Raw genomic sequence first — 55,242 nt, forward strand, 5'->3', positions numbered from 1 at the left:
CGCAGCTGGTCCATGACCGCGACGGGGCGTGCACCCATCGAGATGATGTCGCGGACGATGCCGCCGACGCCGGTCGCGGCGCCCTGGAACGGCTCGATGTAGCTCGGGTGGTTGTGGGACTCGACCTTGAAGGTGACGGCCCAGCCCTCGCCCACGTCGACGACGCCGGCGTTCTGGCCCATGCCGACCATGAGCCGTTCCTTCATCTCGTCCGAGACCTTGTCGCCGAAGCGGCGGAGGTAGATCTTCGAGGACTTGTAGGAGCAGTGCTCGCTCCACATGACGGAGTACATCGCCAGCTCGCCCGAGGTGGGGCGCCGGCCGAGGATCTCGCGGATCTTGTCGTACTCATCGGGCTTCAGGCCGAGGGCGCCGTAGGGCTGCTCCCGCTCCGGCGTGGCGATGGCGTTTTCGACGGTGTCTGCGACGGAGGGGGTGACTGGGGTGCTCACGCGGCTGGGCTCCAAGACTCGGGATGCCGGGGGACGCCCTCATCCTATCGGCGGGGCACCGGCATCCCGTCGTGTCTGCGAGGGCCGCGCTCCGATACGCTGACGCCGTCAGTTCGACGCATACTCCTGGGGGATTCATGTCGACACGTCGGTGGCGCTCGGGTGCGCTCGCAGCCGTGGGGTTGGTCGTTGCGGCGCCCTTGATGTCCGGCTGCTCGGAAGCCGCGCTCTACCAGCTGTCGGGCGCGGTCTACCGTGACGCCTCCGGCGTGATCACGGTCGGCGGTGAACTCGACGTGTTCGATCTCGTCGCGGGGGATTGCTTCGACGAATCGGACGCCGTGCATCCTCGGGCCACAGAGGATTCGGTGTACGTCGTGCAGGCGATCCCGTGCGGCGACCCGCACACCTACGAGGTCTACCACGTGTTCATGCTTCCCGCCGGTGACTATCCCGGTGAGGACGGGACAGCGACAGCGGCCGATGAGGGCTGCCTACCGGCGTTCGAAGACTTCGTCGGACAACCCTGGGAGGACTCCCTACTCGAGTACTCCTTCTACACGCCGACCGAGAGCGGGTGGGACGGCATCGATAAGGACCGCATGGTGCAGTGCTTCATCGGTGACGAGGGCGTGAGCGTGACGGGCAGCGCCGCCGACGACGGCCGTCAGTCGTCCTGAGAGTCGTCCGGGTCGGAGTCGATGACGCCGATGCCGACGGCGTGGTGGCTGGGCTCCTCGCCCTGGGGCTGCGGCGCCTTCGGCTCCTCGCCGGGCTCCTTCGCGACGCTGGGCTCCTCGAGTTCCTCCGTGTCGGGCATCTCTTCGGGGTCGTTGTGCTCGGTGCCGTCGTTGTCAGCCATGAGGGCTCCCTTCCGTTGCACCCCACTCTGGAGGGCGGATGCCGGTGCCGCGACGGTCTTGACGGTCGCCGGGTCGGTGGGTAGGCCTACGCTGACCGGATGGATCCGATCGAGCGGTTGCGTGCGCGCGAGCGGGAGCTGCAGGCGCAGTTGGCCCGGCTCGATGCCGACGATGCGGCGCTGCGGGTCGATCGATCGGATGCGACGGCCGACGACGAGCACGACCCCGAGGGCTCGACGCTGTCGGGGGAGTGGCAGCGGGTCGATGCGCTGAGGGCGTCGACGCGGGACGAGTTGGCGCAGGTCGCGACGGCGCTCTCGCGAGTGGATGCCGGCACCTACGGGGTGTGCGAAAGGTGCGGCCGCCCGATCCCCGAGGCCCGGCTGGAGGTTCGGCCGCAGGCGACGATGTGCGTCGCGTGCGCGTCGCTCGGCTGAGGCGCGGCGGAGCGGTTCAGAACGGAGCGGGGTCTCCGGGTGAAGCTGCGGCAGGGGTGAAGGCGACGGCCGGGGTGGGTGCGTCTTCGCGGTAGATCCTGCCGAGGGGTGAGGTCCATTCGAGGACACCACCCGATAGTTGTCGGACCCGCCAGGCGGTGAACTGCTTCATCGAATGATGCCGTTGGCATAGATGCGCGAGGTTGGACAGTTCTGTCTTGCCGCCGAGGGCGTGGTCGTGGGTGTGGTCGACTTCGCACCGGATGGCGGCGACCCGGCAGCCGGGGAACCGGCAATGCTGATCCCGGGCTTGCAGGAACCGTCGCATCCCGGCCGGGACACGGTACGAATCCGTCGACACGGTGACTCCGGTGGTCGGGTCGTGGAACAGGCGCTCCCAGACCCCGGTCGCGCCGGCGAGCGTGCGGGCTGTTGCTGGATCGATGGGGGAACCACCGGCAAGATCGCACGGCCCGTCGTCGGCACCGGCGAGTGTGGCGGCCGGCACGAGCACCTGAACCCGCGCGCGGATCGCGCCTAGCGGCCCGGCGCTCGTGTCACGAGTGTCATCAAGCGCTGGTGTCCCCGCGAGGAGAAGGTCGGCGAGCACATCCGCGCGGACCTGATCGGTGGTGCGCGCATCGGTGGCGACGACGTCCGAGCCGGTTGCACGCTCCTCCCGGGTATCGATGATCGCCCGCGCTTGCTGGGTGAGCCGGTCGTGGATCCCTTCCGCAATCACGGTGGGGAGGGTGGCGATCAGATCCGACATCCCATCCCGCCCGGGGATCAACCGCACGCACCGGCCCGCGGCAGCTTCCTCGTGTCGTTCGGCAAACGAACGCGGGTGCATCCGGTGCGCGAGGATCTCTAGCTCACCCCGAACTCGGTTCGGTGTCTGGCCTTCGCACCGCTCGATCGCGATCGCTTCGAACTCCGCCCACAACTCAGCCGGCAGGTTCACCCCAGCGTCGACGATCGCCTTCACGTGCCCCTGCACGATCCGGCCGGACTCCCACGCCGCCACCGCCGCCGGGAACCCCTCGATCGTCACCCGGGCTTCGCCGATCCGGCGTTGCACCGTCCGATCGGTTGTGCGCATCGCTCCAGCGACTTCGGCCGAGATCGACCGCAGCACCATGTCGTGCAGCGTCACCTTCGCGTTCGGGTGGGCGCCCTGTTCCTCGGCTAGCCGTCCCGCGGCGGCGAGCACACGCAACTCGCGGATCTGCACGCGAGCGACCTCACGGGCAACGTCCTCGACGTCCGCAACGATCCCCGAGATGGCGGCGAGATACGACTCGCCACCGGGGGTTTCCGCCGCATCCGTCATACCTGCACTCTTGCACCAACCTCCGACATCCAGACCCCGAAAACCGCCGGAATCACACGTCGCGAACAGGCCGACAGATGAGAAACGCCTCATCTGCGAGACGCCCCGGGCCCCGAAGTGCACGATGGCGGCGGATCGGCTGACGTCTCATAATGGCGGGGTGACGGACGAGACTGACCCATGGGGGCTCGACGACCTCGACGGCATCGCGAACACCCTCATCACGCACCGCATCGGCGAGTGGGAGGTCATGATCGGCGGTGGGCCCGACAGGTACGTCCTCACTGCGCAGAACCCGTCGGGAACGCGCATCGTCAACGCGATCTCGCCGGCCGCCACGGCGACGGAGGACGACGACGAGGACGATGACGACACGATCGATCTGACCGTCGGAGACCAGGCGATCGACTACCCCCGCGAGTACGTGCTCGATCGCAGCGAAGTGCTGGACGCCATCGAGGACCTCCACACCGGGCAGTTTCCGACCGACCGATGGGGCATCACGGGCGACGCCTGACCCTCACGGGTTGCACGCCGCGCACGTCGCGGGGTCTGCGGCCGAGACCGCCCGGGTCCGCAGCTCGCGCTCGTCGCACGCAGCGCACCCGTGGACGTCCGCGCTGATCTGAGCGGTCGGCTCACCGCACGCCGCGCAGGGGACGCCGCGCCGCACGTCCACGAGCCCGAACCCCGGGCATCCGCAGGAGTGCCGCCCTCATCCACGACAGGCGGCGGAGCGTGCGCGCCGGTAGTCCGGGTTGAGGTGCCCACAGAGGTCCGGTTCGAGGACGACGGGTCCGCGGCGCACCAGCGCGAGAACGGATGCCTCGGCTTGCAGTCCCTTCCACAGCTGACCCTCGCTCCGCGCGAAGACAGCCTGGTGCGGAAAGCGATGCGAGCGAGATATCCGCACCAGCTGCTCACATTCGACCGTCCGCGCCGGCGCGACATTCGCGTGCGTACGGCGGCCCTGCGAGACGTGGATGCCGCGGCTGAGGTCGACGAACACGGCCACCTCTTCGTGCACCATCGGCCCGAAGCCTCCAAAGTAATACCCAGGGGGGTATAGTGAGTGGCACTTCGACGAGAACGAGAGGATGCCGACATGGATGAGGCTGCACAGGTCGGCGATCCGGTCACGCACGATGCCGAGGCGAAGCGCAAGGTGGTCAATCGCCTCAAGCGCGCGCAGGGCCAGCTCGCCGCAGTGATCACCGCGGTCGAGGGGGATGCCTCGTGTCGCGACGTCGTCCAGCAGCTCGCCGCCGTGTCCAAAGCGCTCGATCGAGCCGGGTTCCTTGTCATCTCGACGGCGTTGCGCGAGTGCCTGACCGACCCCGACGGATCCGCCGACCTGGACCCCGACGAGTTGGAGAAGCTCTTCCTCTCCCTGGCCTGATCGACCCGCCGACGCCGGGACCTCTTGACGCCCGGCATCCGTTGCCCTAACGTACAACCAAATGGTTGCACAAACGGAGCTCAGCGATGAACAGATCGACCGCGTCTTCCACGCCCTGGCGACGGCGACGCGGCGCGACATCCTGCGTCGCACGCTCGAACGCGAGCAGTCCGTCTCCGCGCTCGCCGCGGACTACGACATGTCGTTCGCAGCCGTCCAGAAGCACGTCGCCGTGCTGGAGGCGGCGGAACTGGTCGTCAAGCGCGCCGAGGGCCGCGAGCGTCTCGTCCGAGCGGACCCCGACATGATCGCCCGCGCCCGTGCGCTGCTCGGCCGCTACGAAGACCTCTGGCGCTCCCGCGTCGACCGACTCGACGCACTGCTGGCCGAGCCCGAGAACTGACCGATCCACGAAGGAGTGAGACATGCCCGTCACCGACATCACCACCGACACCGAGAACCTCACCATGACGCTCACGGCCGACGTCGACGCCCCCGTCGACCGGCTGTGGCGTGCGTTCACGCAGCCGCGACAGCTCGAGCGGTTCTGGGGCCCTCCCGGGTGGCCGGCCACCTTCACCGCCTTCGACTTCACGGTCGGCGGTCACGCGCACTACGCGATGACGAGCCCGACGGGCGAGACCTCCCGCGGCACGTGGGAGTTTCTCGCGATCGACGAGGGCCGCGGCTTCGAGGTCCTCGACGCGTTCGCCGACGAGAACGGCGAGCCGCTCGCCGAGTTCCCGTCCATGCGGATGCGCTTCTCGTTCGACGAGACCGCGACCGGTTCGCGGCTCTCGAACATCACGTACTTCACCTCGGTCGAGGCGCTCGAGCAGGTCGTCGCGATGGGCGCCGTCGAGGGGTCGCGCCTGGCGATGAGCCAGCTCGACACCGTGCTCCACGACCTGCGCGACTGGTTCCAGGGCAGGGGGACGAACGTCGAGCTGCTCGACGACGTCCACGTCCGCATCACCCGCCTCGTCGACGGTCCGCGCGAGCTCGTGTGGCGCGCTCACAACGATCCCGACCTGATGAAGAAGTGGATGCTGGGGCCCGACGGGTGGTCGATGGTCGAGTGCGTCGTCGGCCAGCACTATCGGACGGTGTGGGAACAGGACGGTCAACCCGAGACACGCTTCGGCTTCGAGGGCGAGACCCTGCTCCTCGACGAGCCGCGCCGTTCGGTCAGCACCGAGAAGATGATCGGCATGGAGGGTCCGTCGACGACGAACGACCTGCAGTTCTACGAGGAGGACGGCGCGACGCTGCTGACGCTCCTCATCGAGTACCCCGACAAAGAGACCCGCGACATGATCCTCGCCACCGGCATGGCCGACGGCATGGAAGCGTCCTACGCTCGACTCGAGCGCGAGGTGCTGCAGGCGGCGTGACGCGCCTCCGAGACGACGCCCTCGTCCGCCGGCTCAGGCCCGGGCGAGGGCGTCCTCGAGTGCGACCCACGCGAGCATCGCGCACTTGACGCGGGCCGAGAACTTCGACACCCCCGACAACGCTGCGGCGTCGGCGAAGGTCTCCTCGTCGAGCGGGATCGTGCCGCGCGAGCGCAGCGCTTCGCGGAACCCGTCGATGAGCTTCACGGCGTCCTCGCGCGGCAGGCCGGCGTCGCCGCCGTCCTCCTCGATCAGCGCGGCGAGCATCGACGCGGACGCCTGCGAGATCGAGCAGCCCGAGCCCTCCCACGACAGGTCGACGATGCGCTCACCGGCCTCGTCGACGCGCACCCGCAGGGTGATGTCGTCGCCGCACATCGGGTTGTGCTGGTGCGAGCTCGCCGTGCGGCCCTCTTCCGGAGTCAGGCCCTGCCCGTGGGGGTGCTTCGAGTGGTCCAGGATGAGCTCCTGGTACAGCGAGTCGAGACCGTTCATTCGTTCACTCCGAAGTAGGACCGGATGCCGCCGACGGCATCGATCAGGGCATCGACATCGGCGTCGGTGTTGTACAGGGCGGCCGAGGCGCGGACGGATGCCGTCACGCCGAACCGTCGGTGCAGGGGAGCGGCGCAGTGGTGTCCGACGCGGACGGCGATGCCCTGCGCATCGAGGAACTGGCCGGCGTCGTGCGCGTGCACGCCGTCGACGACGAAGCTCCAGAGGCCCACGCGCTCGGCGCCCTCGGCGTCTCCGAGCAGACGGATGCCGGGGATGTCGACGAGCCCTTCGCGCATCCGGGCCGCGAGCCGGGCCTCGTGCGCGTGGACGGCGGTGATGCCGGCATCCTCCAGGTACGACACGGCGGCCGCGAGGCCGATCGCGGGACCGATCGGCTGCGTGCCCGCCTCGAACCGCTGCGGCGGCGGCAGGTAGCCGGCCTCGTCGAGCGTCACGGTCGTGATCATCGACCCGCCGGTGAGGAACGGCGGCAGCGCCTCGAGCACGTCGCTGCGGCCGTACAGGCCGCCGACGCCGTACGGGCCGAGCATCTTGTGCCCGCTGAACACGGCGAGATCGACGCCCATGGCGGGCAGGTCGAGCCGCATGTGCGGCGCCGACTGACAGGCGTCGAGCACCGTCAGCGCTCCGACCTCCTGCGCGAGGGCGACGATCTCGGCGACCGGGTTCACGATCCCGAGCACGTTCGACACGTGCGAGAACGCGACGATCCGCGTGCGCTCGCCGATGATCTGCGCGGCGGCATCCAGGTCGAGCCGGCCGTCGTCCTGGACGGGGATGTGTCGCAGCACGGCGCCGGTGCGCGCGGCGAGCTCCTGCCACGGGATGAGGTTCGCGTGGTGCTCGGCCTCCGTCGCGACGATCTCGTCACCGGGCTGCAGCGCGAACCGAGCGGATGCCGGTGCCCCCCGCCCGAGCGTCGCGTTGCCGATCGAGTAGGCCACGAGGTTGAGCCCCTGCGTCGCACCGCTCGTCCAGGCGAGATGCTCCTCGCGGGCGCCGACGAAGCGCGCGACGGTGGCCCGGGCATCCTCGAACAGGTCGGTCGCCTCGGCGGCGAGCGTGTGCGCACCGCGGTGGACGGCGGCATTGCTGCGGGTGAGGAAGTCGTATTCGGCCTGCAGCACCTGACGCGGCTTCTGGCTCGTCGCAGCGGAGTCGAGGTACACGAACGGATGCCCGTTGACCTCCTGCTGGAGGATCGGGAAGTCCTCGCGCAACCGGGTGGCGTCGAGCGTGGCGGGCTCGGACAGGGCGGGAGAAGTCACCCCTCTAGGCTACGCCGGTGGCGGGTCACCGGGTCGGCCGGCCGGGTCGGTCAGAAGTCGTAGTACGGACGGTAGGAGATCGACACGACCGTTTCGTCCGCGGGGTCGGTGTCGACCCAGGGTGAGTACCCGTCGAGCTCTCCGTTCTCCCCCGCCCCGTCGGCGCGGTCGATGGCGAAGAAGAAGCGCGGCTCGCCGTCCGGCATCGCGAGCTCCTTGTCCGGTCCGAGGGCGCGGACCTCGTCGGCGGTCAGGCCGATCGCCAGGTCGAACTCGGGCGTCACGGTGACGCCGTCCACGGCCTGGCCCGTCATCGTCACGTACGACGGGATGGAGTACTCGTCCCGGGACTTCCCGCCCTCGGTCGGGATCATGTCGAAGTAGGTGAAGCCGTCCCACGTGTACGACGTGTAGTCGGGGAAGTGCGTGCCGTCGCCTTCGTAGACCGACTCCGACGGCTCCGAACCGAACGCGTCGGTGAGCGCGGACACCGCGCCGGCGGCATCGTCGCGCCAGCCGTAGGCGAAGAGCTCCGACCCGTCGTCGGCGACGATCGTGAAGCCGTCCTCACCCAGCGCGACGTCGCTCGCCGTCGGTTCCTCCGCCTCGGTCGGCGTCGGGCTGGGCGCGACGGACGGAGTGGATGCCTCGGGCGTCGGTGACCCGGGCGCAGGGGCGGCAGCGGGTGCCGGCATCCGATTCATCAGGAGGACGATCGCGACGACGGCGGCGATCGCGAGCGCGCCCGCCAAGGTCAGCAACGGGATGAGGTTGCGGGGGCGGCGGGACTCGGCCATGCCGTCATCGTCGCAGGGCGACCGTCATAACTCCATCAGTTGTCGGAATGCTCCACCAAACCGTAATGACGCTGGTCGATCCGGCCGCCGCGGTCGTCGCCGGGGAGCGGGCGCGAGCGCCGGCCGTAGACGATCTCGGACGAGTCGAGCAGCCACGGCACGAGGGTCACGGTCACGCCGTGGACCATCATCAGCTGCTGCGCGATGCGCCGCGCACGACGATTGTGCAGCGGCGTCTCCCACCAATGGCCCACGATGTACTGCGGCAGGTAGACGGTGACGACCGACGGCCCGTGCTTCTCGCGGTACTTCTCGATGAACCCGATCAGCGGAGACGCGTAGTGACGGTAGGGCGAGTCGACGACGACGAGGGGCACCGGCATCCGGTGATACTCCCAATCGGCCTTCAGCTCGGCGATGTCGTCGGAGGTGACCGCGACGTGGACGGCGAGCGTCTTCTCGTGCTTGGCGGCGAGGGCGTAGTCGATCGCCTTCGCGACGGGCTTCTGCAGTTTGCCGACCAGGATGATCGCGAGGTCGCCCGACGAGCCGTACTTGACCGTGTCGTCCATCTCGATCTCGTGCTCGACGTCGCGGTAGTACCGGTTGACGCCGATCATGAGGAACGCGAGGACGGGCATGGCGAGGAAGACGAGCCAAGCTCCGTGGGTGAACTTCGTCACCGTCACGATCGCGAGGACCGCGACGGTGAACGCCGCGCCGACGGTGTTGATGACGAGGCCCGAGTACGCCGCGCGCCGCTCGGGGGTGTTCCCCTTCAGCAGCTTCAGTTCACGCCGCCAGTGGCGGACCATGCCGATCTGGCCCAGGGAGAACGACACGAACACACCGATGATGTAGAGCTGGATGAGGGTCGTCAGGTTGGCCTGGAAGACCACGAGGATCGCGATGGCCGCGCCGCCGAGGATCAGCATCCCGTTCGAGAAGACGAGACGGTCGCCGCGCGAGTTCAGCGCCTTCGGCGCGTAGCTGTCGCGGGCGAGGACCGAGCCGAGGAGGGGGAACCCGTTGAACGCCGTGTTGGCGGCGAGCAGCAGGACGCACGCCGTCGCCGCCTGGATGATGAAGAAGAAGATCGAATCGCCGCCGAACGTCGCCGCCGCGACCTGCGCCATGAGGCTCGGCTGGGGGCCCGACGCGCAGTCGAACCCGATGAGCGAGCACGGGTTCTCGGCGTAGTGGACGTTCGCGACCAGGGCGAGCGTCGTGAGTCCGGCGAAGAGCACGATCGCGATCCCGCCCATGAGCACCAGGGTCGTCTGCGCGTTCTTGACCTTCGGGGCGCGGAAGGCGGGCACGCCGTTGCTCACGGCCTCGACACCGGTGAGGGCGGAGCATCCGCTCGAGAAGGCGCGCAGCAGCAGCAGGACGAAGGCGACCTGCGACAGGCTCTCGGGCTCGACCGTGTACGCCGCGCTCGACGCGACCGGCGCGTCACCCATCAGCCAGCGGAACAGTCCGGTGCCGATCATGACGGCGACCGAGCCGATGAAGACGTACGTCGGGATCGCGAACGCCTGCGAGGCTTCGCGGACGCCGCGCAGGTTCACAATGACCAGCAGGATGACGAAGCCCACCGCGAGCTCGACGCGCCACGGGTCGAGGACGGGGAGCGCGGAGATGATGTTGTCGACACCCGACGACACCGAGACGGCGACGGTCAGGACGTAGTCGACGAGGAGCGCCGACCCGACGACCACACCCGCCTTCTCGCCGAGGTTGGTGCGGGCGACCTCGTAGTCGCCACCGCCCGACGGATAGGCCTTGATGAGCTGCCGGTAGCTGAGCACGACGACGATGAGGAGCACGACGACGGCCGCAGCCACCGGGGGCGCGAAGGCCATGAACGCGGTGCCGCCGATGAGCAGGATCATCAGCAGTTCCTGCGGTGCGTAGGCCACCGACGAGAGCGCGTCGGAGGCGAAGATCGGCAGCGCGCGCTTCTTCGGCAGCAGCTGCGCGTCGAGCTTCTCGGAGTCGAGCGGCTCACCGATCAGCATCCGTTTGACGGCGGGGGAGGAGGCCGCGTTCGGATCGCGGCTGTCAGTGGTCACGGCGGGCGACATTACGCCTCCCGCGAACCCGCCGCAACGCGGGCGGGTCGCGCCGTGTTCCCTAGACTCGCGCCATGAGTGGACAGGTCTTCCCCGCGGTCGTCGCGATCCTCTTCGGCGCGGTGGCGGGGCTGGTCCTCCTCGTGCCCGTCGTCGCCCTCAGCTACCGTCGCCGGGGCCGCCTCAGCGTCGGCCGTTTGGGGTTCTGGGCGGCATCCCTCGTCTACTTCCTGGCGATCTGGAGTTACACCCTCCTCCCGATCCCCGCCTCGGACGATTACCGGTGCGCGGGTGCCGTCCTGTCGCTCGCGCCGACCGTCGACGACGTCGTGGGGGCGTTCGCCGACGGGTCGCCCCTCACCGACGTCCGACTGCTGCAGGTCGTCTTCAACGTCCTCCTCTTCGTCCCCCTCGGCTTCCTCATCCGGGTCGTGGGGCGCCGCGGCATCGTCCTCGGGGTGCTGGCGGGGCTCGTGCTGTCGCTGTTCATCGAGACGACCCAGCTGACCGGCGTCTGGGGGATCTTCCCGTGCGGCTACCGCCTCTTCGACGTCGGCGACCTGCTGACCAACACGCTCGGAGCCCTCATCGGGTCGGTGCTCGGGCTCATCGTCCCGGCGCGGCTCCGCGGCGTCGAGAAGGCAGCGGATGCCGGGGCTCCCCGCCCCGTCACGCGCGGACGTCGCCTCCTCGGCGCCGTCTGCGACCTGGTGGGTACGGCCATCCTGGCCGGGGCCGCGGGCACGGTCGTGCAGTTGTTCCTGCAGTTCGCGCTCCGACGTGAGGACCTCGTGTCGGACGGGGTCATCGCCGACGTCGCGTCGGGATGGGTGCCGATCGTGGTCTGGCTCGGCGTGACCCTCGCGACGGGACGCACGGTCGGCGATCTGTGCGTCGAGCTGAGCTACGACGGCGGGCGGTTCCCCGAGCCGGTGGGCCGCCTGCTCCGCTTCGCGGGCGGGATCGGCGGCTACCTCCTGCTCGGCGAGCTCGGGGCCGTCGGCGGCATCCTCGTCGTCGCGTTCGTCGTGACGTGGCTCGTGCTGCTGTTCGCGACGCCTGCAGGGCGCGGCCTACCGGGCGTTGTCAGCGGCCGTCAGCTCGTCGACGCGCGTGCGAGCGAGCCGGTCGCTCACTGACCGCGGGCGCGGAACGTGTAGGTGATCGACGCGACCTTCTGCGTCGCGTCATCCGATTCGACGAAGGCGCTGAACTCGCGCTTTCCGTTGCTGTAGAACGTGCCGCGGCCCTCGCCGAAGGTGAGGCGCACGTGGCCGTTGGTGAGCGCGAACTCGTCGAACGGGCCCTTGCTCCGCGCCTGGTCGAGGGTGTCGCCCACGGCGACGCCGAACTCGTTCGTCACCTGGACGGACTGCGGCAGCCCCGAGGTCACGGTGACCCACGTCGGTGCGGGGACCTCGCTGCGCGAGCGGCCGCCGTCGCCGAGGAACACGTCGTACAAGCGGAAGCCGGGCCACGCGTAGATGTCGTAGGCCCAGTTCTCTGCGTCGCCGTTGACGAAGTCCTCCTTGGGCGCCGTGCCGAAGGCCTTGGTCAACGCGGCGATCGCCGGGCCGGAGTCGTCCGCCCACGTGTGGGTGAACGTGCCGTCCGCGGTCTTCACCGTGAAGCCCGAGCCGTTCAGGGCGATGGTGGATGCCGCGGCGGGAGGCTCCGGCGCGGGCGTCTCCGACGGCTGCGGGTCCTGCGGTGTCGAGGGTGCCGGCTGCGGTGCGGACTGCGAGCTCTGCGCCGGAGCGGGCGCCGCCGTGGTCGGCTCGGTCGCGCGCACGAGGTACACGCTGACGACGACGATGACGGCGACGAGCAGGACGCCGGCGACGGCGCCGAGGATCATCGGGACCCGGTTGGGGTTCTCGCGGCGCTCGGGCTCGCGGTGCTCCTGCGGGTCGAGGGGGGCGAAGGGCAGCCAGTCGTCGTTGCTCATGTGAGGAACTCCCGCGCGGCGACGGTCAGGGCGTCGACGCCGCGCTCGATGGTCGGGTGGAGAACGGGGGCGAAGAACGGGGAGTGGTTCGTCGGGATGTCGCGCGAGATCGTGCCGGCAGCGGCGGCATCCGCGTACTGCTGCGGGTCGACACCGCCCCAGAACCAGTAGACGAGCGGGGCGCCGGCCTCGCGGGCGAACCACGAGACGTCCTCGCTGCCGGTGAACATGCCGGGGTCGACGACCGTCCCCTCGCCGAATGCGCGGTCCATCGCCGCCGTCAGTCGGGCGGTCGCGTCCGCGTCGTTGATGGTCGGCGGCAGGGTGTGGAGGGTCGTGATCGTCGGCTCCTGCTCGGCGCCGGATGCCGCGGCCTCGGCGCGGACGACGCGCTCGACGCGGGCGAGGATGTCGGCCCGCGCCGCGTCGTCCGGGTAGCGCAGGCTCAACTCGAGGGTCGCTTCGGCCGGGATGATGTTGTTCTTCAGGCCGGCGTGAATCGAGCCGACGGTGACGACGGCCATCTCGCGGGGGTCGACTTCGCGCGAGACGACGGTCTGCAGGCGCATGACGGTCGCCGCCGCCATGACGATCGGGTCGATCGTCGAATGCGGGCGCGAGCCGTGTCCGCCGCGGCCGTGGAGGGTGACCGTGATGCCGTCGGATGCCGCCATCTGCGTGCCCGGGCGCACACCGATCGTGCCGGCGGGCAACGGGGTGAGGTGCTGTCCGAGCACGATGTCGGGCTTCGGGTACCGGTCGAGCACGCCGTCGGCGATCATCGCCTGCGCGCCGGCGCCGTACTCCTCGGCGGGCTGGAAGACGGCGACGACCGTGCCGGACCACTCGCCGCGGGTCGCCTGCAGCTTCTCGAGCGCGCCCAGCATCGCCGTCACGTGCATGTCGTGGCCGCACGCGTGCATGACCGGGACGTCCTGCCCGGCGGGGTCGACGCCTCGGGCCGTGCTCGCGTAGGGGAGCCCGGTCTGCTCGGGGACGGGGAGGCCGTCCATGTCGGCGCGCAGCCAGACGACGGGGCCGTCGCCGCTGCGGATCACGGTGACGACGCCGGTGCGGCCGACGCCCTCCTCGTAGTCGAGGCCGAGCGCTGCGAGCTCGCGCGTGATGACGCCGGCCGTGCGGGTCTCCTGGAACGAGAGTTCCGGGTGCCGGTGCAGATCGGTGTAGATCGCTTCGAGATCGAGGGGCATGACTTCGAGCCTACGGCGAGGGAAGGCCTGCTACCTCAGCGAGTCCTCCACGGGGAGCGCTCGTCGAGGTGCGCTCGACCAGCCGGAAGGCCAGATCGCCGATCTCCTCGCGGCCGTCGATGGCCGCGAGGACGGCATCCGCTGCGCGCTCACCCTGCTCGTGCGGGAACTGCGCGACCGTCGTCAGACCGAAGAAGTCGCCCATCTCATGCCCGTCGACGCCGACGACCGACAGGTCCCCCGGCACGTCGAGGCCGCGGTCGCGCGCGGCGAAGAGGGCGCCGAAGGCGATCTCGTCGGATGCCGCGAAGATCGCCGTCGGCGGATCGTCGCGCTCCAGCAGGGCGAGCGCTGCGCGATGGCCGCCCTCGATCGTGAAGTCCGCGGCGGCGAAGGGGGCGTCGGGGATGCCGGCATCCGCCATCGCCGAGGCGAACCCGTGACGACGCAGCGACGGGATGTCGAGTCCCGGATCGCCCGCGTACCCCGCACCGATGTGGGCGATGCGCCGGTGGCCGAGGCCCAGCAGGTGCTCGGTCGCGGCGCGGGCGACGGCGAGCTCGTCGACACGCAGGGCGGGGAACCGCGAGGTCGTCGCGCTGAGACCGACCACGGGCAGCTCGAGCGCCAGCATCCGGTCGACCTCGTCATCGGCGAGGGTGACGGACAGGACGATGAGCCCGTCGACCCGGCCGCGGCGCAGCGACGTGTCGAGCACGCCGTCGCGCTGCGCGCGGTCGTCGCTCATGCTGTACAGCGTCATGTCGTAGCCCTCGGGCGCCAGGCGACTCGCGATGCCGTCGAGGACGTTGGCGAAGAACCACCGGTCGAGCAGCGGCACGACGACACCGACGTTCGAGGCGCGGCCCGTCGCGAGAGCGGATGCCGCGGCCGACACCACGTAGCCGAGGTCGGCCGCGGCCGCACGCACGCGGGCGCGGGTCGCATCCGAGATGCGCCCGCGCCCGCTCAGCGCACGGGAGACGGTCGCCGCCGACACGCCTGCGGCGCGGGCGACGTCGTCGATGCCGGTCACGTCAGTCCGCGGCGATCCACACCGTGGTGTCGGCCGGCAGCTCGCGACCCTCGAACGCGTCGCTCTCGACCAGCAGCGTGCCCTTGGGGAGCGCGACCGGGGTCGTGCCGACGTTGGCGACGACGGTGACGTCGCCGTTGCGGAACGCGATGACGTCGTCGCCGTACCCGTCCAGCCACTCGAGCGATCCCGCACCCAGCTCGTGGGCGCGACGGGTCGCGAGGAGCGTGCGGTACAGCCACAGCGTCGAATCCGGCTGGTCCTCCTGCACGTCGCGGGCCAGGGCCGTCCACTCGGCGGGCTGGGGCAGCCAGCTCTCGCCGGTCGGGCTGAAGCCGAACGCGCCCTGATCGGCGGTCCAGGGCAACGGGACGCGGCATCCGTCACGCCCGTAGCGCTCGCCGTTCGTGCGGAACCAGGTCGGGTCCTCGCGGACGTCGTCGGGCAGCTCCATCGCCTCGGGAAGGCCCAGCTCCTCGCCCTGGTACAGGTACGACGAGCCGGGAAGGGCGAGCATGAGCGCCGTCGCCGCGCGGGCGCGGCGCAGGCCTGCGGCCGGGTCGGGCTTGCCGGGCGTGTTCGGCCCGACGCCGTGGCCCTGCGGGTGGCCGGGCATCGCGAGTCGGGTCGCGTGGCGGATGACGTCGTGGTTCGAGAGCACCCAGGTCGCCGGGGCCCCGACGGCGGGGAAGGCCCGCAGGGACTCGCTGATGATCTCGCGCAGCTGAGCGGCATCCCATTCGCTCATCGCATAGGGGAAGTTGAAGGCCTGGTGCATCTCGTCGGAGCGGACCCACTTGGCGGTCTCGTCGACGGTCGGGAGCCACGCCTCGGCGCAGAGCGCACGGTCGCCCTCGTACTCGTCGAGCACGCGGTGCCACTCGCGCCACACCTGGTGGACGCCCTCCTGGCCCCAGTAGGGCACCGGCTCGGCGCCGCCCATCGAGTCGGCCTCGGCCGGCGGGGTGTAGTCGGGCAGGCCGTCGGCCTTGATGAGGCCGTGCGCCACGTCGACGCGGAAGCCGTCGACGCCGCGGTCGAGCCAGAAGCGGAGCGTCTTCTCGAACGCGGCACGCACCTCGGGATTGTTCCAGTCGAAGTCGGGCTGCGAGCTGTCGAACAGGTGCAGGTACCACTGGCCGTCGGGGATGCGAGTCCAGGCCGGACCGCCGAAGACGGACTCCCAGTTGTTGGGCGGCAGTTCGCCGTTCTCGCCCTGGCCGTCGCGGAACATGTAGCGGGCGCGCTCCGGGCTCCCGGGGGCGGCGGCGAGGGCCTGCTGGAACCAGACGTGCTTGTCGGAGGAGTGGTTCGGGACGAGATCGATGATGACCCGGATGCCGCGGGTGTGCGCCGCCTCGAGCATGTCGTCGAAGTCGCCGAGGGTGCCGAAGAGCGGGTCGACGTCGCGGTAGTCGGCGACGTCGTAGCCGGCATCCTTCTGCGGCGAGGTGAAGAAGGGGCTCAGCCACACGGCGTCGACGCCGAGCGAGGCGAGGTCGTCGAGGTGCGACGTGATGCCGGGCAGGTCGCCGATGCCGTCGCCCGAGGCATCCGCGAAGGAGCGGGGGTAGATCTGGTAGATGACGGCGGTGCGCCACCACTCGGCGCCGGGGCGGCTCTCGCCGATCGGTGCCAGCGTCGACGTGGCGGTCGGGGAGGGGGTCGAAGTCATGCGCGCCAGCCTAGCGCAAGCGCTTGCGCACGGTGCATCAGGCAGGGCGAGTACTCTCGACCCAGTGAATCCCGACGCACTCGCCCGAGCCGAATCGCTCATCGCGACGATCCCCGACTTCCCCGAACCCGGCATCCTCTTCCGCGACATCTCGCCGCTGCTGGCCGACCCGGCGGCGCTGCGCACCATCGCGATGGCCATGGCCGAGCCGTTCGTCGGCTCGTTCGACGTGGTCGCCGGCGTCGAGGCGCGCGGCTTCCTGCTGGCGGGCGCGATCGCGATCGCCTCGGGCACGGGTCTCGCCCCGATCCGCAAGGCGGGCAAGCTGCCGCGCCCCGCCGGTTCGGTGAGCTACGACCTCGAGTACGGCAGCGCGACGATCGAGATGACGGACGACCTCTCCTCGGGCGCCCGCGTCCTGCTCGTCGACGACGTCCTCGCCACCGGCGGCACGCTCCGCGCCGGCCAGCAGCTGCTCGAGCAGCTCGGCTACAGCCTCGCCGGTACGTCCGTGCTGATGGAGCTCACCGCGCTCGAGGGCCGCTCCGTCTGCGGTCCCGTGCACAGCGTGTTCACCGTCTGATCACGGTTTCACCGTCTGATCAGGTCCGGATCACGACGTTCTCGGGCTCCTCGCCCGCGAGCAGGTGCCCGATCTGCCGACGCAGCAACCGTACGATCCGCGGGTGCATCGCGTCGGTCGCGCCCCCGACGTGCGGCGCGATGACGACGCCGTCGAGCGTCCAGAGCGGGTGATCCGCCGGCAGCGGCTCGGGGTCGGTGACGTCGAGGGCCGCACGGATGCCGCGGCTGCGGACGTGGGCGACGAGGGCGTCCGTGTCGATCAGCGACCCGCGTCCCACGTTCACGACGAGGGCGCCGTCGGGCAGGGCGGCGAGGAACGCGTCGTCGATGATGTGCCGCGTCCGGTCGCCGCCGGGGAGCGAGGCGACGACGATGTCGACGCGTGGAAGCAGCTCGGGCAGCTCGTCGACGCTGTGCACACGGATGCCGTCCTCGTCGCGCGCGCTCGAGGCGACCGGCACCAGTTCGACCTCGAAGGGGGCGAGGCGCGCGGCGATCGCCTTGCCGACGCCGCCGTAGCCGAGCAACATGACGCGCCGGTCGGCGAGTCCGGTGGCCTGGAAGGGGGTCCAGTCGCCCGTCGCCTGGGCGCGGACGAACCGGTCGATGCCGCGCTGCGCCGTCAGCGTGAGAGCGACGGCGAGCTCGGCGGTGGCCGCCTCGTGCACGGTCGCCGCGTTCGCGAAGACCGAGCCGGCGGGCAGCCGGTCCTCGATGCCCTCGTAGCCGATCGCCTGACCCTGGACGAGGCCGACCTCGACGCCCTCCAACAGGGGGAGCGGGCTGCCCTTCGACATGTACGGCGGGACGACGACGTCGATGCGCGGGCGGGGGGAGGGGGCATCCATCTTCCAGACGAACACATCGGCCCCCTCGATGTCGGAGAGGTCCTCGGCGAGGCGGGCGGTGGGGACGCTGACGCTGATCGAAGCCATGCGTTCGAGGCTATCGCCCGGCCCGGGGCCTCGGCCCGCGTCGCGGTCAGGACACCTAGGCTGGTTCGATGCCTGAAAACCCCCGCGGCGACGCCGATGCCTTCGTCCGCGTGCGCGGGGCGAACGAGAACAACCTGCGACACGTCGACGTCGACGTCCCCCGCGACGCGATCGTCGCCTTCACGGGCGTCTCGGGCTCGGGCAAGTCGTCGCTCGCGTTTGGCACCATCTTCACCGAGGCGCAGCGCCGGTACCTCGAGTCGGTCGCGCCGTACGCGCGGCGGCTGATCCAGCAGGGTCACGACCCGCACGTCGAGTCGATCACGGGGCTCCCGCCGGCCGTCGCGCTGCAGCAGCGGCGGGGCGCGCCGAGTTCGCGCTCCAGCGTGGGGACCGTCACGACCCTGTCGAACTCGCTGCGCATGCTGTTCTCCCGCGCGGGCACCTTCCCTGCCGGTTTCACGACGCGCCTCGACTCCGACGCATTCTCGCCGAACACGGCCGCCGGCGCCTGCCCCGAGTGCCACGGTGTCGGCGTCGCGCATACCGTGACCGAGGACACCCTCGTGCCCGACCCGTCGCTGAGCATCCGCGACGGCGCGATCGCCGCCTGGCCGGGGGCGTGGCAGGCCAAGAACCTCCGCGACATCACGATCGCCCTCGGCTACGACGTCGATCGCCCGTGGCGCGAGCTCGACCAGGCCGACCGCGACTGGCTCCTGTTCACCGACGAGCAGCCCGTCGTGCAGATCACGCCGCAGCGCGACCGCGTCGCGAAGCCCTACAACGGCACGTTCTGGAGCGCGAAGAAGTTCGTCTTCCACACCCTCGCCGACTCGCAGAGCGCGTCGATGCGCAGCCGCGTGCTCGGCTTCGTCCGCACCGGCGTCTGCCCGCTCTGCGGCGGCACGGGCCTGCGCCGCGAGGCGCTCGCCGTCACGTTCGCGGGGCACTCGATCGCCGAGCTGAACGCCCTGCCGATCCGCGAACTCGCCGAGGTCCTGCGTCCGACGACGCGGATCCGGGATGCCGCACCCGCCCTTCCGACCACCGCATCCGGTGAGCGCACCGACGTCGCCGTGGCCATCACGACCGACCTCGTCGCCCGCATCGAGGTGCTCCTCGACCTGGGTCTCGGCTACCTCGGACTCGGCCGGGTCACGACGACCCTCTCGCCCGGCGAGATGCAGCGGCTGCGCCTGGCGACCCAGCTCAGGTCGGGACTGTTCGGCGTCGTCTACGTCCTCGACGAGCCGTCGGCGGGGCTCCACCCCGCCGACGCGGCTCCGCTCCTCGATGTGCTCGAGCAGCTCCGCGCCTCGGGCAACTCGGTCTTCGTCGTCGAGCACAACATGGACGTCGTCCGTCGGGCCGACTGGATCGTCGACGTCGGTCCCGGCGCGGGTGAGGCCGGCGGCGCCGTCCTCTACTCCGGCGAGGTCGCGGGCCTGGCCGCCGTCGCCGACTCGGCGACGCGCCCGTTCCTGTTCCCCGACGAGAGCGCAGCTGTCCACCGCGAGCGCAGGGAGGCCACCGGCATCCTCTCGCTCCAGGGCGTCTCGCTGCACAACCTCGACGGCCTCGACGTGGAGGTCCCCCTCGGCGTGTTCACCGCCGTGACCGGTGTCTCGGGTTCGGGCAAGTCGACTCTGGTGAGTCGGGTGCTCCGCCAGGTGGTCGAGCGGCACGTGCGCGGCGACGTCGCTGAGACGGATGCCGACGACGCGGCGCTCGACGCCGACGACCCGTCCGAGCGCATCGCCGAGGCGACGCTCCCGTCATCGTCGACCGACACCCTGCGCGTCGGCTCGGTCACCGGGCTGGACGGCGTCGACCGCCTCGTGCGGGTCGACCAGAAGCCGATCGGTCGCACCCCGCGGTCGAATCTTGCGACGTACACAGGTCTTTTCGATGCCGTCCGCATAGTTTTCGCCGCGACCGACCTCGCCCGCGAACGCGGTTACGCGCCCGGCCGGTTCTCGTTCAACGTCGCGGGCGGCCGCTGCGAGACGTGCCTCGGCGAGGGGTACGTCTCGGTCGAGCTCCTCTTTTTGCCCGGTAGCTACGGCCGGTGCCCGACGTGCCACGGCGCGCGCTACAACCCCGAGACCCTCGAGGTGACGTACGACGGCAAGAACATCGCCGACGTGCTCGGGATGACGGTCGACGAGGCGGCACCGTTCCTCGCGGCGGTGCCCGCGGCATCCCGAAGCCTTCGGACCCTGCAGGACGTCGGCCTCGGCTACCTGCGTCTCGGGCAGCCGGCGACCGAGCTCTCGGGCGGCGAGGCGCAGCGGATCAAGCTCGCGACGGAGCTGCAGCGCGCGCGGCGCGGCCACACGCTCTACCTGCTCGACGAGCCGACGACCGGTCTGCATCCCTCCGACGTCCGGCTGCTGCTCGCGCAGTTGCACGCCCTCGTCGATTCGGGCGACACCGTCGTCGTGGTCGAGCACGAGATGGACGTCGTCGCGGCGGCCGACTGGGTCATCGACCTCGGTCCGTCGGGCGGGGATGCCGGGGGTCGCATCGTCGCGCAGGGGACCCCCGAAGCGGTCGCGGCAGCGCCCGACAGCCGCACGGGCCCGCACCTCGCCCGCAGGCTCGGCGGCTGAGGCGGCTCAGACGGCGGAGTGCACCACGGCCGAGACGGCCGCGGTGAAGAAGCGCAGTCCGTCCACGCCGGAGCGCATCGCCGCGGCGGTGTCGGGGCCGAAGCCCGGCTCGATCGCGTGCTCCGGGTGCGGCATGAGTCCGACGACGTTGCCGCGTTCGTTCGTGAGCCCCGCGATGTCGTCCATCGACCCGTTCGGGTTGACTCCCGCATACCGGAACGCGACGAGGTTCTCGCCCTGGATGCGGGCGAGCGTCTCGTCGGAGGCGATGTAGCCGCCGTCGGCGTTCTTGAGCGGGATGACGATCTCCTGGCCGCGGCGGAATTCGTTCGTCCAGGCGGTATCGGCGTTCTCGACCACCAGGCGCTGGTCGCGGCGGATGAACTGCTGGTGCGCGTTGCGGATCAGGCCGCCCGGCAGGAGGTGGGCCTCGACGAGCATCTGGAAGCCGTTGCAGATGCCGAGGATCGGCATGCCCTTGGCCGCGGCATCCTTCACCTCGGACATGATCGGCGCGAGCGCTGCGATCGCCCCGGCGCGCAGGTAGTCGCCGTAGCTGAAGCCGCCGGGCAGGACGAGGGCGTCGACGCCCTCGAGGTCGTGCGAGCCGTGCCAGAGGGCGACGGGCTCGGCGCCGGCGAGGCGGACGGCGCGACGCGCGTCGCCGTCGTCCAGCGAGCCGGGGAAGGTGATGACCCCGACGCGGACGGTCACTCGACGACCTCGATGCCCACGACGTCCTCGATCACGGAGTTCGAGAGGATCTCCTCGGCGATCGTGCGGACCGCGGCGAGGGTCTGCTCGTCGGCCGTCTCGACGGTGAGCTCGAACCGCTTGCCGATGCGGACGTCGCCGAATCCGGCGTGGCCGAGTCGCTGCAGCGCCCCGGAGACGGCCTTCCCCTGCGGGTCCAGAAGCTCGGCCTTGGGCATGACGTCGACGACGATGGTGGGCATCAGAAAGCTCCGGGATGTCGCGGGCAGGGGTGCGCGACCAGTCTAGAGCCCGCGGACGCAGCGCACCGTCCGCGTGCGTCGTGTGCTGTGACCAAACCGTGATGGCGATGGTGGGAGCGCTTCCTTGACAGTCGTGGGAGCGATCCCATAGCGTCAGACCCACTCGATGAGAGCGCTCCCATGGGGATGACCCTGCACCTCGCTCTCGCCACACCACAAAGGAGTGTTCTGTGAACGCACGCGCCCTGCGCCGCGTCGGTCTGATCGCCGGCGTCGCCACCACTTCCGCTCTCGTCCTCGCCGGCTGCGCCGGCGGCGGCGACCAGGGCGGCACCGGAGCCGAAGGCGAGAAGGTCACGCTGACCATCGCGACCTTCAACAACTTCGGCTACACCGACGAGTTCCTCCAGAAGTACGAGGACGCCAACCCGGGCGTCACGATCGTCCACAACAAGGCGGCCGAGTCCGGCGACGCCCGTAAGAACTTCTTCCAGAAGCTCGGCAAGGGCGGGCTCGCCGACATCGAGGCCGTCGAGGTCGACTGGCTCAGCGAGGCCATGCAGTACTCCGACCTGCTCGCTCCCGTCCCCGACGACCTCAAGGGTCGTTGGCTCGACTGGAAGGAGAAGGCGGCGACGGACCCCGAGGGCAACCTCATCGGCTACGGAACCGACATCGGTCCGCAGGCGATCTGCTACCGCTCCGACCTCTTCGAGGCAGCCGGCCTCCCGTCCGAGCCGGCCGAGGTCGAGGCGCTGTTCGACGGCGACTGGAACAACTACTTCGACGTCGCCGACAAGTACCGCGAAGCATCGGGCAAGTCGATGATCGACTCGGCGAACTCGGTCCTGCAGGGCATCGTCAACCAGATCGAGTACACCTACGACAAGCCCGACGGCTCCGTCATCGCCACCTCGAACCCCGAGATCGCCGACGCGTACAAGAGCGTCATCGAGCGCGCCGTCCCCAACTCCGCGTACTCCGCTCAGTGGGGCGACGACTGGATCGCGTCCTTCCAGGGCGACGACTTCGCGACCGTGCTGTGCCCCGGCTGGATGCAGGGCATCATCTCGGGCTACGCACCCGACCAGAAGAACTGGAAGATCGCCAACACGTTCCCGAACGGCGGCGGCAACTGGGGCGGTTCGTACCTGACCATCCCGGCCAACGGAAAGCACGTCGAGGAAGCGCAGAAGCTCGCCGCGTGGCTGTCCGCACCGGAGCAGCAGGTCGAGGCGTTCGTGAACGTCGGAGCCTTCCCGAGCCAGGTCGACGCGTACGAGAACGCAGACCTGCAGGGGTACGTGAACGACTACTACAACGGTGCGAAGACCGGCGAGATCGGTGCCGACCGCGCCGAGGCCGTCACGGTCCTCCCGTTCAAGAGCGCGAATTACTTCAAGTACCACGACGCGCTGCAGAACGCCGTGAACCGCGTCTTCGACAAGTCGGAGTCCGAGGATGCCGCGTGGAAGACCTGGGTCGCCGAGGTCGAGGCCTTCTGATCCGTCCCTGACCGGGATGCCGGCCGCGCTTGCGGCGGCCGGCATCCCCCCACCGCTCGACCACGACGGAGACGCCACGTGACCACCACCGACATCCGACCACAGACCCCCGTGGAGGACCGCCCGGCCGCCGGGGGTCGTCCGATCCGTGTGCTCTCGTTCCGCCAGCGGCTGAGCCGGTGGGACGTGAAGGTCTCGCCCTACCTCTACATCTCGCCGTTCTTCATCCTGTTCGCGATCGTGGGCCTGTTCCCGATCGGGTTCACCGCCGTGATCTCGTTCCAGGAGTGGGACCTGATCCGCAACTCCGGCACCTTCGTCGGGTTCGATCAGTACGCCTGGATCTTGAACGACCCGAAGTTCTGGGTCGCCCTCCGCAACACCTTCAGCATCTTCCTGCTCTCGACCGTCCCCCAGCTGCTGCTCGCGGTGTTCATCGCCGCGATGCTCGACCGCAACATCCGCGCCAAGACGTTCTGGCGGATGAGCGTGCTGCTCCCGTTCGTCATGGCCCCCGTCGCCGTCGCCCTGATCTTCAGCAACATGTTCGGCGACGTCCACGGCCTCGTGAACAACGCGCTGAGCACCATCGGGCTCGACCCGATCGCCTGGCACAAGGACCCGTTCTGGAGCCACGTCGCGATCGCCACCATGGTCAACTTCCGCTGGACCGGCTACAACGCCCTCATCCTCCTGGCGGCCATGCAGGCGGTGCCGCGCGAGTACTACGAGGCGGCCACGGTCGACGGCGCCGGCGCGTTCCGCCAGTTCGTCAGCATCACGCTGCCCTCGCTCCGCCCGACCCTCATCTTCGTGATCATCACCTCGACGATCGGCGGTCTGCAGATCTTCGACGAGCCGCGCATGTTCGACAACACCGGCGAGGGCGGACCCGCCCAGCAGTGGCTGACGATCACGCTGTACCTCTACAACATCGGCTGGGGCGAGTTCAATTTCGGCCGCGCCGCCGCACTTGCGTGGATCCTCTTCATCATCATCGTGGTGATCGGTCTCGCGAACCTCCTCATCACCCGCCGCCTCGTCCGCGACGAGGGCGGCCGTGGCGTGAGAACGCCCCGCCGCGCACGGAAGGACACCGCACGATGACCACCGTCAGCGAGCCGCCCCTGGCCATCGTCGAAGAGAACATCCCGAACGCCGCCCGCCGTCGGCGCGGGGAGCGCACCACCCGCATCCGCGGCGTCCGTGCCGGCTTCTGGGTCTACGTCGGGCTCGGCGTCGTCGCCGTGTCGGCGATCTTCCCCTACTACTGGTCGTTCCTCATCGGCTCGGGCGACCAGTTCACGATCAACGACCCGAACATGTCGTGGATCCCCGGCGCGAACTTCGTGACGAATGCCCTCTCGGTCATGAACGACCCGGCCGTCAACTTCTGGCTGGCCCTGTGGAACTCGGTCTTCAGCTCGACGCTGATCGCGGCATCCGTCGTCGTCTTCTCGACGCTCGCAGGCTGGGCGTTCGCGAAGCTGCGCTTCCGCGGCAGCAAGTTCCTGCTCGCCTTCGTCGTGGCCACCATGGCCGTTCCGATGCAGCTGGGCGTCGTGCCGTTGTACATCCTGTTCGCCGACCTCGGCTGGACCGGCACCATCGGCGCGATCATCATCCCGGCCCTCACAAGCGCCTTCGGCGTGTTCTGGATGACCCAGTACATCGGCCAGACGGTGCCCGATGAGCTCATCGAGGCGGCCCGTGTCGACGGCGCGAGTCAGATCCGCACCTTCTGGACGGTCGGTGTCACCGCGGCGCGGCCCGCTGCGGCCATGCTCTTCCTCTTCACCTTCGTCGGTGCGTGGAACCAGTTCTTCTGGCCGTTCATCGTGCTCGACCGGCAGAGCCCGACCCTCCCGGTCGCGCTGTCGCTCCTGCAGGCGAACTACTTCGTCGACTACTCGATCGTCCTCGCCGGTGTCCTGCTGGCCACCGTGCCGCTGATCCTGCTGTTCGTCTTCGCCGGCAAGCAGCTCGTCAGCGGCATCATGGCCGGCGCGGTCAAGGGCTGAGGGTCATCCCGTGAACGTGCTTTCGCAGGAGTACTCTGCCCCCGTGCCCGCTCGAATCCCGCGTCCCTTCCCGACCGACTTCCTCTTCGGAGCGGCGACCGCCGCGTACCAGATCGAAGGAGCCGCCTTCGAAGACGGTCGTACCGCGTCGATCTGGGACGCGTTCAGCCGTGTCCCGGGCGCGGTCATCGGCGCCGACAACGGCGACGTCGCCTGCGATCACTACCACCGCTACCGGGGCGACGTCGCCCTCATGAAGGAGCTCGGCCTCGACACGTATCGGTTCTCGACGTCATGGTCGCGCGTGCGTCCCGACGGCGGCCCGGTCAACCCGAAGGGCATCGACTTCTACGAGCGTCTCGTCGACGAGCTCATGGGCGCGGGCATCCGTCCCTGGCTCACTCTCTACCACTGGGATCTGCCGCAGGCTCTCGAGGAGCAGGGCGGGTGGACGGCGCGCGAGACGAGCGAGCGGTTCGCCGAGTACGCGCTGACGGTGCACGACGCCCTCGGGGATCGCGTCACCGATTGGACGACCCTGAACGAGCCGTGGTGCTCGTCGTTCCTCAGTTACACGGGCGGGATCCACGCCCCCGGCCGGTTCAGCATCGGTGACGGGATGCTGGCATCCCACCACCTGCTGCGCGGACACGGTCTCGTGGTCGAGGAGCTGCGCCGCCGCGACCCCGCGCTGAACCTCGGCATCACGCTGAACCTCACGGTCGCCGAGGCGGCCGATCCGGCGAAGGCCGAGGACGTCGACGCCGCACGCCGCATCGACGGCCAGTTCAACCGCTGGTTCCTCGACCCGATCTTCCGGGGGAGCTACCCGGCCGACATCGTCGAGAACATCCGCGCCGTCGACCCCGAGGCCGTCGCGCGGTTCGAGGCATCCGTCCATCACGGCGACCTCGAGACGATCTCGAAGCCGCTCGACGTGCTGGGCGTCAACTACTACCACGGCGAGTTCGTCGGCGGCACGGCCCCGGCCGACCCGCCGCTGCCCGGCGATGCGCCGACCGACCGCGTGGTGGGTTCGCCGTGGCCGGCGGGCGACGGCATCCACTGGTACGAGCGCGGACTGCCTCGCACGGCGATGCACTGGGAGGTGCAGCCCGCAGGGCTCACGGTGCTGCTCGAGCGGGTCTGGGACGAGTACGCGAAGGATGCCGGTACCGCCCTGTTCGTGACCGAGAACGGCGCGGCCTACGACGACGAGAGGGTCGTCGAGGGCGGCGAGGTCCGGGTGCACGACGCGGACCGCGTCGAGTTCCTGCGCGGCCACCTCGCGGCGATCCTCGACGCCGCCGATGCCGGCGTCGACGTGCGCGGCTACTTCTACTGGTCGCTCATGGACAACTTCGAGTGGGCGTGGGGGTACGACAAGAGGTTCGGGCTGATCCGGGTCGACTACGCCACGCAGGAGCGGACGTTCAAGGACAGTGCTCTGGAGTATCGTCGGGTCATCGCTGCCCGAGCGATCGAATGACAGCACTCTCCGAGGTGGCCGTGCCCGATACCCTTCACTCTCCGGTGACGATCGAAGAAGTCGCCGCGGCAGCGGGGGTCTCCCGGTCCACCGTCTCGCGCGTCGTCAACGGGTCGACGGCCGTCAGCCCCGCCGCGCTCGAGGCCGTCCGCCGTGCGATCGACGAGCTCAACTACGTGCCCAACCGCGCGGCGCGGTCGCTGGCGAGCCGCGCGACGATGGCGATCGCCCTCGTCGTCCCCGAGGACACGACCCGGTTCTTCGGGGACCCGTTCTTCGCGGCCATCGTGACCGGCATCAACAAGCGCGTCTCGAAGTCGGACTACGTCCTCAACCTGATCATCGCGAGCGATGATCCGAACGACAAGGCGACGGAGTACCTCCGCAGCGGCGCCGTCGACGGCGCGATCATCGTCTCGCACCACACGAGCGACGCCTTCATCGACCGGATCGCCGCGGCCGTGCCCGTCGTCTACGGCGGCCGTCCTGTGCGGGAGCGGGAGCGGGACTACTACGTCGACGTCGACAACGTCGAGGGTGGCCGGCTCGCGACGCAGCACCTGCTCGACCAAGGCCGCACCCGCCTCGCGACGATCACCGGCCCCACGACGATGCCCGGCGGCATCGACCGTCTGACGGGCTTCCTCGAAGCGCTGGATGCCGCGGGCCTCGCGCCCGTCGCGGTCGAGGACGGCGACTTCACCGCCGCGGCGGGGGCTGCGGCCGTCCGGCGGATCCTCGACTCCGGTGCGGCGTTCGACGGCCTCTTCGCGGCGAGCGATCTCATGGCGCGGGGGATCCTCGTCGAGCTCGCTCGTGCGGGACTCCGCGTTCCCGAGGACGTCGCGATCGTCGGGTACGACGATTCGCCGGTCGCCACGTCGGTCTCACCGACCCTGACGACGGTGCGGCAGCCGTCGCTCCAGCAGGGCGAGGTCATGGCGGACGTGCTGCTGACCTTGTTGGCGGGCGGTCTCCCGCCGCGCGAGACGCTGCTCGAGACGCAGCTCGTGGTGCGCGAGTCCGCCTGAGGGTTCCTGCGCCGCGCGCGCGGGCTGGTGCGTCGGTTTACCGGACGGCGGCGTGGAGGACGTTGCGCCACGGGTCGGTGAACGACACCGTGCGTCCGTCGTCGGCGATCTGCACGCCGTGGTGGCTCAAGCGCTCGCGGAGCTCACCGAGGCTGTCCTGATCGGGCAGGGCCAGGTCGACCCGGCCGAGGCCGAGGGCGGGCATCCTCGGCCCGGCGCCGCGGGAGTTCCAGACGTTCATCGCCATGTGGTGGTGGTAGCCGCCCGCGCTCACGAAGAGCGCTGAGCCGCCGAGCTCGGCCGTCACGTCGAAACCGAGCGCGTCGACGTAGAACTCTCGCGCGGTCCGCACGTCACCGACCGAGAGGTGGACGTGACCGACGGATGCCGCATCATCGGCGCTCGCGCCCTGGGCCGCGGCATCCGTCAGATGTTCACGGAGGAACGCGTTGGGGTCGAGGTAGAGGGTGTCCATCTCGACCTGGCCGTGGGTCCACGACCAGGCGGTGCGTTCGCGGTCCCAGTAGAGCTCGATGCCGTTGCCCTCGGGGTCGGTGGCGTAGAACGCCTGGCTCACGAGGTGGTCGGCGCTGCCGGTGAACGACTGCGGAGCGTGCTGCGCGAGCGAGAACAGCGCGGCGGCCAGCGCCGTCTGCGACTCGAAGAGGATCGCGGTGTGGAACAGGCCCGCGGCGCCGGCGGGTGCGTGGCGGAGCGCCGGCTCGTGGCGGAGGACGACGATCGGGCGCCCGGCGCGGCCCAGCGTGACGGTGTCGCCCGCCGCGTCGAGCACCGCGAGCGTGACGACGTCACGGTAGTACCGCGTCATCCCGTCGAGGTCGCCGACGAGCAAGGTGACCGCGCCCATCGAGGTGGTGGGGGCGAGCCGGTCGAGCGCGGACGTATTCATGTGAATATGCAACGCGGCCGCGCCCGACGTTGTTCCCGTCAGTCCGGGTCGCCGCCGAGCTGTCCGATCGGGACGATGGGACCGCCGTCATCCGCTCCGGTCTTGCGGGCCCGGGCGATCGCATTGCCGGCGTGATAGATCACGAGCGCTGCCACGGTACCGAGGACGATACCGCCGAACTGCAGCTGACCGAGGTCCATCGTGAAGTTCGCGATCGCGATGACGAAGGCGACCGCGACCGTGTACTGGTTGACCGGGCGCGAGAAGTCGACCTGGTTGTCGACCCAGATCTTGATGCCGATGACGCCGATGAGGCCGTAGAGCGCCGTCGTGACGCCGCCGATCACGCCGCTCGGGATCGTGAAGAGCACAGCACCGACGACGGGCGAGAACGACAGCAGCACGGCGATGATGCCGGCCACCCAGTACGCCGCCGTCGAGTAGATGCGGGTCGCGGCCATGACGCCGATGTTCTCGCCGTAGGTGGTCGTGCCCGAGCCGCCGAACGCGCCGGCGAGGGTCGTCGCAAGGCCGTCGGCGAGAAGGGCGCGGCCGGTCCGCTTGTTGACCGTGGGGTCGCCGGTCATGGTCGCGACGCCGCGCACGTGGCCGACGTTCTCGGCCACGAGGACGAGGACGACGGGCAGGAACATCGGCAGGAGGCCCCACGCGACCGGATCGCCGAAGGAGGGCAGGTGGAAGGTCGGAAGGCCGATCCACTGCCCCTGGTCGATCAGCGTGGTGACGCCCGAGAAGTCGACTTTGCCCATGATGAGCGCGGCGATGTAGCCGACGACGACGCCGAGGAAGATCGAGACGCGTCCGAGGATGCCGCGGAACAGCACCGCGAACAGGATGCACGCGACCAGGGTGATGGTCGCGAGCACGGCGTCGGTCTTGAAGTTGTTCCACGCGGCCGGCGCGAGGTTGAGACCGATGAGGGCGACGATCGCGCCCGACACGACGGGGGGCATGAGCTTCTCGAGCCACCGCGTTCCCGTCGCCTGCACGAGGAAGCCGATGCCGGCGAGCAGGATGCCGGCGACGAACACGCCGACGAGCGCCTGGCCGATCTGCTCCGGGCTGTCGAGCGGCTTGCCCTGGCCCGGGCCGAAGGCGGTGATCGGCGCGATGAACGCGAACGACGAGCCGAGGTAGCTGGGCAGTTTGTTGCGCGTGAGGAGCAGGAACAGGAGCGTGCCGAGTCCCGAGAACAGCAGCGTCGTGCTGACGGGGAACCCGGTCAGCAGCGGCACCAGGAACGTCGCGCCGAACATGGCCACGACGTGCTGTGCGCCGATCGCGATCGTGCTGCCCCAGCCGAGACGCTCGCTCGGGGTGACGACGGCTCCGGGGGCGACGCGGCGTCCGTCGCCGTGAAGGGTCCAGATGGGCATGCGCGTGCTCCTCAGATGGTGGGGGATGCCTGGGGTCAGGCTACCTGGGAGCAGGCTGTACGTGCGGGAGCGACGCTGTCAGGACGTGAGGCGTTCCAGGAGTTCGCGATACTTGGCCGCGGTCTGCTCGACGACGTCGGCCGGCACGGCAGGAGGCGTTCCCTCTTTGTTCCAGTTCGCCGCGAGCCAGTCGCGGACGATCTGCTTGTCGAAGCTCGCCATGCGTTCGGCCGGCGTCGAGCCGGTGCGCCAGGTCTCGGCATCCCAGTACCGCGACGAGTCGCTCGTGAGGACCTCGTCGGCGAGGGTGAGGACGCCGTCGGTGTCGTAGCCGAACTCGAACTTCGTGTCGGCGAGGATCAGTCCCTTCGCCTCGGCGAGGGCGGCGGCGCGGCGGTAGACCTCGAGCGACGCGTCGCGCAGCGCGGCCGCGCGGGTCTCGCCGACGAGCTCGACGCTGCGCTCGAACGAGATGTTCTCGTCGTGCTCGCCCAGCGGTGCCTTGTACGCGGGGGTGTAGATCGGCTCGGGCAGGCGATCCCCGTTGTGCAGGCCCGACGGGAGCGGGATGCCGCAGACGGTGCCGTCGGCCTGATACTCGGCCCACCCCGACCCGGTGAGGTACCCGCGGACGACGCACTCGATCGGCTGCATGTCGAGTTCGCGGACCACCATGGCGCGGCCGGCGACCTCGGCGGGCGGCTCGACGCCCTCGATCAGGTGATTCGGGATCGGCCGGCCGCCGTCGGCACCCGCGAGCTGCGCGAACCACCACAGGCTCAAGCGCGTGAGGAGCTCGCCTTTGCCCGGGATGCCGGGGTCGAGCACCTGGTCGAACGCGCTGACGCGGTCACTGGCGACCACCAGCATCCGTCCGTCCGTGCCGTCGGCGGGGCGGTAGAGGTCCCGGACCTTGCCCGAGTACACGTGGGTCCATCCGGGCAGGGCAGTCGCGGCATCCGTCACCCGGCCATTATCGCGGGCGGCGCGCGCCCGTGCGTACCCTGTCGTCATGCGCCGCCCGCTCCTCGCCTTGACCGCTCTCACGCTGTCGCTCGGTCTGAGCGGCTGCATCTCCACGACGGGGGTGGAAGACGCGGCGCCCTCGCCGAGTCCGTCCATGCCGGTGTCGTCCGCGCCGTCGCCGTCCTCGACTCCGTCCCCGTCTGCATCGCCGGAGTCCGAGGAGCCGGCGGACCCGCCGTACGACATCCCTGTCGAGGATCCGCTCGAGGCGAGCCGACTCGTCTTCACCGGTGACGCGGTCGGCGTCGAGCCCGTGACCTCCCTGAACGTGTCGGCCAGCGCGGTGCGCGACCAGGAGTACACCCTGGAATTCGACTGCATCCCGCGTGACGCGACCATCACCCTCTCGTTGAGTCCCGCGGCCGGCGAGGACGAGCCGCCCGTGACGATCAAGGGGCCCATCACGGTCACGCAGGGGTGCGGTGCCCCGGGGCGTCTGACGGGAATCACCGTCGACCGCATGGTCGGCATCCAGATCACGGCGATCACCGACGGCGTGGATCGGGCGTGGGCGATCCTCCGCGCGGCCGACTGACGACTGCGGCTTCATCTCGAACAGGCGTATAGTCCACATGGACTAATCGCTCGGAGGGAGGCCCATGACGGATGCCGTCTCGCGGCTCACCCCCACCGCGATCATGCTCCTCGCGCTGCTGCACGAGGACGACATGCACACCTACGAGATGGTGCGCCTGCTGCGCGAGCGCCGAGCCGATCGCATGATCGCCCTGACCCACGGCACGATCTACCACACGGTCGCCCGCCTCGAGCGGCAGGGTCATATCGCCGAGGTCGGCAGCGACCGCGCCGGCAACCGGCCCGAACGCACGACGTACACGTTGACGGATGCCGGTGACACCGCGCTCCTCGTCTGGATCCGTCGCGAGCTGGTCTCGATCGACGACCCCGAGCGGTTCCGGATCGCGCTCACCGAGGCGCACAACCTCGGCCGGGACGAGGTGATCGCGCTGCTCGACGCGCGGCGGGAGGGACTCGCGGCATCCCTGAATGCGCACCGGAGTGCCCGCGAGACCGCGATCGCGCACGGGTCCCATCCCCAGTTCCTCATCGAAGTCCACCGGCAGGCCGCCCTGCTCGCCGCCGACATCGCCTGGCTCGACGAAGCGGTCGAGTTCATCCGTCGTCCCGACACCGTCTGGGGTGTCGTCGACATCCCCGTCACCGACCGCTATCTGGCACAGAGAGAATCCGCACGCACATGAGCGAGAGCACGACCACCGTCCGCACGCCGGGCGCACCCCCCGCCCCATCGAATCCGTGGCCCGCCCTCTGGGCGCTCGTCCTCGGGTTCTTCATGATCCTCGTCGACACCACGATCGTCTCGGTCGCGAACCCCGCCATCAAGGCGGCCCTCGACCCGTCGACGAGCAACCTCGACAACGTCGTGTGGGTCACATCCGCCTACCTCCTGACGTACGCCGTGCCGCTGCTGGTCACCGGGCGGCTCGGAGATCGGTTCGGGCCGAAGAACATCTACCTCATCGGGCTCGCGATCTTCACGCTCGCCTCGCTCGCCTGCGGCCTGTCGGGTTCGCTCGAGATGCTGATCCTCGCGCGCGCCGCGCAGGGCCTCGGCGCCGCGCTCATGACGCCGCAGACGATGGCCGTCATCACCCGCACCTTCCCCGCCGAGCGGCGCGGAGCGGCCATGGGCCTCTGGGGTGCGACCGCCGGTGTCGCCACCCTCGTCGGACCGCTCGCGGGCGGGCTGCTCGTCGACGGCTTCGGCTGGGAATGGATCTTCTTCGTCAACATCCCGGTCGGCATCATCGCCTTCGTCCTCGCCGTGCGGCTCGTCCCGCAGCTCGAGACGCATCCGCACCGCTTCGACGTCCTCGGCGTGGTCCTGAGCGCGGTCGCCCTGTTCCTCATCGTCTTCGGGCTGCAGGAGGGTCAGCACTACGAGTGGGCCGCATGGGTCTGGGTCATGATCGTCGCCGGCGTCGCCGTGCTCGCGGTCTTCGTGTGGACGCAGGCGCGCACCAAGAGCGAACCCCTCGTGCCGCTCGAACTGTTCCGCGACCGGAACTTCGCGATCTCGAACCTCGCGATCGCCGCCGTCGGTTTCACCGTCACGAGCATGGCGCTGCCGATGGCGTTCTTCACGCAGCTCGCGCGCGGTCTCACCCCGACCGAGTCGGCGCTGCTGCTCATCCCGATGGCGGTGCTGTCGGGTGTGCTCGCACCCTTCGCGGGTCGCATCCTCGATCGCGTCGACCCGCGCGTGCTGCTCGTTCCCGGCCTGTCGCTCATGGTGATCGGGCTCATCGGGTACGTGCTCCTCATGAACACCGAGGCGCCCGTCCTGCTGCTGCTCATCCCCTCGGCCGTCATCGGCGTCGCGAACGCCGGCATGTGGGGTCCGCTGGCGACGACCGCGACCCGCAACCTCCCGCCGAAGCAGGCGGGCGCCGGTTCGGGCATCTACAACACGACGCGCACGATCGGTTCGGTCATCGGCTCCGCCGCGATCGCCGCCGTCATGCAGGCGCGCCTCGAGGCGAACCTGCCCGGTGCCGGAGACGCCGCCGGCGGCGACTTCGGAGGCGGTGGCGGGATGCCGCCCGCCGTCGCCGAGGGATTCTCGACCGCCATGGGTCAGGCCATGCTGCTGCCGGCCGCCGTCATCGCGGTGGGCGTCGTGCTGGTGCTGTTCCTGCGCCGCCCGGCGCACCTCGCTAAGCGCTGAGGTTCGCCTAGTTCGAGGCGCTGAGCGCGATGTCGCGGCGATAGTGCGCCCCCTCGAGCGAGATCTGCTCGAGGGCGGCGTACGCCCGGCCGCGCGCGTCGGCGAGGTCCGTGCCGAGGGCCACGACGTTCAGCACGCGGCCGCCGGTCGCGACGAGTCCGCCGTCGGCGCTCTTCGTCGCCGCGTGGGCGAGGTGGACGCCGTCGACGGATGCCGCGGCATCCGTTCCCGTGAGGGGGCGACCCGTGATCGGCTGCTCGGGGTATCCCTCGCTGGCCAGCACGACGGTGACGGCTGCCTCGGCTGAGAACTCGGGAGCGGGCTCCGACTCGAGCGTGCCGCTCGCGGCGGCGAGCAGCAGCCGCGACAGCGGGGTCGTCAGCCGGGGGAGGACGACCTGGGTCTCGGGGTCGCCGAAGCGCGCGTTGAACTCGATGACCTTCACGCCGGCGTCGGTCAGGATGAGCCCGGCGTAGAGCAGTCCGATGAACGGGGTGCCCTCGGCATCCAGCTGACGGATGACGGGTTCGGCGACCTCGGCGGTGACCTGCGCGACGAACGCCTCTTCGCTGCCGAAGCGGTCGGTCAGCCAGGGGAGGGGCGAGTACGCACCCATGCCGCCCGTGTTGGGGCCCTCATCGCCGTCGAGCGCGCGCTTGAAGTCCTGCGCGGGACTGAGCGCGCGGACGGTGTCACCGTCGCTCAGGAAGAAGAGCGAAACCTCGGGACCGGCGAGGAACTCCTCGACGAGCACGGGGCCGCTCGGCAGGTACGTGTCGGCATGGGCGAGGGCCGCCTCCCGGTCGGACGTGACGATGACGCCCTTGCCGGCAGCGAGTCCGTCGGCCTTCACGACGTAGGGGGCGCCGTATTCGTCGATCGCGGCGGCGACCTCGTCGCGGGTCTGCGCGCGCGCCGCGCGTCCGGTCGGGACACCGGCGGCATCCATGATCCGCTTCGCGAACGCCTTCGACCCCTCCATCTGCGCGGCAGCCTTGCCAGGTCCGAAGACGGGGATGCCGCGCTCGCGCAGTGCATCGGCGACGCCCGCGACGAGGGGCGCTTCGGGGCCGATCACGACGAGGTCGATGTGCTCCTCGTTGGCGAAGGCGGTGACGGCGGCGGGGTCGTTCTGGTCGAGGTTCCCGACGAGAGTCGCGTCGGCGGCGATGCCGGCGTTGCCGGGGGCCGCGAAGATCTCGTGCCCGGCGCCTTCGGCGACCAGAGCGAGGATGATGGCGTGCTCGCGCGCGCCCGAGCCGAGGACCAGGATCTTCACCCCGCCAGACTACCGAGCGCCGCCCGCGCGTTACGGTGACATCTATGGCCCGCACCATCACCACCGGAGACGGGCGCGACGCGCTCGCCGCCGTCGCCGCCGGCGGGGCGGCGCGCACCGACCTCGCCACCGCCGTCCGCTATCTGCTGCAGCTGCTCGTCGAGAAGGCGCCCGGCAACTCGGTCGAAGTGCGCGTTCCTCCGTTCGGCGCCGTGCAGGTGGTCGAGGGGCCGCGCCACACGCGCGGTACCCCTCCGAACGTGATCGAGACGGATGCCGCGACCTGGATCGCGCTCGCCACCGGCCAGACCGCCTGGGCCGACGCCGTCACGGCCGGCTCCGTCCGCGCGTCGGGCGTGCGCGCCAACCTCGACGGGCTCCTGCCGCTCCGTCCCTGACCTCTCCGCACCCGCCCGCCGGTACGATCGCCTGCGGAGAGGAACCGCATGCAGGCACGACACCTCGGGGTGGACGCGCGATCGGCGATCCTCGTGATCGCACTGGCGGCCGCTCTCCTCCCCGTCACCGCGCTCCCCGCCCAGGCCGCGCCCCGTACGTGCACCGTCTCGCAGGCGACGGCGGTGTGGGCTGCCGGTGCCACCGAGGTGCAGGCGAGCGGGTCGCTCGCCGCCGCTGACGGGACCCTCACCTTCGACAAGGGCACGGGCGTGTTGGAGCCGGTGGCTCCGTCGGGCAGTGCCAGCTTCGACGGCACGCTCGCGTACACGAGTGCAGCCGGCGTGAAGACGACACTCTCTGCGCCGACCCTCGTCATCGACGGCGGCAAGGGATCCCTCCTCTTCGACGTGCAACCCGAGGGCGCCGACCAGATGCCGCAGGCTCCGCTGGCGACGGTCGATCTGCGGGCCGCCGCGGTCTCGGAGTCGGGCGACACCGTCAACCTCGACGGCGTGGGCGCGGCGACCGAGCTGACCGCCGAGGGCCGCGATGTCCTCTGGTCGGGAGCCGCCGGCACGTTCGACCTGACCGTCGTCGCGACCTGCACGACCGCCGAGCCCGCCGCGGCGCCGGCCGGTGACGAAGCGGATGCCGGGGGCACCGGCATCCTGGTCCCGGTAGTCGTGGTGGGGATCGCGGCCCTTCTCGCCGCCCTGCTGGCCGTCGGGTCGGTGCAGCGGCGAAAGCGCAACAGCGCCCGCTCGGCGCAGCCCGAGCCGATCGTCGACCCGCTTCCCTGAGGCGCGGGTGGACAATGGGAGCATGGCCGAGCATTCCGAATCGCACGTCGAGTCCGCTGAGCTGCGTCGGAGTCCCAAGTTCGCCGCCTTCTTCGGCGTCGGCGCTGCCCTCGGCATCCTCGTCGCCCTCATCCTGACCTTCGCCTACGGTGACGGTCAGATCAGCGAGAGCACGGGCGCGACCTACTCGCAGAGTCAGGTGTTCGGCTTCCTCCTGCTCGGCTGCGTGCCCGCCGGAGTCGCGCTCGGCGGCGTCATCGCGCTGATTTTCGACCGCGTCCTTGCGCGTCGACACCGGACGGTGCGCATCGAGCGGGAACGCGTCGAAGAGTCCGACTGATCAGGCGAGTTCGGCGATGATCGGCTGGATCGCCGGGTCGAAGGCCGCGACGTCGCCGCGCAGGCCGTCGGTGACCGCGATCGTGAGGGAACCGATCCACCACACGCCCCGCTGCGTCAGTGGGAGCACCTGCACGTTGAGCTCGAACGAGTGCGCGCGCCGACCGACGCGTCGCTCGTGCTCGGCGATCGCGCTCGCATAGGCGCGGTAGCTGCTGGCCGACCCCGACCGGGCCTGCGCGGCGTAGCGCTCGCTCGCCCAGTTCGCGTAGGCGACGGCGTCCTCCGCCAGCGGAGCCATGGCCGCCCGCAGCTCGTCGAACCCCTCGACCGGCAGCACGGCGAGCGTCTCGAACCCGCCGACCAGATCGAGCGGGACGGGGGAGGGATGCGCCTGCGGCTCGACCGACATCGCCCAGTACGCGAGCCATTGCCGCTGCAGCACCGCCGCGTCATCGTCGTCGACGGGCTGCGCGGCGGGAGCGCCCCGCAGGTGCGGCAGCTCCTCGGGAGCACGGATGCCGAGCGCCTGGCGCACGTACAGCGCGACGAGCACCGTCGCGCTCGCATCCTCCCGTACGACCCACTCGGGCCGTTCAGCCCCGCTCATGGCGACATCCTATGGCTCCCCTGTGGCCGGCGTCCCGTGGCGACGATGGCGGATCACCCTGTCCGGTGACCGGTAGGCTGTGCGGGTGGCCGCCACCCCCACCAATCCCTATTCCGCTGCCGGCGTCGACACCGCGGCGGGAGACCTCGCCGTCGAGTTGATGAAATCGGCCGTCCGTCGAACCCAGGGCCCTGAGGTCCTCGGGGGTGTGGGCGGCTTCGCCGGACTCTTCGACGCATCCGCTCTGCTCGGCTGCGCCAAGCCGCTGCTTGCGACCTCGACCGACGGCGTCGGCACGAAGGTCGCCATCGCGCAGGCGATCGACAAGCACGACACGATCGGCCAGGACCTCGTCGGCATGGTCGTCGACGACATCGTCGTGGTCGGGGCGAAGCCCCTCTTCATGACGGACTACATCGCGACGGGCAAGGTCTTCCCCGAGCGGATCGCCGACATCGTCCGCGGCATCGCCGACGGCTGCACGGCGACCGGCACCGCGCTGGTGGGCGGCGAGACCGCCGAGCACCCCGGACTCCTCGGCATCAACGACTACGACGTCGCGGGCGCGGCGACGGGTGTCGTCGAAGCGGACGCCGTCCTCGGTGCCGACCGCGTGCGTTCGGGCGACGTCGTGCTGGCCCTCGCCTCGAGCGGCCCGCACTCGAACGGCTACTCGCTCATCCGCCACATCATCGCGAACGCCGGCATCGGCTACGGCGACAACGCCGCCGACTTCGGCCGGACGTGGGGCGAGGAGCTCCTCGAGCCGACGCGCCTCTACACGTCGCCGCTGCTGCGCGCGATCGACGCGCACCCGGGGGCGATGCACTCGCTCAGCCACGTGACCGGCGGCGGCATCGCCGCCAACCTCGCGCGCGTGCTGCCGGTCGGCACCTGGGTCGACATCGACCGCTCCACCTGGTCGCCGTCACCCGTGTTCCGCGTCCTCGCCGACATCGGCGGGCTGACGCTCGAGCAGACCGAGGGCACCTGGAACCTCGGCGTCGGCTTCCTCGCAGTCGTCTCCGCCGAGACCGCCGACGCCGCGGCATCCACCCTCTCTGCGGAGGGCATCCACACCTGGCAGGTCGGGACGGTGTCGGATGCGGCACTGCCGGCCGGCGACTACGAGCAGGGCGCGAAGGGCGTCGACGGTGGCGCAGTGCGCCTGGTCGGCTCCTACGCAGAAACGGACTGAGCTACACCTATGTGCGGAATCGTCGGCGTCGTCGCTCAGGGACCCGCCAACCAAGAGGTCTACGACGCCCTGCTGCTGCTACAGCACCGCGGGCAGGATTCGACCGGCATCGCGACCGCCGAGGCCAGCGGCATCTTCCACATCGCGAAGAACCGCGGCATGGTCCGCGAGGCGTTCCGCACCCGCGACATGCGCTCGCTGCTCGGCACGATCGGCCTCGGCCACGTCCGCTACGCGACGAAGGGCACCGCCTCGAACGAGGAGGAGGCGCAGCCGTTCTACGTCAACGCCCCGTACGGCATCGTCCTCGTCCACAACGGCAACCTGACGAACACGCGCGAGCTCACCGAGGAGCTCTTCCGCACCGACCGTCGTCACCTCAACACGAGCTCCGATACCGAGCTGCTCGTGAACGTCCTCGCGAACGAGCTGCAGCAGGTCATCTCGGGCCTCGAGCTCGACCACGAGCAGATCTTCGAGGCCGTTACGCGCGTCCACCAGCGCGTCGAGGGCTCGTACGCCGCGATCGCCCTGATCGCCGGCTACGGGCTGCTGTCCTTCCGTGATCCCTTCGGCATCCGCCCTCTGATCCTCGGCACCCGCAAGGCCGAGAACGGCCGGTACGAGTGGACGGTCGCCTCCGAATCGCTCGTCCTCGAGAACGCCGGCTTCGAGGTCGTCCGCGACGTCGAGCCGGGCGAGGCCGTGTTCATCGACCTCGAAGGCAACCTGTTCACGCAGCAGGTCGCGCCGAGCCCTCAGCTCGTGCCGTGCTCGTTCGAATACGTCTACCTCGCGCGTCCCGACTCGGTCATGAACGGCATCTCCGTCTACGAGGCGCGCCTGCGCATGGGCGAGCGCCTCGCCGACACGATCGCGAAGTACACCCCCGAGGGGTCGATCGACGTCGTCATGCCGATCCCCGACTCGTCTCGTCCCGCCGCGATGCAGGTCGCGCGCAAGCTCGGCATCGAGTACCGCGAGGGCTTCTACAAGAACCGCTACATCGGCCGGACGTTCATCATGCCGGGGCAGGCGATCCGCAAGAAGAGCGTGCGCCAGAAGCTCAATGCGATGTCCACCGAGTTCAAGGGCAAGAACGTCCTCCTCATCGACGATTCGATCGTGCGCGGCACGACCTCGAAGGAGATCATCCAGATGGCTCGGGATGCCGGGGCGAAGTCGGTGACGTTCGCCTCCGCCGCGCCGCCCATCCGCTTCCCCCACGTCTACGGCATCAACATGCCGTCGCGTCACGAACTCGTCGCCTACAACCGGACGATCCCCGAGATCGCCGAGGAACTCGGCTGCGACTACCTCGTCTACCAGGAGATCGACGACCTCAAGGCGGCGATCCTCGAGGGCGCGCCCGACGTCGAAGACCTCGACATGAGCTGCTTCGACGGCCGGTACGTCACGGGAACCGTGAGTGACGAGTACCTCGCCTGGGTCGAGGGCACGCAGGAGTCCTGAGCCGCCTAGGCTGAATCGGTGACGTCCTCCGATCTCATCGCCGTGCGACGGGGTCGGATCCTCGCCCTCGTCGGCATCGTCCTGCTCGCGTTCTCGCTACGGTCGGCGGTCGCGTCGCTGTCGCCCCTGTTCGATGCGATCGGCGAGGACTTCGACCTTCCCGCCGCCGTCCTCGGTCTCATCGGCACCGTGCCGCCGCTCTGCTTCGCGGTGTTCGGTCTACTCGCCTCGGGGTTTGAACGCCGTTTCGGCTTGGAGCGCACGACCCTCGTCGCGCTCGGGGTCGTCGGACTCGGGCTCGTCGCCCGGGCCGCAGCGATCGACGCGTCCGGGCTGCTCCTCGGGTCGGCCCTGATCTTCGCCGGCGTCGGTGTCGGCAACGTCCTCGTGCCCGCGCTCGTGAAGAAGTACTTCGCCGACCGCATCGGCCTGCTCACGACCGTCTACACGACGACCATGGCTCTCTCGACCTTCCTGCCCCCGCTGATCGCGGTGCCCATCGCGGATGCCGCGGGCTGGCGCTTCTCGCTCGGGCTCTGGGCAGTCTTCGCCCTCGCCGGCCTGGCGCCGTGGATCGTGCTGGCACTGCAGGCCCGGCGGCTCGCGGCGGCCGCCGACATCGACCTCGCGCCGGTCAGCACCCGTGTCTTCGGGAGGATGTGGCGTCTCCCCACCGCGTGGGCGCTCGCCACCACGTTCTTCGCATCGAGCGCTGTCGCCTACACGTCCTTCGCGTGGCTGCCCAAGATCCTCGTCGACACGGCGGGGGTCACCCCGCAGGTCGCCGGCGTCCTGCTGTCGCTGTTCGCACTGATCGGTCTGCCGGCGTCGCTCGTCGTGCCGGCGCTCGTCGCACGCCGCGACATCGTGCTGCCGCTGTTCGTCATCGCGTTGGCGTGCGGGGTGCTCGGCGCGGGCGGGCTGCTGGTGGCCCCGGCATCCGCCCCCTGGTTGTGGGTGTCGCTGCTGGGCACGCTGCCGCTGCTGTTCCCGCTGGTGCTGACCTCGGTGGGTCTTCGCACGCGCACGCACGATGCGACCGTCGCGCTCAGCGCATTCGCGCAGAGCCTCGGCTACGGCGTGACGATGTTCATCCCGCTGAGCATCGGGCTGCTGCACGACGCAAGCGGGTCATGGACGGCGCCCCTCGTCATCCTCATCGTGATCTCGCTGCTCGCACTCCCGGCCGGCGTCGTGATCGCGCGACGGAAGACGGTCGAACAGGAGTGGGAACAGCGCCACGGATCGTGGTGAGTACGACCGGGGAGGTCAGGCCTTCTCGAGCGACGGGGAGGAGGACTCGGACTCGTCGTCCTCGTCATCCTCATCGGCGTACTGATCGGCCCACTTGTCCTCGTACTGCTCGTCACCAGGCGCGCCGAGCTCCCGCTCGAGCGCGTTGATGTTCAAGCTGTAGGTGTCGTACTTCAGCTCACGGGCGATCTTGGTGTTCTTCGCCTTTTGACGGCCACGCCCCATGCGTAACCCCCTCATTTCACGAGTGCGGGCTTGGTCCGGCAGCCCGACGCAGTCACAGTCCGGCAGAGGCCGGGAAGAGTAGCATTCAGGGTACCACGGAGCGTTCCCACCGCCCTCGCGGGCGGCGAGCAGGAAGGTGATCTGCCATGTCCGATGCCACATCGCAGCCGACCGCCCGTCGCCCTCATCGGCCCGTCATCGTGGGGATCGTGCCGCGGCAACCGTCCCGGGTGCTGCGCGAGGCCGCCCACTACGCCCGGCTGCACGGGGCGTCGTTGCTCGTCGTCCACGTCGATGTCACCCGATTCGTCTCCTACGAGGACCCCGACGGGTACGTCCACACCGCGCCCATCAACTTGGACGCGATCCCCGGCGAGGCGCTCGAGTCCCAGCTCCGCGACGAGGCGGCCCGTGCGCTCGAGGGCGTCGACGTCGCGTGGCAGCTCGAGATGCTCGCCGGGGACCCGGCGTTGGCGATGAAGGATCTCGCCGACCGCACCGAGGCGCGACTGATCGTCGTGGGCACCCGCAAGCGCGGGATCGGCGACTCGATCCGCGAGTTCTTCACCGGATCGGTCGCTGCACGGCTGGCTCACCGTCAGCCCCGACCGGTCCTCGTCGTCCCCACCGGCGAACCGGTGAAAGACGACGAGGACCCGTGGCGCGACCGGCAGTCCTGGCCCGAGGAGCTCTGGCCCGGGGCCTGATCAGCCCCGCGTCGCCCGACGGACGGCCTCGGCCGCGTCGTCGAGAGCGACCTTGAGGTCGTCGATGACGGATGCCGCGAGGTCGCCGCCCCGCGCGACGTGACTGCGGAGGTCGGCGCGCAGCTCGGCACGGAACTCCGCCAGCAGCTCGTCGGCGCGGCGCACCTGTTCACGGGCGGCCGAGCGCGGGTCCGCCGCCGCGGGTTGCGTCGGGGAGGACGAGGGCTGGGATGCCGCGGCGAGATCGGCCTGCAGGCTGCGCATGGCCTCGCGGACACCGGCACGCACCTCATCGGCGATGAGGCGCACGCTGTCGGCGAGACCCGCTTCGATTCCGGCGAGATCACCCGAACGGGCCGAGACTTCGGCGCGACCGGCATCCGTGATCTCGTAGACGGTCTTGCGGCCGTCCACCGTCTTCGTGACGAGCCCCTCCTCTTCGAGCTTCGAGAGGCGCGGGTAGACGGTGCCGGCGCTCGGTGTGTAGGTGCCACCGGTGCGGTCCGACAGCGCCTGCATGAGGTCGTAGCCGTGTCGAGGCGCCTCGTCGAGCAGGCTCAGCAGGTAGAGGCGCAGATCACCGTGCGAGAAGACGGCGGGCATGTCAGTACTCCTCGGCGACGGGCGCGTCGTCGGAGATCGCGGCGGCGACCCGACGGATGACGGTGACGTCGCCCGACACCGTGTTGGCGCGCACCTCGGCGAACGAGCCGCTGAGCTCGCCGACGGTTCCGGTGTAGTTCGAGCCGATCCCGCTCTGCGAGCGGTCGATGCCGTCGACGTGGAGCTTCCCGCTGACGGTGCGGAGTGTGTACTTCGCGGCCACGGCCTCGTCGAGGCGCAGAGTCGCGGCTCCGCTCACGGTGTTGAACGACACGTTCTGGGTGGGGCCGCTGGAGTCGATCAGGACGGCTCCGCTGACCGTGTCGGCGAAGGCGGTGCGGATCGTGCCGACCGCGGTGACGGCGCCCGAGACGGCATTGGCGTTGAGCGTCCCGGTGAGACCGCGCATCTGCACGTCCCCCGAGACGGAGTTCGCCGTCACGTCGCCGGTGAGACCGTCGACGATGATGTCGCCCGAGACGGTGTTCAGCTTCGCGTCGGAGGCGAGTCCTGCGACGAGCGCGCTTGCGCTCACGACACCGAGGGTGAGGGCGATGTCCCGGGGGACCGCGATGCTGATCTCGGCCTGGGGGCCGCCGCTGCCGAAGTTGCGGAAGGACGTGAGGAAGTTGTCCCAGCGCAGCTGCGCGTGGTCGATCTCGATCGCGCCGTCCTGAGCCTCGATGCGCAGTTCCTTCTGCGTGACCGAGTGCACCTCGATGCGGACGCCCGGTTCGTCATGGGCGACGACGTCGATCTGACCGCCGACGAGTCCCACTTTGAGTCGACGGATGCCGTCGAGGTCGATGATGCGGGTCTCCCCGGGCTGGACCAGCCACTTCTCGAGAGTCATGTTGTCTCCTGCGGATGAGCGCGAATCAAGATATATCGCGTTGGAAGGACGATAACACGATATATCTCGAGTGTCGAGATGGTCGGCGACGTGCGCACTTGACCTTGACGCAGCGTCAACTCTTAACGTGATCTCCATGACGCGCGAATGGTCGATCCAGCAGCTCGCCCGGCTCGCCGGGACGACGAGCCGAACGCTCCGTCACTACGACCACGTCGGTCTGCTGCCGGCGACGCGGGTCGGCCCGGGCGGCTACCGGTTCTACGACGCTGCCGCCCTGCGTCGACTGCAACGCATCCTGCTGCTGCGCGAGTGGGGTCTCGGCCTGCCGCGCATCGCCGAGATGCTCGCCGACGACGTCCCCGAGGAGCAGGCGCTGAGCGCCCACCTCGACCTGCTCGAATCCGAGCGGGATCGCATCGAGCGGCAGATCGCTGCCGTCGCGTCGACCCTCGACGCGAGAAGAAGAGGAGAGGAACCCATGGCCGAGACCATGTTCGACGGCTTCGATCACACCGCCCACCGACAGGAGGTCACCGACCGCTGGGGCGCGGACGCGTACGCACGATCAGACGCCTGGTGGCGCGGGATGCCGTCCGCCGAGAAGAAGCAGTGGCAGGACGACACGGCGCAGCTCGGCCAGGAATGGGCACGCGCGGCGGAGCGCGGCATCCGTCCCGATTCCGACGAGGCGCAGGAGCTTGCGGGGAGGCACGTCGCGTGGCTCCGCACGATTCCGGGGACACCCGCATCCGAGGGTGGAGACGTCCGCGGCTACGTCCTCGGGCTCGCCGACATGTACGTGGCGGACGATCGTTTCGCGAAGAACTACGGCGGAGCCGCCGGTGCGACCTTCGTCAGGGAGGCGCTCCGCCATCACGTCGGCGCGTGATCGGATGCCGGACGTGACGAGGCCCCCTCTACCGTGGTCGGGAGGGGGCCTCGAAGCGCTCCTGGGGGAGAGCGCCGCTGACGCACCTGGGGGAGTGCGTCAGACGATCAGGCGTTCTTGCGGAGTACTCGCAGCAAGAATGCGATCAGAGCGATGACACCAACGATGATGGCGACCCACAGCAGGAACTGGAGGCCTTCCGTGATGCCACCCACGATCGCCAAAACGATGGCGATCACGATGATGATGATGAGTGCGAGGTTCATTGGAGGCTCCCTCTGTTTGTCTCCGTTGTCCGCCGGGGCGGGGGTGACGCGGGTGTGCGTCTAGACATTGTTATCAGCGTTCTTTCAGGTGATCACAGGCCCTTGACAGGTTGGCCCTGCGGTGACATAACGTGGCCGCACGCGGGCGATCCTTACCCGCGATCGACACGTGAGGCGGATGCACCATGCCGGCAGGACGCGGCTCGAACAGCCTGAAAGACCCCGAGCTCTACGAGGAGCTCCGCGCCGACGGTGCCTCGAAGGAGAAGGCCGCCCGCATCTCCAACGCGGCGGCCCGCGACGGCCGGAAGGCGGTCGGGAAGCGCGGCGGCGCAGCCGGCGACTACGAGGACTGGACGGTGGCCGACCTTCGTGGACGAGCGAAGGAGCTCGGCCTCAGCGGGTATTCCCGGGCGCGCAAGGCCGACCTCATCGACATGCTCCGATCGCACTGACGTGCCTCGCCTGAAGCGGGTGCGTCCCGGTGTCGACCTCGGCTACCGCCGACTGCGTTCGGGCACCGGGTTCCGATACCTGGATGCCGACGGCAATCCCCTCCCGAAGGAGGAGGCCGAACGCGTCCGCGCCCTCGTGCTGCCGCCGGCCTGGCAGGACGTGTGGATCTGCGCCGACGCGAACGGCCACGTGCAGGCGACCGGCGTCGACGAGGCGGGGCGGGTGCAGTACCGCTACCACCCGCAGTGGACCGCGGGTCGGGACAAGGGCAAATACGCGCGCGCGCTGCAGCTCGCCGAGGCTCTGCCGCGAGCGCGCGGCCGGGTGACGACATCGCTCCGCCGGGAGGACATCGATCAGGAGCGTGTGCTCGCCGCCGCGTTCCGGCTTCTCGACCTCGCCGCGCCGCGCGTGGGCGCCGAGCGCTACCTCGTGAAGCACGGCAGCCGGGGACTCACGACCCTCCTGCGCCGGGACGCCGTCGTCGACGGAACTGTGGTCGCCCTCCGCTTCCCCGGCAAGAGCGGTCAGCGACAGGAGATGGAGGTCGACGATGTCGACCTCGCAGCGGCCGTCGAACTGCTCGTGGGCGGACGGCCCGCCTCGCCGCTGCTCGCCCATCTGCGCGGGCGACGGCGCGTCGCTCTCAGCCCTCGCGACGTCAATCTCTACGTCCGATCCATGACCGGCGGAACCTTCACGGCGAAGGACTTCCGGACGCTCCGCGGGACGATCACCGCGGCCGACGCCCTCGCGCGGATCGGCCCCACGACGAAGAAGAGTGAACTCGCGCGCGCCGAGGTGCTCGCGGTGAAGGTGACCGCCGAGGCGCTCGGCAACACCCCGTCGGTCGCCCGCAGCTCGTACATCGACCCGCGCGTGTTCGACCGGTACCGTCGCGGCATCCTCCTCGACACCTCGGTGTCGCCCGAATCCGCCATCCGGACGCTCATCCTGTCCTGACACGCCCTCCCAGCCTCGGGCCCTGCGGCGCGTGGGATACTTGCGCGCATCCCCGCACCGCCCCCTGCACTGTGGAAATGGGCCTTCGTTGTCTCACCTCGCCGTCCTGAGCCTCAAGAACCGTGCGCTCATCGCCCTCATCACGATCGTCGCCGCGATCTTCGGAGGCCTCGCTCTCACGAGCCTCAAGCAGGAGCTGATCCCGCCGATCCAGCTGCCGCAGCTGTCGATCCTGACGACCTACCCGGGTGCCTCACCCGACGTCGTCAACAACGACGTGTCGACGCCCATCGAGCAGGCGATCCAGGCGGTCCCCGACCTCGAGTCCACATCGTCGACGAGCACGACGAACGCGTCGATCGTCCAGGCATCCTTCGCGTACGGCACCGACCTCGCGACGGCCGAGCAGAAGATCCTGCAGGCGATCAACCGGATCGATTCGCTGCCGGACGGCCTCGACACCAACGTCCTCGCCTTCTCGACCGACGACCTCCCGGTCATCTCGCTCGCCGTGACGGGGTACGACGACGAGGCCGCCGTCCAGGACCGCCTGGAGAACGCGGTCATCCCCGACGTCGAGGACCTCGACGGGGTCGCGGCCGCCCAGATCGTCGGTGGCCGGACGTCCCGCGTCACGATCACGCCCGACCAGGAGAAGCTCGCGGCCGCCGGGTACACCCAGACGGCGATCACCGACGCGCTCGACCAGAACGGCACGCTCTTCCCCGGCGGCACGGTTTCGGAGGGCGACCAGACCCTCACGGTGCAGACGGGCACGAAGCTCGACTCCGTCGACGGCATCGCCGCCCTCCCGCTCGTCCCGACCAACGCCGACCAGATCGCCGCCGGCGCACTCACGGTCGGCGACGTCGCCACGGTCGTGCTCGACACCGACCCGGTCACCTCGATCTCGCGCGTCGACGGCAAGCCCGCCCTCACCGTGTCGATCACGAAGCTGCCGGCCGCCAACACCGTCGACGTCTCGCACCTCGTCCGCGATTCGCTCACGAAGATCAAGGACGATCTCGGCAACGGCGCGACCGTGACGGTCGTGTTCGACCAGGCCCCCTACATCGAGCAGTCGATCGAGGCCCTCGCTCAGGAGGGCCTGCTCGGCCTCGCGTTCGCGGTCGTCGTCATCCTGATCTTCCTGCTGTCGGTGCGGTCGACCCTCGTCACCGCCATCTCGATCCCGACGAGCGTGCTCATCACGTTCATCGGCATCCAGGCCTTCGGCTACTCGCTCAACATCCTGACGCTCGGCGCGCTCACGATCGCGATCGGCCGCGTCGTCGACGACTCCATCGTCGTCATCGAGAACATCAAGCGGCACTACGTCGGCGACGCCGACAAGCTGGCCTCGATCCGCCTGGCGGTGCGCGAGGTCGCGGCGGCGATCACGGCATCCACCCTCACCACCGTCGCCGTCTTCCTCCCCATCGCGTTCGTCGGCGACCTCACGGGCGAGCTCTTCCGTCCGTTCGCGCTGACCGTCACCATCGCGATGCTCGCCTCGCTGTTCGTCGCGCTCACGATCGTCCCGGTGCTCGCGTACTGGTTCCTGCGGCCGGGCAAGCCGGTTCTGGATGCCACGGGCCGGGCCATCGACCCCGAGGACCCGACCGCCCCGCCGAGCCGGCTGCAGAAGTCGTACCTGCCCGTGCTGCGCTGGACGCTCCGCCACTCCGTCGTCACCCTGCTGCTCGCCGTCCTCGTGCTCGGCGGCACGATCCTCGCCGTGCCGCTCATGAAGGTCAACTTCCTGGGCGATTCGGGCCAGAACACGTTCACCGTGACCCAGAACATCGGCGCGACGGCGAGCCTCAGCAGTCAGGACGCCGCCGCGAAGCGCGTCGAAGCGGTGCTCCTCGACGTCGACGGCGTCGACACCGTCCAGACCTCCATCGGCTCCTCGGGTTCCGCGCTCCGCGACGCCTTCTCGGGCGGTGGCACGGGCATCACCTACTCGATCACCACCGACCCCGACGCCGATCAGGAGCAGATCCGGGCCGACGTGCAGAAGGCCGTCGCCGACCTGAAGGATGCCGGTGACGTCACCGTCGCCGCTGCACAGGGCGGCTTCGGCTCCAGCGACATCGAGGTCGACATCACGGCGCCCGACGCCGGGGTCCTCCGCGACGCGACCGACAAGGTGGTCGCCCAGCTGAAGGGCGCCGACGGCGTCGACCAGGTCGACTCGAACCTGTCGGCATCCCTCCCCTTCGTCTCGGTCGCCGTCGACCGCGACAAGGCCGCGGAACTCGGGCTCTCCGAGGTCGCCGTCGGCGGTCTCGTCTCGAACACGATGCAGCCCCGTCAGATCGGCACCGTCGAGATCGACGACTCGACCCTCACCGTCTACCTGCAGGCGTCCGAGATCCCGAAGACCATCGCGCAACTGCGGGCGCTCGAGATCGCCAGCGCGTCGGGTCCGATCCGGCTCGACGAGGTCGCGACCGTGACGCAGTCCGAAGGCCCGTCCTCGATCACGAGCGAGCGCGGTCAGCGGACGGCGACGGTCACGGTCACGCCGTCGAGCGACGACCTCAACGCCGCCAACACGACCGTGACCGCGGCGCTCGCCGATGCGGACCTCCCCCAGGGAGCGGACGCGGAGGTCGGCGGTGTCGTCACGCAGCAGCAGGATGCCTTCGCGCAGCTGGGGCTCGCGATCCTCGCCGCCATCCTGATCGTCTACATCGTGATGGTCGCGACCTTCAAGTCGCTGCGCCAGCCGATCCTGCTGCTCGTGTCAGTTCCGTTCGCGGCGACCGGCGCGATTCTGCTGCAGATCGCCTCGGGCGTGCCGCTCGGGGTGGCCTCGCTCATCGGCGTGCTGATGCTCGTCGGCATCGTCGTGACGAACGCGATCGTCCTCATCGACCTCGTCAACCAGTACCGCGAGAAGGGACTGTCGACGCCGGAGGCGGTGCTCGCCGGTGGCGCTCGCCGTCTGCGGCCCATCCTCATGACGGCCCTCGCGACGATCTTCGCGCTCACGCCGATGGCGCTCGGCATCACCGGGCACGGCGGCTTCATCTCGCAGCCGCTCGCGATCGTCGTGATCGGCGGCCTCGTGTCGTCCACGGTGCTGACTCTGCTGGTGCTGCCGGCGCTCTACAACCTCGTCGAAGGCGCCAAGGAGCGTCGCGCCGCGAAGCGCGGCGACGTTGTCCCGGCGGTCGACGGCGCGTCGGCGGGCACCCCGGCGCCGCTCACGCGTCGCGCGCGACGGGACGCGGCATCCACTGCCGTCACCGGTGCGGCGGCCGTCGACACGGCGCTCGTCATCGAGGAGTCGCCGGACGTCGAGATCCCGATGGACGAACCGGCTGCCTTCGAGGAACCTGTAGTTCAGGAGCCGGGCGCGGAAGAGTCGCGGCGCGAGGAGTGAGGGTCAGTCGGCCTCGGTGAGGTCGACACCCCACTCGAGCGTCCACGTCTCGCCGGGCGCGAGTTGGCGGAGGCTCCGGCCCGAGTTGAACGCGTCGGCGGGCGCCGTCATCGGTTCGATCGCGACGGCCACGTCGTGGCCGGGGAACCGGTCGGTCGTGAACACCTGCACGTACTCGAAGCCCGCGCCGGCCCACACCGTCAGACGCCGCGAATCGGGCGCGACGAGATGAGCCTCGATGCGGCCGCCCCGCCGGGGGAGCCCGGCGAACGCGACGTCGAGCGACAGGTCGCCGATGCGGCGCGGTGAGCTCAGGTCATGGTCGTCATCGACGGGCTCCTCGGCGACCGGGATGTTCTGCTCGTCGAGACGGAACCACGTCCGCGCCTCGAGCTGCAGCGACAGGTCGGCAGTGTCGACGTCCGAGATGCGGAAGTAGGGGTGGGTCCCGACGGCGACGGGCGCATCGCCGTCCCCGACGTTCGTGACCGCGTGCGTGACGCGCAGGCCGCGCCCCTCGAGCGCGTAGGTCACCCGGTTCTCGAGGTGGTACGGGTACCCCGTCTGCGGGAACACGTCGGCTCGCAGGGTGAGGGCGGCATCCGTCTGCTGTTCGGCCCGGTACGACGCGAACCGCAGCAGCCCGTGCGACGCGTTGCTGAACTTCGGCTCGGTGATCGCGAGCTGGCGGAGCTCGCCGTCGTCCTCCCAACGGCCGTCGCGGATGCGGTTCGGCCACGGCACGAGGACGATGCCGGATGCCGCGGGTGTCGGCACGTCGTCGGGGTAGTCGGGCACGAGATCGACATCGCCGACGCGCAGCGCACGGAGCGCGGCGCCGACCTCGGTGATCTCCGCGGAGACGTCGGCGGCGTGGAGGCTGAAGCGGGTTCCGGTGGGGTCGGCGGCCATGCGGCCAGCGTATCCGCGCGGCGGCTTCTCAGGTGGGGCGGGTATCGTGGAGCAGTCGGCGGAGGACACCGCGCTGTGCGCGGGCATCCTGTGTAGTCCTCGGGGCCGATCTCGAAACCCGATCCGCGGTTTCGGAACCAGTAACTGGAATGGCCCCCGGCCGACGGAAGTCCGGGTATCACCGTGCGTGGCGCACGGCGCTGTTTCGTGCGAGAACTCAGAAAGCACACGCATGCCCAAGAACAAGAAGCCGGCCGGCGGCCGCGCGCAGAACTTCGAACCCCGCTACGGCAAGAAGACCTCCTACCAGGACGCGAAGCGTCGCCCGGGTCAGGCCTCCGCCGGAACCACCGGCAGCAAGAGCCCCAAGCACCGCGGCTTCCGCGCCGCCGAGGAGTCGGCACCCGCGAAGGGCCGCTGGACCGAGCAGGACCGCGCCGGCCGGGCCGAAGCCCGCGGCATCCGCTCGAACAGCCGCGGCGACCGCGGTTTCGACGACCGTCCCCGTCGCGACGCCGAGGGCGAGCGCCCGCGTTTCGACCGCGCCGAGCGTCCCCGTTTCGATCGTTCCGGTGGTGCTGAGCGTCCGCGTTTCGATCGGAACGAGCGTCCGGCTCGTTCGTTCGATGACCGTCCGCGTCGCGACGACCGCACCGAGCGCCCCCGTTTCGACCGCAGCGATCGTCCGGCGCGCAGCTTCGACGACCGTCCGCGTCGGGATGACCGGACCGAGCGTCCGCGTTTCGATCGTTCCGGTGGCGCTGAGCGTCCCCGTTTCGATCGGAACGAGCGTCCGGCTCGTTCGTTCGATGACCGTCCCCGTCGTGATGACCGCACCGAGCGCCCCCGTTTCGACCGCAGCGAGCGTCCGGCGCGCAGCTTCGACGACCGTCCGCGTCGGGATGACCGGACCGAGCGTCCGCGTTTCGACCGCAATGAGCGCCCGCAGCGCGATGACCGTCCCCGTCGGGATGACCGGACGGAGCGTCCGCGTTTCGACCGGAACGAGCGTCCGGCTCGGTCGTTCGATGACCGTCCCCGTCGTGATGACCGGACCGAGCGTCCGCGTTTCGACCGCAACGACCGCCCGCAGCGCGACGACCGTCCCCGCCGCGACGAGCGGCCCCGCCGCGACGAGCGAGCGAACCGGTCGGATTGGCAAGCCGCCGAGAAGTCGAAGGCGCACCAGGACCACGTCGACGTCGTGCACGAGCGTCTCCAGGCCGAAGCGGTGGATGCCGCATCCGTCGAGCAGGCTTCGTTCAGCGACCTCGGCCTCGGCCAGAACATCGTCCGGACCCTCGAGGGCCTCGGCGCCACGAGCCCGTTCCCGATCCAGGCGGCCACGGTCCGCCCGATCCTCGACGGCCGTGACGTGCTCGCCCGTGGCCGCACCGGCTCGGGCAAGACGATCGCCTTCGGCGCTCCGCTCGTCGAGCGCGTGCTGCGCGGTCAGGCCGGCAAGCGCCGCGCCTGGGGCCGTTCGCCGCAGGCCCTGATCCTCGCGCCGACGCGCGAGCTCGCGCTGCAGATCGACCGCACCGTGCAGGAGCTCGCGCAGAGCGTGGGACTGTTCACGACGCAGGTCTACGGCGGCGTGCCGCAGGGCCGTCAGGTCGGCGCGCTCAAGAAGGGCGTCGACATCGTCATCGGCACTCCCGGCCGCATCGAGGACCTCGAGAAGCAGGGCAAGCTCGACCTGTCGGAGGTCGGCATCGTCGTCCTCGACGAGGCGGACCACATGAGCGAGCTGGGCTTCCTCGAGCCGATGCAGCGCATCCTGCGTCTCGTGCAGGACGACGCGCAGAAGTTGCTCTTCTCCGCCACGCTCGACCGAGAGGTCGCCGCGCTCGTCGACGAGTTCCTCGTGAACCCGGCCGTCTACGAGGTCGCCGGCGAGACGCAGGAGACCAGCACGATCGACCACCGCGTACTCGTGATCGACCACCGCGACAAGGCCGAGATCCTGACCTCGCTGGTCGACCGCGACGGCAAGACGCTCGTCTTCACCCGCACGCGCGCCTACTCCGAGATGCTCGTCGAGCAGTTCGAGGATGCCGGGATCGCCGCCGTCGCCCTCCACGGTGACCTGAACCAGGCCAAGCGCACCCGCAACCTGCAGCGCCTGACCGACGGCAAGGTGAACGTGCTCGTCGCGACCGATGTCGCAGCCCGCGGCATCCACGTCGACGACATCGACCTGGTCGTCCAGGCCGACGCGCCCGACGAGTACAAGACGTACACCCACCGCTCCGGCCGCACCGGTCGCGCGGGCCGCGCGGGCACGGTCGTCACCCTCATCACGCGTCAGCGTCGTCGGCGCATGACCGAAATGCTCGAGCGCGCCGAGATCGACGCGCCGTTCGACGAGGCGCGCGCCGGCGACGACGTGCTCGAAGAGATCACGGGTCGTCAGGCCGCGAACGTCGACGCCTGAGATCGCTCACTAGGGTGGGCGGATGCCGATCGTCATCCGCCCCCTCGGTGATCCCGACGTCGAGCCGGTCGTGTCGCTGTGGCACGCGGTCGGCCTGACGCGTCCTTGGAACGACCCGCACCGCGACATCGCGCGTGCCCGCGCCGTCTGGCCCGACCTCTTGCTGGTCGCGTCCGACGGCGTTCGTGTCGTCGGATCGGTCGTGGCCGGCTACGACGGACACCGCGGGTGGCTGTACTACCTCGCAACCGATCCGGCGCGCCGCGGTGAGGGCATCGGACGGATGCTGGTCGCCGAAGCCGAGCGTCGACTCGAGGCACTCGGCTGTCCGAAGGTGATGCTCATGGTCCGTGAGGGCAACGACGCCGTCACCGACTTCTACGACACGCTCGGCTACGCCCGCGACGCGACCTCGGTCCTCGGCAAGCGCCTGATCCCGGACGACTGAGTCAGAACAGCATCGCGGATGCCTGTTCCCGGGTCGCGGTCTTCATCGCCGGCCCCGTGGTCCGCACCGGACCCGCTCCCCGCGGTGGGACGTCCTCCTCCTCGAGCCGACCGTGCAGGCCGTGGCGCCGCAGCAGCGGCCGGACCCGCGCCGACAGCCAGGAGCGGTACCCCTTCGGCGCAGACACCGAGGCCCCCGGGTACAGGCCGCGGTAGGCGGGCACGAGGTCGGGGCATTCCCGCTCGAGCCATGCCCAGAACCACTCCTTCGCACCGGGTCGCAGGTGCAGTGCGCCGAACACGACACGACGGGCTCCGGATGCGGCGATCCGCGCGATCGCATCATCGAGGACATCGACCCCGTCGGTGAGGTGCGGCACGATCGGCATGAGGAAGACGGTCACCGAGAAACCGGCATCCGTCGCAGCCTTCACCGTGTCGAGCCGCGCCTGGAACGACGGGGCTCCCGCTTCGAGGAGCTGTCGCAGCGGCTCGTGGGGGATCGCGATCGACATGGCGATGTGGATCGGGACGTGGGTCGCGGCATCCGTCAGCTGCGGCAGGTCGCGACGCAGCAGCGTGCCCTTCGTGAGGATCGAGAACGGCGTGCCGCTGGCCGTCAGCGCGTCGATGATGCCGGGCATCAGCGTGTAGCGCCCTTCGGCGCGTTGGTAGGGATCGGTATTCGTGCCGAGGGCGACGGGCTCGTGTCGCCACGACGGCCTGGCGAGCTCGCGGGCGAGGACCTCAGCGACATTCACCTTGACGACGATCTCCGAATCGAAGTCCGCGCCCGCGTCGAGGTCGAGGTATGTGTGGGTGTTGCGAGCGAAGCAGTACGTGCAGGCGTGCGAGCAACCTCGATAGGGGTTCACGGTCCAGGAGAACGGCATCGCCGATCCGCTCGGAACGTGGTTCAGCGCGGACTTGGCGACGACTTCGTGGAAGGTCATCCCCGCGAACTCGGGTGTCGTGACCGAGCGGACGAGCCCACCCATCGACTCGAGGCCGGGCAGTGCCGCGTCGTCGATCGTCGAGATGCCCTGCCCCTGCCACCGCATCTCCACAGTCGAACACATATACGAAAGACTGTCAACGACACACGCGAGATGATCGAACACCGGGGATGCCCACAGGTCACTGCGAGACTGGTCACGTGTCAGAGACGAGGAGCGCCGCCCGGCGACGGGTGCTCCGCAGGCGACGCCAGCGGCGCGCTCTCGTGCTCCTGACCCTCGCTGCGGCCGTGACGGTCGCGCTCGTGATGGTCCTGTCTCGTGCGTTCGCGCCGGAGGACGCCGTCGCCGATCCGGCATCCGATCCCGCCGCGTCGCCACCCGCGGCCGAGGCTTCCCTGCCTGCGGCTTCCACGCCCGGGGCTGACCAGCCTGACCAGACCCCGCCGATCTGCGAGACGGATGCCGTCGTCACCGCACTCGACAGCGGCTCGGATCGGGACGTCATCGCGGCATTCGGCGGCGCCGAACCCTTCCGGGCAGCCGTCGCCGAGGGGGAGGCGCCCTGCATCGACCTGCACGAGGCGGGGCGCCTCTGGGTGGTCGCGAACAAGAGGCATCCGCTGAGCCCGATCGACCACTGGCCCACGCCGCAGGCGCGACCGCAGGGCCTTCGGATCGTCGCGGGCGGGTGGCTGCTCGACCAGACCGCCGCCGCTCTCGACGAGCTGTCCGCGGACCTCGGCGCCGCCGGAGCCGGCAAGATCGGTGTGAGCAGCGGCTTCCGCCCTTATGACAACCAGGTCGAGACGTACAACCGCCACGTCGCCAACCGCGGCAAGGCCGCCGCAGACCTCCGTAGCGCTCGCCCGGGGCACAGCGAGCATCAGACGGGACTCGCGGTCGACGTCGTCGCCTGTGACTCCGGATGCGGAGACCACGACGGCTTCGGCGGGACCCCGCAGTCCGACTGGATCGTCGAGAACGCCTGGCGCTACGGCTTCATCGTCCGCTACGAAGAGGGCCACACGCCGACCACCGGATACTCCGCCGAACCGTGGCACCTGCGCTTCATCGGCCGCGAATTGGCCGCCGCGTATGCGGACGGCGGGTTCCACACCCTCGAGGACTTCTTCGGCCTCGAGCCCGCGCCCGACTACGGCTGAGGTTCCTGGTCGACGGGCAGCCAGAG

General features: G+C 70.0%; 58 protein-coding genes and 1 pseudogene (2 of these 59 cut by a window edge). 31 read left to right on the forward strand and 28 right to left on the reverse strand.

Annotated elements, in window-relative coordinates; all coding sequences use genetic code 11:
* A protein-coding gene (gene purL, locus H286_RS14520; protein WP_020097652.1) for a phosphoribosylformylglycinamidine synthase subunit PurL crosses the window boundary here: on the reverse strand, positions 1–452 show its start. 1,882 nt of this gene lie to the left of the window's left edge; only the first 452 of its 2,334 coding nucleotides appear in the window; the start codon lies at positions 450–452; its stop codon lies off the left edge, out of view.
* Positions 453–589: 137 nt separating this feature from the next.
* Between purL and H286_RS0107535 the strand changes: the two genes are divergently transcribed.
* Complete coding sequence (locus tag H286_RS0107535) at positions 590–1,132, forward strand: septum formation family protein (protein WP_231370913.1); 543 nt, start codon at positions 590–592, stop codon at positions 1,130–1,132.
* On the opposite strand, the gene H286_RS0107540 is transcribed toward H286_RS0107535, so the two are convergent.
* The gene (locus H286_RS0107540) at positions 1,120–1,314 is read right to left on the reverse strand and encodes a hypothetical protein (protein ID WP_018187883.1); all 195 of its coding nucleotides are present in this window, start codon (positions 1,312–1,314) and stop codon (positions 1,120–1,122) included. The genes H286_RS0107535 and H286_RS0107540 overlap by 13 nt on opposite strands.
* A gap of 99 nt (positions 1,315–1,413) precedes the next feature.
* Here H286_RS0107540 and H286_RS0107545 point away from each other — a divergent pair, with 99 nt between their 5' ends.
* Positions 1,414–1,752 carry a TraR/DksA family transcriptional regulator gene (locus tag H286_RS0107545; protein WP_018187884.1) on the forward strand — a complete coding sequence of 113 codons (339 nt, stop codon included), beginning with the start codon at positions 1,414–1,416 and terminating at the stop codon, positions 1,750–1,752.
* A gap of 16 nt (positions 1,753–1,768) precedes the next feature.
* On the opposite strand, the gene H286_RS0107550 is transcribed toward H286_RS0107545, so the two are convergent.
* A complete protein-coding gene (locus H286_RS0107550; protein WP_020097654.1) occupies positions 1,769–3,085 on the reverse strand; it encodes an HNH endonuclease signature motif containing protein in 1,317 nt (438 codons plus the stop codon).
* A 160-nt stretch (positions 3,086–3,245) separates the two neighbouring features.
* Here H286_RS0107550 and H286_RS0107555 point away from each other — a divergent pair, with 160 nt between their 5' ends.
* On the forward strand, positions 3,246–3,602 hold the full coding sequence (locus H286_RS0107555; protein ID WP_018187886.1) for a hypothetical protein: 357 nt from the start codon (positions 3,246–3,248) through the stop codon (positions 3,600–3,602).
* 3 nt (positions 3,603–3,605) lie between these two features.
* Here the strand turns inward: H286_RS0107555 and H286_RS15260 are convergent.
* Together H286_RS15260 and H286_RS0107560 are read right to left on the reverse strand one after the other, a co-directional pair.
* A pseudogene (locus tag H286_RS15260) lies at positions 3,606–3,779 on the reverse strand (DUF6671 family protein); the annotation flags it as partial.
* Positions 3,780–3,800: 21 nt separating this feature from the next.
* Positions 3,801–4,115: a hypothetical protein gene (locus H286_RS0107560; protein ID WP_020097655.1), complete on the reverse strand. Its 315-nt coding sequence runs from the start codon at positions 4,113–4,115 to the stop codon at positions 3,801–3,803.
* A gap of 75 nt (positions 4,116–4,190) precedes the next feature.
* Here H286_RS0107560 and H286_RS0107565 point away from each other — a divergent pair, with 75 nt between their 5' ends.
* The 3 genes from H286_RS0107565 (at position 4,191) to H286_RS0107575 (ending at position 5,878) form a co-directional block, all read left to right on the forward strand.
* Positions 4,191–4,484: a metal-sensitive transcriptional regulator gene (locus tag H286_RS0107565; protein WP_018187887.1), complete on the forward strand. Its 294-nt coding sequence runs from the start codon at positions 4,191–4,193 to the stop codon at positions 4,482–4,484.
* Between the two features lie 61 nt (positions 4,485–4,545).
* Complete coding sequence (locus tag H286_RS0107570) at positions 4,546–4,887, forward strand: ArsR/SmtB family transcription factor (protein WP_018187888.1); 342 nt, start codon at positions 4,546–4,548, stop codon at positions 4,885–4,887.
* 22 nt (positions 4,888–4,909) lie between these two features.
* Positions 4,910–5,878, forward strand: a complete 969-nt coding sequence (locus H286_RS0107575; RefSeq protein ID WP_020097656.1) for an SRPBCC family protein — start codon at positions 4,910–4,912, stop codon at positions 5,876–5,878.
* Positions 5,879–5,911: 33 nt separating this feature from the next.
* On the opposite strand, the gene sufU is transcribed toward H286_RS0107575, so the two are convergent.
* From sufU to H286_RS0107595, 4 genes are read right to left on the reverse strand one after another with little or no spacing between them, the layout of a single operon-like run.
* Positions 5,912–6,373, reverse strand: a complete 462-nt coding sequence (gene sufU / locus H286_RS0107580; RefSeq protein ID WP_018187890.1) for a Fe-S cluster assembly sulfur transfer protein SufU — start codon at positions 6,371–6,373, stop codon at positions 5,912–5,914.
* Positions 6,370–7,665: a SufS family cysteine desulfurase gene (locus tag H286_RS0107585; RefSeq protein ID WP_020097657.1), complete on the reverse strand. Its 1,296-nt coding sequence runs from the start codon at positions 7,663–7,665 to the stop codon at positions 6,370–6,372. The genes sufU and H286_RS0107585 overlap by 4 nt, the downstream gene beginning before the upstream one ends.
* A gap of 50 nt (positions 7,666–7,715) precedes the next feature.
* Positions 7,716–8,462 (reverse strand): hypothetical protein, encoded by a 747-nt coding sequence (locus H286_RS0107590; protein WP_020097658.1) that lies wholly within the window; start codon positions 8,460–8,462, stop codon positions 7,716–7,718.
* A 35-nt stretch (positions 8,463–8,497) separates the two neighbouring features.
* The gene (locus tag H286_RS0107595; protein WP_018187892.1) at positions 8,498–10,549 is read right to left on the reverse strand and encodes an APC family permease; all 2,052 of its coding nucleotides are present in this window, start codon (positions 10,547–10,549) and stop codon (positions 8,498–8,500) included.
* A 62-nt stretch (positions 10,550–10,611) separates the two neighbouring features.
* On the opposite strand from H286_RS0107595, the gene H286_RS0107600 reads away from it, so the two are divergent.
* Positions 10,612–11,676 (forward strand): VanZ family protein, encoded by a 1,065-nt coding sequence (locus H286_RS0107600; RefSeq protein ID WP_020097659.1) that lies wholly within the window; start codon positions 10,612–10,614, stop codon positions 11,674–11,676.
* On the opposite strand, the gene H286_RS0107605 is transcribed toward H286_RS0107600, so the two are convergent.
* The 4 genes from H286_RS0107605 to H286_RS0107620 are packed head-to-tail and all read right to left on the reverse strand — an operon-like array spanning position 11,670 to position 16,407.
* Entirely contained in the window at positions 11,670–12,485 is an 816-nt protein-coding gene (locus H286_RS0107605; RefSeq protein ID WP_020097660.1) for a hypothetical protein, read from the reverse strand. The two genes, H286_RS0107600 and H286_RS0107605, sit on opposite strands and share 7 nt — an antisense overlap.
* Positions 12,482–13,696 (reverse strand): amidohydrolase, encoded by a 1,215-nt coding sequence (locus H286_RS0107610; protein WP_020097661.1) that lies wholly within the window; start codon positions 13,694–13,696, stop codon positions 12,482–12,484. Before H286_RS0107610 ends, H286_RS0107605 begins: the two co-directional genes overlap by 4 nt.
* A 10-nt stretch (positions 13,697–13,706) precedes the next feature.
* Positions 13,707–14,732 carry a LacI family DNA-binding transcriptional regulator gene (locus H286_RS0107615; RefSeq protein ID WP_020097662.1) on the reverse strand — a complete coding sequence of 342 codons (1,026 nt, stop codon included), beginning with the start codon at positions 14,730–14,732 and terminating at the stop codon, positions 13,707–13,709.
* Between the two features lies 1 nt (position 14,733).
* Positions 14,734–16,407, reverse strand: coding sequence for a glycoside hydrolase family 13 protein (locus tag H286_RS0107620; RefSeq protein WP_020097663.1), 1,674 nt, complete (start codon positions 16,405–16,407; stop codon positions 14,734–14,736).
* A gap of 64 nt (positions 16,408–16,471) precedes the next feature.
* Between H286_RS0107620 and H286_RS0107625 the strand changes: the two genes are divergently transcribed.
* Entirely contained in the window at positions 16,472–16,990 is a 519-nt protein-coding gene (locus tag H286_RS0107625) for an adenine phosphoribosyltransferase (RefSeq protein ID WP_018187898.1), read from the forward strand.
* Between the two features lie 19 nt (positions 16,991–17,009).
* On the opposite strand, the gene H286_RS0107630 is transcribed toward H286_RS0107625, so the two are convergent.
* Positions 17,010–17,927: a 2-hydroxyacid dehydrogenase gene (locus H286_RS0107630; protein WP_020097664.1), complete on the reverse strand. Its 918-nt coding sequence runs from the start codon at positions 17,925–17,927 to the stop codon at positions 17,010–17,012.
* Between the two features lie 68 nt (positions 17,928–17,995).
* Here H286_RS0107630 and H286_RS0107635 point away from each other — a divergent pair, with 68 nt between their 5' ends.
* Positions 17,996–20,542, forward strand: a complete 2,547-nt coding sequence (locus tag H286_RS0107635; protein WP_020097665.1) for an excinuclease ABC subunit UvrA — start codon at positions 17,996–17,998, stop codon at positions 20,540–20,542.
* Positions 20,543–20,548: 6 nt separating this feature from the next.
* On the opposite strand, the gene purQ is transcribed toward H286_RS0107635, so the two are convergent.
* Together purQ and purS are read right to left on the reverse strand one after the other, a co-directional pair.
* Complete coding sequence (gene purQ / locus H286_RS0107640; RefSeq protein WP_018187901.1) at positions 20,549–21,256, reverse strand: phosphoribosylformylglycinamidine synthase subunit PurQ; 708 nt, start codon at positions 21,254–21,256, stop codon at positions 20,549–20,551.
* Entirely contained in the window at positions 21,253–21,498 is a 246-nt protein-coding gene (gene purS, locus H286_RS0107645; protein ID WP_020097666.1) for a phosphoribosylformylglycinamidine synthase subunit PurS, read from the reverse strand. The genes purQ and purS overlap by 4 nt, the downstream gene beginning before the upstream one ends.
* A 230-nt stretch (positions 21,499–21,728) precedes the next feature.
* Between purS and H286_RS0107650 the strand changes: the two genes are divergently transcribed.
* The 5 genes from H286_RS0107650 (at position 21,729) to H286_RS0107670 (ending at position 27,544) form a co-directional block, all read left to right on the forward strand.
* Complete coding sequence (locus H286_RS0107650) at positions 21,729–23,003, forward strand: ABC transporter substrate-binding protein (RefSeq protein ID WP_018187903.1); 1,275 nt, start codon at positions 21,729–21,731, stop codon at positions 23,001–23,003.
* Between the two features lie 78 nt (positions 23,004–23,081).
* Positions 23,082–24,110 carry a carbohydrate ABC transporter permease gene (locus H286_RS0107655; RefSeq protein ID WP_018187904.1) on the forward strand — a complete coding sequence of 343 codons (1,029 nt, stop codon included), beginning with the start codon at positions 23,082–23,084 and terminating at the stop codon, positions 24,108–24,110.
* A complete protein-coding gene (locus H286_RS0107660; RefSeq protein WP_018187905.1) occupies positions 24,107–25,024 on the forward strand; it encodes a carbohydrate ABC transporter permease in 918 nt (305 codons plus the stop codon). The genes H286_RS0107655 and H286_RS0107660 overlap by 4 nt, the downstream gene beginning before the upstream one ends.
* A gap of 43 nt (positions 25,025–25,067) precedes the next feature.
* Positions 25,068–26,513: a GH1 family beta-glucosidase gene (locus tag H286_RS0107665; RefSeq protein WP_020665433.1), complete on the forward strand. Its 1,446-nt coding sequence runs from the start codon at positions 25,068–25,070 to the stop codon at positions 26,511–26,513.
* Complete coding sequence (locus H286_RS0107670; RefSeq protein WP_018187907.1) at positions 26,510–27,544, forward strand: LacI family DNA-binding transcriptional regulator; 1,035 nt, start codon at positions 26,510–26,512, stop codon at positions 27,542–27,544. Before H286_RS0107665 ends, H286_RS0107670 begins: the two co-directional genes overlap by 4 nt.
* A 37-nt stretch (positions 27,545–27,581) precedes the next feature.
* Here H286_RS0107670 and H286_RS0107675 read toward each other — a convergent pair whose 3' ends face one another.
* The 3 genes from H286_RS0107675 to H286_RS0107685 form a co-directional block, all read right to left on the reverse strand.
* On the reverse strand, positions 27,582–28,454 hold the full coding sequence (locus H286_RS0107675; RefSeq protein WP_020097669.1) for a VOC family protein: 873 nt from the start codon (positions 28,452–28,454) through the stop codon (positions 27,582–27,584).
* A 38-nt stretch (positions 28,455–28,492) separates the two neighbouring features.
* The gene (locus H286_RS0107680) at positions 28,493–29,851 is read right to left on the reverse strand and encodes a uracil-xanthine permease family protein (protein ID WP_020097670.1); all 1,359 of its coding nucleotides are present in this window, start codon (positions 29,849–29,851) and stop codon (positions 28,493–28,495) included.
* A gap of 78 nt (positions 29,852–29,929) precedes the next feature.
* Complete coding sequence (locus H286_RS0107685) at positions 29,930–30,865, reverse strand: phosphoribosylaminoimidazolesuccinocarboxamide synthase (RefSeq protein WP_231370914.1); 936 nt, start codon at positions 30,863–30,865, stop codon at positions 29,930–29,932.
* Between H286_RS0107685 and H286_RS0107690 the strand changes: the two genes are divergently transcribed.
* The 3 genes from H286_RS0107690 (at position 30,864) to H286_RS0107700 (ending at position 33,587) form a co-directional block, all read left to right on the forward strand.
* Entirely contained in the window at positions 30,864–31,412 is a 549-nt protein-coding gene (locus H286_RS0107690) for a hypothetical protein (protein ID WP_028497438.1), read from the forward strand. The genes H286_RS0107685 and H286_RS0107690 overlap by 2 nt on opposite strands.
* 64 nt (positions 31,413–31,476) lie before the next feature.
* A complete protein-coding gene (locus tag H286_RS0107695) occupies positions 31,477–32,100 on the forward strand; it encodes a PadR family transcriptional regulator (protein WP_020097672.1) in 624 nt (207 codons plus the stop codon).
* The gene (locus tag H286_RS0107700; protein ID WP_020097673.1) at positions 32,097–33,587 is read left to right on the forward strand and encodes an MFS transporter; all 1,491 of its coding nucleotides are present in this window, start codon (positions 32,097–32,099) and stop codon (positions 33,585–33,587) included. The genes H286_RS0107695 and H286_RS0107700 overlap by 4 nt, the downstream gene beginning before the upstream one ends.
* A gap of 7 nt (positions 33,588–33,594) precedes the next feature.
* On the opposite strand, the gene purD is transcribed toward H286_RS0107700, so the two are convergent.
* Positions 33,595–34,866: a phosphoribosylamine--glycine ligase gene (gene purD / locus H286_RS0107705; protein WP_020097674.1), complete on the reverse strand. Its 1,272-nt coding sequence runs from the start codon at positions 34,864–34,866 to the stop codon at positions 33,595–33,597.
* A 44-nt stretch (positions 34,867–34,910) separates the two neighbouring features.
* Here purD and H286_RS0107710 point away from each other — a divergent pair, with 44 nt between their 5' ends.
* From H286_RS0107710 to H286_RS0107720, 3 genes are read left to right on the forward strand one after another with little or no spacing between them, the layout of a single operon-like run.
* A complete protein-coding gene (locus H286_RS0107710; RefSeq protein ID WP_018187915.1) occupies positions 34,911–35,264 on the forward strand; it encodes a sterol carrier family protein in 354 nt (117 codons plus the stop codon).
* 48 nt (positions 35,265–35,312) lie between these two features.
* Positions 35,313–36,065 (forward strand): HtaA domain-containing protein, encoded by a 753-nt coding sequence (locus H286_RS0107715; protein WP_028497439.1) that lies wholly within the window; start codon positions 35,313–35,315, stop codon positions 36,063–36,065.
* Positions 36,066–36,087: 22 nt separating this feature from the next.
* The gene (locus H286_RS0107720; RefSeq protein ID WP_020097675.1) at positions 36,088–36,405 is read left to right on the forward strand and encodes a hypothetical protein; all 318 of its coding nucleotides are present in this window, start codon (positions 36,088–36,090) and stop codon (positions 36,403–36,405) included.
* Here the strand turns inward: H286_RS0107720 and H286_RS0107725 are convergent, their stop codons facing one another.
* On the reverse strand, positions 36,406–37,014 hold the full coding sequence (locus H286_RS0107725; RefSeq protein ID WP_020097676.1) for a hypothetical protein: 609 nt from the start codon (positions 37,012–37,014) through the stop codon (positions 36,406–36,408).
* Between the two features lie 79 nt (positions 37,015–37,093).
* Here H286_RS0107725 and purM point away from each other — a divergent pair, with 79 nt between their 5' ends.
* The 3 genes from purM to H286_RS0107740 are packed head-to-tail and all read left to right on the forward strand — an operon-like array spanning position 37,094 to position 40,939.
* Positions 37,094–38,212 (forward strand): phosphoribosylformylglycinamidine cyclo-ligase, encoded by a 1,119-nt coding sequence (gene purM / locus H286_RS0107730; protein ID WP_020097677.1) that lies wholly within the window; start codon positions 37,094–37,096, stop codon positions 38,210–38,212.
* Positions 38,213–38,221: 9 nt separating this feature from the next.
* On the forward strand, positions 38,222–39,685 hold the full coding sequence (purF, locus tag H286_RS0107735; RefSeq protein ID WP_020097678.1) for an amidophosphoribosyltransferase: 1,464 nt from the start codon (positions 38,222–38,224) through the stop codon (positions 39,683–39,685).
* Between the two features lie 18 nt (positions 39,686–39,703).
* The gene (locus tag H286_RS0107740) at positions 39,704–40,939 is read left to right on the forward strand and encodes an MFS transporter (protein ID WP_020097679.1); all 1,236 of its coding nucleotides are present in this window, start codon (positions 39,704–39,706) and stop codon (positions 40,937–40,939) included.
* Positions 40,940–40,954: 15 nt separating this feature from the next.
* Here H286_RS0107740 and H286_RS0107745 read toward each other — a convergent pair whose 3' ends face one another.
* Positions 40,955–41,164 carry a DUF3073 family protein gene (locus H286_RS0107745; RefSeq protein ID WP_018187922.1) on the reverse strand — a complete coding sequence of 70 codons (210 nt, stop codon included), beginning with the start codon at positions 41,162–41,164 and terminating at the stop codon, positions 40,955–40,957.
* A 146-nt stretch (positions 41,165–41,310) separates the two neighbouring features.
* Here H286_RS0107745 and H286_RS0107750 point away from each other — a divergent pair, with 146 nt between their 5' ends.
* Entirely contained in the window at positions 41,311–41,871 is a 561-nt protein-coding gene (locus tag H286_RS0107750) for a universal stress protein (RefSeq protein ID WP_020097680.1), read from the forward strand.
* Here H286_RS0107750 and H286_RS0107755 read toward each other — a convergent pair whose 3' ends face one another.
* Positions 41,872–42,474, reverse strand: a complete 603-nt coding sequence (locus tag H286_RS0107755; RefSeq protein WP_020097681.1) for a PadR family transcriptional regulator — start codon at positions 42,472–42,474, stop codon at positions 41,872–41,874. It lies immediately after the preceding gene.
* 1 nt (position 42,475) lies between these two features.
* Positions 42,476–43,327 (reverse strand): DUF4097 family beta strand repeat-containing protein, encoded by an 852-nt coding sequence (locus tag H286_RS0107760; RefSeq protein ID WP_020097682.1) that lies wholly within the window; start codon positions 43,325–43,327, stop codon positions 42,476–42,478.
* Positions 43,328–43,463: 136 nt separating this feature from the next.
* Between H286_RS0107760 and H286_RS0107765 the strand changes: the two genes are divergently transcribed.
* Complete coding sequence (locus H286_RS0107765) at positions 43,464–44,219, forward strand: MerR family transcriptional regulator (protein WP_020097683.1); 756 nt, start codon at positions 43,464–43,466, stop codon at positions 44,217–44,219.
* 107 nt (positions 44,220–44,326) lie between these two features.
* Here the strand turns inward: H286_RS0107765 and H286_RS15040 are convergent, their stop codons facing one another.
* Complete coding sequence (locus tag H286_RS15040; protein ID WP_018187927.1) at positions 44,327–44,485, reverse strand: hypothetical protein; 159 nt, start codon at positions 44,483–44,485, stop codon at positions 44,327–44,329.
* 185 nt (positions 44,486–44,670) lie between these two features.
* Between H286_RS15040 and H286_RS0107775 the strand changes: the two genes are divergently transcribed.
* From H286_RS0107775 to H286_RS0107785, 3 genes are all read left to right on the forward strand, one after another.
* Complete coding sequence (locus H286_RS0107775) at positions 44,671–44,940, forward strand: DUF7218 family protein (RefSeq protein WP_020097684.1); 270 nt, start codon at positions 44,671–44,673, stop codon at positions 44,938–44,940.
* 1 nt (position 44,941) lies between these two features.
* Positions 44,942–45,904 (forward strand): DNA topoisomerase IB, encoded by a 963-nt coding sequence (locus H286_RS0107780; RefSeq protein ID WP_028497441.1) that lies wholly within the window; start codon positions 44,942–44,944, stop codon positions 45,902–45,904.
* Positions 45,905–45,992: 88 nt separating this feature from the next.
* Positions 45,993–49,298, forward strand: coding sequence for an efflux RND transporter permease subunit (locus tag H286_RS0107785; RefSeq protein ID WP_020097686.1), 3,306 nt, complete (start codon positions 45,993–45,995; stop codon positions 49,296–49,298).
* A 3-nt stretch (positions 49,299–49,301) separates the two neighbouring features.
* On the opposite strand, the gene H286_RS0107790 is transcribed toward H286_RS0107785, so the two are convergent.
* Complete coding sequence (locus H286_RS0107790) at positions 49,302–50,210, reverse strand: aldose 1-epimerase family protein (RefSeq protein ID WP_020097687.1); 909 nt, start codon at positions 50,208–50,210, stop codon at positions 49,302–49,304.
* Between the two features lie 232 nt (positions 50,211–50,442).
* Here H286_RS0107790 and H286_RS0107795 point away from each other — a divergent pair, with 232 nt between their 5' ends.
* Positions 50,443–52,647, forward strand: a complete 2,205-nt coding sequence (locus tag H286_RS0107795) for a DEAD/DEAH box helicase (protein WP_020097688.1) — start codon at positions 50,443–50,445, stop codon at positions 52,645–52,647.
* Positions 52,648–52,669: 22 nt separating this feature from the next.
* On the forward strand, positions 52,670–53,095 hold the full coding sequence (locus H286_RS0107800; protein WP_018187933.1) for a GNAT family acetyltransferase: 426 nt from the start codon (positions 52,670–52,672) through the stop codon (positions 53,093–53,095).
* 1 nt (position 53,096) lies between these two features.
* Here the strand turns inward: H286_RS0107800 and H286_RS0107805 are convergent, their stop codons facing one another.
* On the reverse strand, positions 53,097–54,155 hold the full coding sequence (locus H286_RS0107805) for an Rv2578c family radical SAM protein (RefSeq protein ID WP_020097689.1): 1,059 nt from the start codon (positions 54,153–54,155) through the stop codon (positions 53,097–53,099).
* A gap of 95 nt (positions 54,156–54,250) precedes the next feature.
* On the opposite strand from H286_RS0107805, the gene H286_RS0107810 reads away from it, so the two are divergent.
* Positions 54,251–55,216 carry a M15 family metallopeptidase gene (locus tag H286_RS0107810; RefSeq protein ID WP_231370915.1) on the forward strand — a complete coding sequence of 322 codons (966 nt, stop codon included), beginning with the start codon at positions 54,251–54,253 and terminating at the stop codon, positions 55,214–55,216.
* On the opposite strand, the gene H286_RS0107815 is transcribed toward H286_RS0107810, so the two are convergent.
* On the reverse strand, positions 55,207–55,242 hold the final stretch of the coding sequence (locus H286_RS0107815; protein WP_028497443.1) for an AraC family transcriptional regulator. Its footprint extends 840 nt past the window's final position; 36 of the gene's 876 nt are visible here — the last part of the coding sequence; its start codon lies off the right edge, out of view — the gene reads right to left on this strand; the stop codon is at positions 55,207–55,209. The two genes, H286_RS0107810 and H286_RS0107815, sit on opposite strands and share 10 nt — an antisense overlap.

The sequence above is a fragment of the Microbacterium sp. 11MF genome (assembly GCF_000383475.1).
Classification (GTDB): domain Bacteria; phylum Actinomycetota; class Actinomycetes; order Actinomycetales; family Microbacteriaceae; genus Microbacterium; species Microbacterium aquilitoris.

Coding starts and splice junctions, on each gene's coding strand:
- purF (WP_020097678.1), top strand. CDS start 38,222: ATGTGCGGAATCGTCGGCGTCGTCGCTCAGGGACCCGCCAACCAAGAG.
- H286_RS0107775 (WP_020097684.1), top strand. CDS start 44,671: ATGCCGGCAGGACGCGGCTCGAACAGCCTGAAAGACCCCGAGCTCTAC.
- H286_RS0107795 (WP_020097688.1), top strand. CDS start 50,443: ATGCCCAAGAACAAGAAGCCGGCCGGCGGCCGCGCGCAGAACTTCGAA.
- H286_RS0107760 (WP_020097682.1), bottom strand. CDS start 43,327: ATGACTCTCGAGAAGTGGCTGGTCCAGCCCGGGGAGACCCGCATCATC.
- H286_RS0107790 (WP_020097687.1), bottom strand. CDS start 50,210: ATGGCCGCCGACCCCACCGGAACCCGCTTCAGCCTCCACGCCGCCGAC.
- H286_RS0107660 (WP_018187905.1), top strand. CDS start 24,107: ATGACCACCGTCAGCGAGCCGCCCCTGGCCATCGTCGAAGAGAACATC.
- sufU (WP_018187890.1), bottom strand. CDS start 6,373: ATGAACGGTCTCGACTCGCTGTACCAGGAGCTCATCCTGGACCACTCG.
- H286_RS0107800 (WP_018187933.1), top strand. CDS start 52,670: ATGCCGATCGTCATCCGCCCCCTCGGTGATCCCGACGTCGAGCCGGTC.
- H286_RS0107610 (WP_020097661.1), bottom strand. CDS start 13,696: ATGCCCCTCGATCTCGAAGCGATCTACACCGATCTGCACCGGCACCCG.
- H286_RS0107550 (WP_020097654.1), bottom strand. CDS start 3,085: ATGACGGATGCGGCGGAAACCCCCGGTGGCGAGTCGTATCTCGCCGCC.
- H286_RS0107635 (WP_020097665.1), top strand. CDS start 17,996: ATGCCTGAAAACCCCCGCGGCGACGCCGATGCCTTCGTCCGCGTGCGC.
- H286_RS0107535 (WP_231370913.1), top strand. CDS start 590: ATGTCGACACGTCGGTGGCGCTCGGGTGCGCTCGCAGCCGTGGGGTTG.
- H286_RS0107750 (WP_020097680.1), top strand. CDS start 41,311: ATGTCCGATGCCACATCGCAGCCGACCGCCCGTCGCCCTCATCGGCCC.
- H286_RS0107560 (WP_020097655.1), bottom strand. CDS start 4,115: ATGGTGCACGAAGAGGTGGCCGTGTTCGTCGACCTCAGCCGCGGCATC.
- H286_RS0107805 (WP_020097689.1), bottom strand. CDS start 54,155: ATGCGGTGGCAGGGGCAGGGCATCTCGACGATCGACGACGCGGCACTG.
- H286_RS0107675 (WP_020097669.1), bottom strand. CDS start 28,454: ATGAATACGTCCGCGCTCGACCGGCTCGCCCCCACCACCTCGATGGGC.
- H286_RS0107710 (WP_018187915.1), top strand. CDS start 34,911: ATGGCCCGCACCATCACCACCGGAGACGGGCGCGACGCGCTCGCCGCC.
- H286_RS0107755 (WP_020097681.1), bottom strand. CDS start 42,474: ATGCCCGCCGTCTTCTCGCACGGTGATCTGCGCCTCTACCTGCTGAGC.
- H286_RS0107620 (WP_020097663.1), bottom strand. CDS start 16,407: ATGACTTCGACCCCCTCCCCGACCGCCACGTCGACGCTGGCACCGATC.
- H286_RS0107630 (WP_020097664.1), bottom strand. CDS start 17,927: ATGGCTTCGATCAGCGTCAGCGTCCCCACCGCCCGCCTCGCCGAGGAC.
- H286_RS0107605 (WP_020097660.1), bottom strand. CDS start 12,485: ATGAGCAACGACGACTGGCTGCCCTTCGCCCCCCTCGACCCGCAGGAG.
- H286_RS0107695 (WP_020097672.1), top strand. CDS start 31,477: ATGACGGATGCCGTCTCGCGGCTCACCCCCACCGCGATCATGCTCCTC.
- H286_RS0107545 (WP_018187884.1), top strand. CDS start 1,414: ATGGATCCGATCGAGCGGTTGCGTGCGCGCGAGCGGGAGCTGCAGGCG.
- H286_RS0107700 (WP_020097673.1), top strand. CDS start 32,097: ATGAGCGAGAGCACGACCACCGTCCGCACGCCGGGCGCACCCCCCGCC.
- H286_RS0107540 (WP_018187883.1), bottom strand. CDS start 1,314: ATGGCTGACAACGACGGCACCGAGCACAACGACCCCGAAGAGATGCCC.
- H286_RS0107720 (WP_020097675.1), top strand. CDS start 36,088: ATGGCCGAGCATTCCGAATCGCACGTCGAGTCCGCTGAGCTGCGTCGG.
- H286_RS0107570 (WP_018187888.1), top strand. CDS start 4,546: ATGGTTGCACAAACGGAGCTCAGCGATGAACAGATCGACCGCGTCTTC.
- H286_RS0107565 (WP_018187887.1), top strand. CDS start 4,191: ATGGATGAGGCTGCACAGGTCGGCGATCCGGTCACGCACGATGCCGAG.
- H286_RS15040 (WP_018187927.1), bottom strand. CDS start 44,485: ATGAACCTCGCACTCATCATCATCATCGTGATCGCCATCGTTTTGGCG.
- H286_RS0107685 (WP_231370914.1), bottom strand. CDS start 30,865: ATGACGACAGGGTACGCACGGGCGCGCGCCGCCCGCGATAATGGCCGG.
- H286_RS0107600 (WP_020097659.1), top strand. CDS start 10,612: ATGAGTGGACAGGTCTTCCCCGCGGTCGTCGCGATCCTCTTCGGCGCG.
- H286_RS0107575 (WP_020097656.1), top strand. CDS start 4,910: ATGCCCGTCACCGACATCACCACCGACACCGAGAACCTCACCATGACG.
- H286_RS0107680 (WP_020097670.1), bottom strand. CDS start 29,851: ATGCCCATCTGGACCCTTCACGGCGACGGACGCCGCGTCGCCCCCGGA.
- H286_RS0107595 (WP_018187892.1), bottom strand. CDS start 10,549: ATGTCGCCCGCCGTGACCACTGACAGCCGCGATCCGAACGCGGCCTCC.
- purS (WP_020097666.1), bottom strand. CDS start 21,498: ATGCCCACCATCGTCGTCGACGTCATGCCCAAGGCCGAGCTTCTGGAC.
- H286_RS0107745 (WP_018187922.1), bottom strand. CDS start 41,164: ATGGGGCGTGGCCGTCAAAAGGCGAAGAACACCAAGATCGCCCGTGAG.
- H286_RS0107725 (WP_020097676.1), bottom strand. CDS start 37,014: ATGAGCGGGGCTGAACGGCCCGAGTGGGTCGTACGGGAGGATGCGAGC.
- H286_RS0107715 (WP_028497439.1), top strand. CDS start 35,313: ATGCAGGCACGACACCTCGGGGTGGACGCGCGATCGGCGATCCTCGTG.
- H286_RS0107590 (WP_020097658.1), bottom strand. CDS start 8,462: ATGGCCGAGTCCCGCCGCCCCCGCAACCTCATCCCGTTGCTGACCTTG.
- H286_RS0107670 (WP_018187907.1), top strand. CDS start 26,510: ATGACAGCACTCTCCGAGGTGGCCGTGCCCGATACCCTTCACTCTCCG.
- H286_RS0107765 (WP_020097683.1), top strand. CDS start 43,464: ATGACGCGCGAATGGTCGATCCAGCAGCTCGCCCGGCTCGCCGGGACG.
- H286_RS0107690 (WP_028497438.1), top strand. CDS start 30,864: ATGCGCCGCCCGCTCCTCGCCTTGACCGCTCTCACGCTGTCGCTCGGT.